Source organism: Paenibacillus sp. 481 (assembly GCF_021223605.1).
GTDB lineage: Bacteria > Bacillota > Bacilli > Paenibacillales > Paenibacillaceae > Paenibacillus_B.
Genome location: NZ_CP075175.1, coordinates 749,727 through 807,397, shown reverse-complemented (window position 1 = coordinate 807,397; position 57,671 = coordinate 749,727). Strand labels below are relative to the sequence as shown.

Genomic DNA, 57,671 nt, shown 5'->3' with positions numbered 1-57,671 from the left:
TTCGCGGATGGTTCCGATCTGAGCGCGATCGAAGTCGATATTAAAGAGCGGATCGAATTGCTTAAGTCATTTCAAATCGACCCAGGTACAGCTGCCATGTCTTGGCGCAGGCTGCATGAAGACGACTGGGCGAACGCATGGAAGCAGTATTTCAAACCAGTGCGTGTATCAGAGCGCTTGACGATCAAGCCTTCGTGGGAGGACTACACGCCTGAAACCGAAGCAGAGCAAATTATCGAGCTCGACCCAGGTATGGCGTTCGGTACAGGCACACACCCGACGACATCGCTGTGCTTGCGCACGTTGGAAGCGGTTATTCAAGGTGGAGAAGACGTTATTGACGTCGGTACAGGCTCTGGTGTGCTCGCTATTGGCGCATGTAAATTAGGAGCACGTCATGTACTGGCGATTGATCTTGACCCTGTTGCGGTGCAAAGCGCTCGCGAAAACGTACAGTTAAACGGCCTTGATTCGTCCGTTACCGTTCGAGAGGGTGACTTGTTGAACGTCATCAAAACGAGTGAGACCCAGCAGGCGACAGAGCTTGGCGTGCAGCTGCCGATTAAAGTGGTCGTGGCGAACATTTTGGCGGAAATTATTACCCTATTTGTTGACGATGTGTACGAAGCGCTGCAACCGGATGGCGTGTACATTACATCAGGTATTATTATTAAAAAAGAACATGTCGTGGAGGAAGCGCTGCAAGCAAGCGGCTTCACGATCGAAGAGAAGCATTATGAAGGGGACTGGGTGGCCATTGTCGCTCGTAAACGTTCCTAAGGGAGTGGGGATGTTATGGAGTTTTTAGATAGGTTATTTGTTGTGCCGCTAGACGTTTTACCGTTTGTACTGATCGTTCTTTTGATTTCTTTCTCGGTGCATGAATTTGCACACGCCTACGCGGCATGGAAATTCGGCGATCCGACAGCGAAAATGCTCGGACGCGTAACGTTGAATCCCGCTAAGCATTTTGATTTTCTCGGAGCGCTGCTATTCATTCTTGTAGGCTTCGGTTGGGCCAAGCCCGTTCCTGTAAATCGTGATAATTTTAAGAAACCACGTTTAATGGGTATTATCGTGTCGGCAGTAGGGCCGTTAAGCAACTTGCTGCTTGCTTTAATCGGTTCGTTTATCTTTTATATTGGCCTCAAATTCGGCTGGTACAGCATTCAACCAGCAGATAAGATGGAATTAGCTATGGTGTTGTTTTTGACCAATTTCATCAAGTTTAATACTTTGTTGTTCTTATTTAACTTAATCCCACTGCCACCGCTAGATGGTTACCGTATTATTGAGGATTTAGCGCCGAAGCCGCTGCGCATTCGTATGCAGCAAATCGAGCAGTGGTCCATTTTTATTTTCATGTTGATCGTATTTATCCCACAACTTCGTGCCATCACAATTGGGCCGCTGTTTAGTCTCATTGATCCGATTGTTGGTTCCTTTATGCAATTCGCAAGGTTTGTCGTTGGGACATAAAACGGTTGTAGCCGCATAAGTTATGCGTTATGCCTGTGGTAAACAGGTTAACGATTGAAAATGTTGACAACGGTAGCGATCCTACCGCAAAACATGTATGATGAGGAATGTTGATTACGATGCAGAAATATTTTGTTGCTCCGAGCCAGTTTGGCGAGGAGCATATTGACATTGAAGGAAACGATGCACACCACATTATGAATGTGATGCGTGCCAAAATCGGTTCTTCTATTGAGGTTAGCGATGGTCTAGCCCGCGAAGCGTTAGCTAACATCGAATCTTATGAAGAGGGTGTCGTGCGTGCGCGCATCGTTGAGATGCGTCCATTAGATCGCGAGTCCGTCGTCCATGTGACGATTGCCCAAAGCTTGCCTAAAGGCGATAAGATGGAAACGATTATTCAAAAATGTACGGAAATCGGCGCTGTTCGCTTTGTTCCGTTCGTGTCCGAGCGCACGATCGTGCAATATGACGCCAAAAAAGAAGCGAAACGTATCGAGCGTTGGGGAAAGATTGCGAAAGAAGCGGCAGAGCAATCGCACCGCAACCGAATTCCGGACATTATGTCCTCTTTAAGCTGGAAGCAGCTCATTGCCCAGTTTAGCGAATATGACCGCGTATTGTTCTGTTATGAAGATGAGCGGGGGACGCAACTGCGTGATGTTGTAAAACCTTTTGCGGAACGTCTTGCTAGTGACCAGACTTCGATAGAAGCGGCTAATAAGACACAATTAGACCCGTTACCAAATGCCAAAGCGCCAAGTGTGCTAGTCGTCGTGGGACCAGAAGGCGGCTTCGCTACACGTGAAGTCGAGGCGGCACTGGCAGCTGGGGCGCGTGCTGTTGGCTTGGGGCGGCGTATTTTACGAGCAGAGACCGCAGGTATGGTTGCGACCGCCTGCATCATGTATGAATTTGGAGAGATGGGAGGCCTATAAACGATGCCATCAGTAGCATTTTATACATTAGGCTGTAAAGTAAACTTTTATGATACAGAAGCCATTTGGCAGCTGTTTAAAAATGAAGGCTATGAACAAGTCGATTTTGAATCGACAGCAGACGTTTATTTGATTAACACATGTACGGTTACGAACACGGGCGATAAAAAGAGTCGGCAAATTATTCGCCGTGCGGTTCGTCGCAATCCAGATGCCATTATTGCCGTGACGGGGTGCTATGCGCAGACTTCCCCAGCTGAAATTATGGACATTCCTGGCGTCGATCTCGTTGTCGGAACGCAGGATCGTGAGAAGCTGATGGATTTTGTCGGGCAAATCCAAACGGACCGTACACCGATTAACGCGGTGCGTAACATTATGAAGACACGTGCGTTTGAAGAGCTTGATGTACCCGATTTTTCCGAACGTACACGTGCCTTTCTTAAAATTCAAGAGGGCTGCAACAACTTCTGTACATTTTGCATTATTCCATGGTCACGTGGTCTGTCCCGCAGTCGTAAACCGGATAGCGTCCTAGAGCAGGCACGCATGCTCGTTGCCTCTGGCTACAAAGAAATCGTCTTGACGGGTATCCACACAGGTGGCTACGGCGACGATTTGGACAGCTATGCATTGACTGATTTGTTGTGGGATTTGGACAAAATCGACGGCTTGGAGCGGATCCGAATCAGTTCGATCGAAGCGAGTCAAATTGACGATCGGATGATCGAGTTCTTGAACGCATCTTCGAAAATGTGTCGCCACTTCCACATCCCGTTGCAAGCGGGCAACACAGACGTGTTGAAACGGATGCGTCGGAAGTATACGGTCGAGGAGTTTTCGACTAAATTGGCTCGTATTCGTGAAGCGATGCCAGATGTGGCGATTACGACTGACGTTATCGTAGGTTTCCCTGGTGAAACGGATGAGCAATTCCGTGAAGGCTATGAATTTATGAAGAGCGTCGGCTTCTCCGAAATGCACGTCTTCCCATACTCTAAGCGCACAGGCACGCCTGCGGCGCGTATGGAAGACCAAGTGGACGAAGAAGTAAAGCATGCACGTGTGCATGAGTTGATCGACTTGTCCGAACAAATGCAGTTAGAGTATGCGCAAAAATTTGTCGGTCAAGTGGTAGACGTTATTCCGGAGCGCGAAGCCAAAGGAGAGTCAGGTTCAGGCAAAATTATGGGCCACTCCGACAACTATTTGCAAGTTGTATTTGAAGGCGGCGAAGAGCTGATCGGTCAAATATGCCGTGTGAAAATTACAGAGGCTGGCGTGAATGAATGTCAAGGTGTGCTTACACGTGTGATGAGCGACAGTACACTGTCTCGTGTAGCGAACATGTAAGCTGTCCTGTTCTGACGCGCTTACATTGGCGTTTAAACGGATGCAGATCGTACGTAACGATAGTTGGATAGAAGGAGGATTTCATGACCTGTGAGCAGGTGGGGATGAAATCCTCCTTCTTTTGGGATACGATATACATATAAACCAAAAAAAGAAGCTGGAGGAATGTACGATGAAAGAAATCTCTGCTGGAGGCGTCGTCTACCGCAAGCGTGAAGGTCAACTTGAAATTCAACTTATTCAAGACCGATACGGCAAAGTATCGTTAGCGAAAGGCAAAATGGAAGCGGGCGAAACGATCGAACAAACAGCCTTACGGGAAATTGTTGAAGAAACAGGTATTCGTGGCCGTATCGTCGCGCCAATAGATACGATTTATTACCAGTACGTAATGCCCAATGTGGGCACTGTTGATAAAGAAGTACATTATTATTTAGTCGAAGCAGAAGCAGGCGATTTGCAGGCTCAAGTTGAAGAAATTCGCGGAGTTGGCTGGTTTACGCCCGAGCAGGCTTGGACACAACAGCAACAAGCCGGATATGACAATAATGATTCAATTGTGAAAAAGGCGTTTGCTTTGCTGGAGTTGAACGTATAAGCTCTATGGCCTAAGGCGACCCAGACATAAGACTTACGGCGCAAAGGTAAGATCAAATGTCGAACGACGTTATTTAAGTCGGCTCCAAATCGGCAAATAACATAGCGGCAGCGCGATCAGAGAGCCTGCAATGTTGAAAATAGTTTGTGCATGGGCAATTTGCCCGGCAGCATCAGCGGATAAGTAAGCGGAAATGGCGGCCAGTTGTCCGATTAACGGGTAGAACAACATCGCACCCCCAACGTTAAGGGCGACGTGGCTCCAAGCGACAAACTGACCGCTGCGGCTACCGCCGATTGCTGCGATAAGTGCGGTAAAGCATGTGCCGACGTTAGCACCGATTACGATGGCAATGCCGACTTCAACGGGCAGCGCACCTGTGGCAGACAAGCCCATCGCCATAGCGATAATTGCAGCGCTGCTATGGACGAGTGCGGTAATAATCATACCCGCGGCCAGCGCCCAGATGAGGTTGTCTGCAGAACGATCTAGAAACCATGCGAACAAGCCTCGCTGCTGCAACGGCTCGCTAATTTGTTTCATCCACTCAATGCCTAGCAAAATAAAGGCAAACCCAGCAGTAGCCAGCGAACCGTATTGAATCGGTCGCCACCAAGCTGCTCCGCGGACAGCTAGACGTCGAAGGAGTGGAAGTTCACCTTCGTCGCCAAGTACAGCCAAGATCCAGCAGCTGACGGCGAGTACGAGTAGCGGCGCGGCATATTGGTTAAGATTCAACCCGATAAGCTCAGTCGTGAGGCAGGTTCCGATATTGGTGCCAAGAATGATGCCGAGCGTACGAGAAAAAGTCATTAGCCCTGCGTTGACGAGGCCGATGCTAATGACTGTAATTGCCGTGCTGCTTTGCAGCAGTGCTGTCATACCTGTACTAAATAGCATGCCTCTAATTGGCGTGCGAGTAGATGAATGCAGAAAGCGATGTAAATACGGGCCAGCCCATACGTGTAGCGCGAGTTCCATCGTTTTCATGCCAAATAGAAAGATGGCTAAACCGCCAAACAGCGGGAGCCATATTTGTTGGAACATGGCGGCCTTCCTCCCTAATGTGTAATAAAAGGACGAGCGTAGTACGCTTAAGCCATCTATATGCTTGTCTTTACGTCACGATGACAAGTATTCACGTCACGATGACAAGTGTTCACGTTATGAAGACAACGTGCAGCACCAACGAACCAATGAACTTTTTTATCGAACTTTTAAACAACTGTTGATGGAATCCATCGATCATGAGATAGAAGCTGGAAGGATGAATGTAATGAGACCGCAAGTCGTATTAACAAAAGCGCGTAAAAAGCGTACGGAACGCTCGCATCCGTGGATTTTTCAATCTGAAATTGAACGTGTAGAAGGTGAGCCACAGGCAGGAGCGCTCGTTGATGTCGTTACAGCGCAAGGCAAATATTTGGCGACAGGCTATTACAATGCTGCATCCCAAATTACGGTGCGCGTCATCGCTTATGAGCCGATTGCAGCGTTGGATCAAGCTTATTTTGCTGCGCGTTTTCAAGAGTGCTGGGCACATCGTGAGCGCTTTTTGGGGGATGCAACGGCATACCGCCTTGTGTATGGCGAAGCTGACTTTTTGCCAGGACTAATCGTTGACCGCTTTGATGACGTGCTCGTCCTACAAATTTTGACGCTAGGCATGGATGTCCACCGCGACGAAATTGTAGCAGCACTCGTTGAAGTCATGCAGCCGCAAGGCATTTACGAGCGCAGCGATGTGCCGATTCGTGAGCGTGAAGGCTTGGAGCAAGTGACAGGGCTGTTGTACGGTGAGTGCCCGCGTCACGTGCAAGTTAAGGAGAACGACCTTATTATTGAGGTCGATATTGAAGAAGGACAGAAGACAGGCTACTTCTTCGACCAGCGGGAAAACCGCGCATCGATCGCTCCGCTTATGCGCGGTTGGGGCAGACGCAGTGGCATTGAACTGCGTTCGGTGGAAACAGACACAGGCGTTGAGCGACTACCTGTTAATGCGAACGGCAAAGTGGTCTCGTTCCCGTGGTGGGACGGTGCAACTGTGCTGGAGTGCTTTGCGCACACAGGTAGCTTTACGCTGCATGCGTGTAAATATGGGGCTAAAAAAGTGACCTGCCTCGATATTTCGGATCATGCAATCCAGAGCGCCAAGCGTAACGTTGAATTGAACGGTTTCACCGACCGCGTGGAATTTGTTGTCGCGGATGCGTTTGACTACTTGCGGACACAAGTACGCGGGTTGGATGAGCGTGATGAGCGTTCGGCGCAGGCGGATACGAGTAAGAAATCAAAAGTAGACACATCGAAGCCGATGACAGCTGGCGGCGGCCGTACATGGGATGTCGTCATCCTTGATCCACCGGCGTTTGCGAAGACGCGCAGCGCAGTGGATGGAGCATATCGTGGCTACAAAGATATTAACTTGCAAGGAATGAAGCTTGTTAACGAAGGTGGTTACCTCGTTACAGCGAGTTGCTCGTTCCATATGCGTCCAGACCTCTTTATGGAAGCGATTTTGGATGCTGCGCAAGATGCAGGCAAAGTACTGCGTCTCATCGAATGGCGTGCTGCTGGAAAAGATCATCCACAAATCGGCGGCGTTGACGAAGGCCACTATTTGAAGTTTGCTGTGTTTGAAGTGCGCTCAAAACGTAAATAACATCATTATAACAACACCCAATGTGCCGGTTCAGAAGCGACGCTTGGGTGTTGTTGCTTTTTTAATAGGCTTTATGAGCTTTAATAGTCTTTATTAGGCTTTGATACATGGTTATAAACATTAATTAGATCCATTTCCAAATTCCCAAACATGCGTTCTAGTTCGCTTATGCCCTGTGCTATAATGTGAGAGACATCTTTTATGACGATTTTGCTGTAAGGGCTAACATATCACTCCTTTTTTTACAAACGAATAATACGAATGATTAACATACAATTGTGTCTGGAGAGGAGGGGCATCATGCCGCTACATTATATTATCGGCCGCTCGGGAAGCGGTAAAACGACTCATATGCTTGAGCGGATTAAACACCATTTGCGCGAGCAGCCTGATGGTCCGCCTATCATTTTACTCGTACCAGAACAGGGCACGTTTCAAGTGGAACATGAACTCGTATCAACACCAGAAATGAAGGGCATGCTGCGTGCCCAAGTACTCAGCTTTCGGCGTTTAGCTTACCGTGTCATGCAGGAGACGGGCGGAACCGCGCTTACGCCGATCAATGAAGAAGGCAAGAAGATGCTGCTCTACAAAATATTGCAGCGTCGTAAAGCGGACTTGCCGCTTTTTTCAGGGGCCGCCGAGCAGTTCGGATTTATCGAGAAACTAAACGATCTATTTGATGAAATGAAGCGATACCGCATCCAAGCTTCGGATCTAGATGAGCACTTATCGTTCGTGCAGTCGAATATGAGCGGCCATTCGCTCTTATCTGCGAAGCTGCGTGATATGTCTGGGGTGCTGCATGAATTTGAAGCAGAGCTGGCAGAACACTACTTGGACGGTGAAGACGTCTTAGCTCGCCTGGCGGAAGGAATGCCGCAATCGGATTATGTGCGTAATGCCACCATTTATATTGATGGTTTTCATGGCTTTACCCCGCAGGAATACGCGGTATTAGCTTCGTTGATGTTACATGCGCGCGATATGACGATTTGCTTATGTGTGGATCGCCCGTATGAGGTGGGAGAAGTTCCACACGAGCTTAATTTGTTTCATCCGACGGCGACGACGTTTATTAAGCTGCGTGAAATTTCTGAAACGCTCGGGTTTGAAATCGGCAGTGTCAGTCATCTCAAGCAGGGAGATTTGGCGGAGCGGCTTGCGGACGATGAGCGTCGGGAGCAAGTGCCAACACAGCTTCCGCGCTTTAAGCAAGCCTCACAGCTTGCTCATTTAGAGCGGCATTTCGAGCGAAAAGTACCATGGCGTAACCGCGATCACGAATCGAAGTCGGGATCGCAGCATCGTCCCAACGACGATCAGTCGGCACCGGACCAAGCGAGCATTACGGTACGAGCGGCTGTTCACCGTCGTGCTGAGGTGGAAGCGGCGGCGCGTGAAATGCTGCGCCGTGCTCGTGAAGATGGCGTTCGTTGGCGTGAGATGGCCATCATGGTGCGCAATATTGCAGATTACGGTGACATTATTAGTACCGTATTTCAAGATGCGGGCATCCCTTACTTTATGGACCAAAAACGAACCGTGCTGGACCATCCTTTTGTAGAAATGACGCGTGCAGCACTTGATATGATCAGCGGCTATTGGAAGTATGATGCGGTATTCCGCTTTGTAAAGACGGAATTTTTGCTGACAGAGGACGAGCATATTACGCGAGCAGATTTTGACCGTTTAGAGAACTATGTGCTGGCATGTGGCATCGAAGGCTCACGCTGGACAAACGGTCGTCCGTGGCCAGCTGAGTTTAATCAAGCTTTAGATCCCGATGACCCTGAACATGAAGAACGAAAAAATCGAACCGCACCGGAATGGATCGAGCATTGCCGCCAGCTTATCGTAACGCCAGTTGCTGCACTTGAACGTGCGCTGGGAAGCAATCGGGATGTACGTGGAAAATGTGAGGCACTGTACCGTTTTTGGATAGCGCTGAACGTGCCACACAAACTGGAGCGTATGAGTCAAGAGGCGCTGTTGCATGGGGACGTGCAGCGTGCGCGGGAACATCGGCAAATGTGGGGCGCTATGCTTGATATTTTGGATCAAATGGTAGAAATGGTTGGGGAAGAGCGCATGTCTGTTGAGTTGTTTGCGGGCATGCTGGAAACCGGGTTGGAAAGTATCAAAATGGCAATTGTTCCGCCTGCGCTTGACCAAGTGTTAATCGCTTCGATGGATCGAACCCGCTCTGGACAAATAAAACATCTGTATTTGCTTGGCATTAACGATGGTGTTATTCCGAGCCGCCCAACAGAGGATGGCGTACTGACCGAAAATGAGCGCGATATGCTCCATCAAATTGGGATGGAGCTCGCGCCAGGCATACGCCGCAAACTACTAGACGAGCGGTTTATCATATACAACGCCTTGACAGCGCCTAGTCACACCTTGTGGCTGAGCTATGCCTTGGCGGACGAAGAGGGCAAATCGCTGCTTCCGTCCGAAGTTGTCCGTCATGTGCGTGGACTGTTCCCGCACGTGCAAGAACAAATCGTGATGGCTGAGCCGAACGAATTTATGAGTGAAGTAGAGCAGGCAGCCTATGCGGGGCACCCAGAAGCTGCGTTACGCTACTTAATCGTGCAGTTGCGGGAATGGAGGCGTGGCCGCCCGATCGCACCGATCTGGTGGGACGTCTATCGTTGGTTTATGATGCAGCCCGATTATCGTGAGCGGCTGCGCACGCTTACAGGCTCGCTTGTGTATCGCAATCAAGTGGAAGCGATTGAGTCGAAGACGAGCGTTAAGCTGTACGGAAAACAGCTGCGCACGAGCGTTTCCCGTATGGAACGCTTTGTTGCTTGTCCGTTTGCACACTTTGCTTCGCACGGCTTAAAGCTGAAAGAGCGGCGTACCTACAAGTTGGAAGCGCCGGACATCGGCCAGTTGTTCCATGCTGCGCTTAGCCGTATGGCAACGGACTTATCCACAGGTGGCCGCACATGGGCAGCCCTGACCCAAGAGGAATGCCGCGCTGAAGCGGATCGCATTGTCGATTTGTTAGCGCCGCGTCTGCAAGGCGAAATCTTGTTAAGTACGAAGCGCTACGAACATATATCGCGCAAACTGAAGCAAATCGTAGGCCGCGCTGCCTCCGTAATCGGCGAACATTCTCGTCGCGGCAAGTTTGAGCCTGTTGCGCTCGAAATTGATTTCGGGCCGGACAAGCAGCTGCCGGCGCTGCAATTTACGCTGCCGAACGGCTGCACGATGGAAATTATCGGTCGGATCGACCGTGTCGATCGTGCGGACAGTGAGCAAGGTGTGCTGCTGCGTGTCATTGACTATAAATCGAGTGCAACCGATTTAAAGCTGCACGAAGTATTTTATGGATTATCGCTGCAAATGCTTACGTATTTGGATGTATTAATTACGAATGCGGAAGAATGGCTAGGGACAGAAGCAATGCCTGCGGGGACGTTATATTTTCATGTCCACAACCCGCTGCTGCAAGCAGTGAACGGTATGAGCCCCGAGCAAGCGTATGACCAATTATTGAAAAAGTTCAAAATGCGCGGCCTCGTGCTTGCCGATCGCGACGTTGTCTCGCTCATGGATGAGCCGCTGGACAAAGGGTATTCCGACATTTTACCTGTGGCCGTTAAAGCGGACGGGTCCTTTTATAGCAATGCGTCTGTCGCTACCAATGAGCAATGGGGTGTGCTGCGCAGCACCGTGCGCAACGTCATTCAACGGATCGGTACGCGCATTACGGACGGAGATGTCCAGATCGACCCGTATCGTCTCGGACCGAAAAAGGCATGTGACCATTGCCAATATAAACCGGTGTGTCAATTTGATGAGTTAGTCGAAGGTAATCAATTCAACATGCTGCCGCGCATGAGCAAAGATGAAGCGTGGACGAAGCTGGAAGGAGGGTCATGATGGAGAAGCAAGATGCACAAGTATCACCAACGATAATGGAAAATGTCAATGAAGCGAAGACAGTAGCAATAGATGCTCCTGAGCAGCTCACTAGCCTGTCAGAGCGGCATACTACTACGTCTAAGCAACTCACTAGTGTGACCGAGGAGCTTTCTGAACCATCCGTTCAGCTCACTAGTACAGCCGAGCAATCTGTTTCGCCTACGGACATGCCTAAGACACTACCAGTTAAGCCGGAAGAAAGCACATGGACGGATGAGCAATGGCGAGCCATTGTCGATGGAGGGGAGAACATTCTCGTCGCAGCGGCAGCCGGATCAGGCAAGACGGCTGTACTCGTTGAACGTATTATTCGCAAAATTAGTGATGAAGCAAAGCCTGTACACGTTGACCAGCTCTTAGTTGCCACATTTACAAAGGCAGCTGCTGCCGAGATGAGAGAGCGGATTCGGATTGCACTTGAGCGGGAATTGGAGCGCAATCTGGATTCGGAGCACTTGCGCCGCCAATTGGCGTTGCTCAATCGAGCCTCCATCACGACTTTGCATTCGTTCTGCTTGGAAGTAATTCAGCGACATTTTCAGACGATCGGGCTTGACCCGTCATTTCGAGTTGCGAATGAAACCGAAACCGAGCTGCTGCGCCAAGACGTGCTTGAGCAGCTATTTGAGGAGCGGTACGCGGCGGAGGATACATCCTTTCGTCGTATGATTGACTGGTTTAGTGGGGAACGCAACGATGAAGCGGCTTTTCGTTTAGTCCATCGGTTGTACGAGTTCTCGCGCAGTCATCCGTGGCCTGGTGACTGGCTGGACGGAACTGCCGCGGCATTTGAAGCGGAGGATATTGCTGCATTAGGTCAGACGGCATGGGCAAGCAGTGTCATGGCGGATGCACGTCTAACCTTGCACGGCATAGTGGAGCTGTTAAAGCAGGCCCTTCGTCTAACGGAGGTACCAGGAGGCCCAGAACCGTATCGGGACACGCTGGCGCAAGAATTGCAAGGGGCGATCGCTTTATTACAAGCCGCGCAAGAGCGTCCGTGGGAAACGATGCACGAGGCGTTCGACTTGTTGTCGTTTGGCCGTCTGGCGGCCTGTCGTGGCGACAAATACGAGAAATCATTGCAAGAGCAAGTGAAGCGGTTGCGCGACCAAGCGAAGACGCGTTTGCAACAACTAAGCGATGAACTATTCCGGCGGACACCAGCGCAATTTTTGCATGAACTGCATGCAATGGCGCCGGTTATGCATACGTTGTCGGGGGTCGTACAGCAATTTGGTAGCCTTTATGAACAAGCGAAGCGGGATAAAGGTTTTCTTGATTTTTCCGACTTGGAGCACTACTGCTTACGAATTTTACGGGACCCGCAATCGACCCCAGCGCATACGCTTCCTTCAGAAGCGGCATTGCAATATCAAGAGCAGTTTGCTGAAATTTTGCTGGACGAGTATCAGGACACGAACATGGTTCAAGAGGCCATTGTGGATCTGATAACGAAACCGGGCAGCGGCAATCGCTTTATGGTTGGGGACGTCAAGCAAAGTATTTATCGCTTCCGCTTGGCAGAGCCGGGGCTATTTTTGAACAAATACCGTACGTATGATGCAATTGGCCGTGGAAATGGTACGCGGATCGATTTGGCCCGCAATTTCCGTAGTCGTGCAGAAGTTGTAGATGCTGTAAATATGATATTTAGACAGATTATGAATCCTAACGTGGCTGAACTTGATTACGATCAGGCGGCAGAACTCGTTTGCGGGGCGTCTTATCCGACTTTGGATGAGGTGACAGACATCGCAGCCACTGTTTATGGCGCGGATCAGGTCGAGGCCCAAAGCTTTGATACCGAATTAATTGTCATTGAAAAAAAGGAAACAGCGGAGTCTCCAGCTATTGAAGAGGAAGACGTGGAGTCTGAGCAAGCCATGAACGAATCAGGCGATACGTTGGATGCTTCGGAAATAGAAACCGCACGACTGGAAGCGCGCGCGATTGCGGCGCGTATTCGTCGTTTGCTTGGTGATGCAGGCGAACCGCCATTTCTCGTGTATGACAAGCAATTAAAACGAATGCGGCCTGTGACGTATCGAGATATCGTGATTTTGCTGCGCGCCACACAAGCATGGGCGCCGCTTATCGTCGAAGAGCTTCGATTAGGCGGAATTCCGGCTTACGCAGAGTTTAGTACGGGTTATTTCCAAGCGACCGAAGTGAGCGTCATCTTATCGTTGCTGCGCGTCATTGACAATCCGCTACAGGACATCCCGCTGGCCTCCGTGCTACGTTCGCCAATCGTTGGATTGAATGCGGAGCAAATGGCACAAGTCCGTATCGCGGGCAAAGATGTGACGTTCTATGATGCGTTGCTGGAACTCGTATCTGCAACCTCTGATTTTGATCAAGGCGAAGATGAACAGCAGCAACAGCAGCAACAACTACTGCAAAGGCTGCGTCATTTCTTGCACCAATTTGAACGCTGGCGCGATGAAGCGCGTCAAGGGCGTTTGTCCGATTTGATCTGGCGTATTTACCGTGAAACGGGTTATTACGAGTGGATTGGTGGTCTAGCGGGCGGCATGCAGCGTCAGGCGAATTTGCGGGCTCTTTATGACCGCGCAAGACAGTACGAATCCTCCTCGGTACGAGGACTATTTCGTTTCTTGCGCTTTATTGATCGGATGCGAGAAACGGGCGGCGATCTCGGAACAGCGCGTGCGCTAGGTGAACAAGAAGACGTCGTGCGCATTATGACGATTCACAAAAGTAAAGGTTTAGAGTTTCCGGTCGTCTTCGTGGCCGGTCTAGCTAAAAAGTTCAATCAGCAAGACTTGAACGCATCGTTTCTTATGCACAAGCAGTTGGGCTTCGGGCCAAAGTTCGTCGATGAGGAACTGCGGGTCACTTATCCGACCTTGCCGAACTTGGCTATTCGTCGTCAAATGAAGCTGGAACTGCTAGCGGAAGAATTACGTGTTCTTTATGTGGCGCTTACCCGCCCGAAAGAAAAAATGATTCTCGTCGGTACGGTAAATGATGCCGAAAAAGCAATTGTGCAGTGGGGAGAAGCATTGGATTGTGAGCCGCTCCTATTACCGGATTACACAGTGGCTAAAGCGCGCAGCTATTTAGATTGGCTCGGCCCTGCTGTTATTAGGCATCCTGCAGCCTCGGAATGGCGTCGCTACGCTGGTCTACCTAACCGTAACGGCGCTGCCCTTATGGATGAGTTGGCAGGTTGGAAGCTATCGCTTATGCCAGCAAACGTACTCGCGTTAGCGACGGATTCAGGAGCAGAAGCTGGAGAAGTAGATGAGACGATGAAAAATAGGCTGCAAGAGCTGACGGAGCTGTCTCCACTCACGGATGCGCCTTCTTCTGAACATAGCGAGACTTTGCTCAAGCAATTGTCTTGGCGCGATCCGTATCGCTTGGCAGCTATGCTACCAGCCAAAACGACCGTAACGGAAATGAAACGGCTAGCATCCTCCGAGGAATGGCCTGCCTCTTCATGGGTGGAGACACAGTTAGAAGAGTCGGAAGAGCCCATTACGTCAGATGCTGCTGCGGAGCCGGAACGGTCTGCAAATGAAATATCAAATCGACCAGATGCTTTGGTGTATGCAAATTCAGAAGCGCTGGGCGTAGATTCAATGTCGTTGCAGCCGCCTTCAAACAAGGAGTCCGCGTTCACACTACATTTGCGTCGTCCGCGTTTTATGGAGCAGACAAGCATTACACCAGCGGAACGCGGGACGGCTTACCATTTGCTCATGCAGCATTTATCGCTTCATGCGCCGATGACGGCCGACATAGTCAAGCAAACGCTTGATCATATGGTTGATAAGCAACTTATGACGGCCGCTCAAGCAGCTGTAATGGATATCGAAGCGGTAATGGCCTTTTTTGAGAGTGAAGTTGGACAACAATTGCAAAGCGCAGCTTGGGTAAAAAGAGAGCTACCGTTCAGCTACGGCATTACGGCTACAGAGGCGTACACGGTGGAGACGGCGTTACAACAAGACGCTATCCGTGCCGCAGAAGAAGCGCGGTCATCCGAAGCAATTGTAGATAAACAAGCAAGTACAGAAAATACAGAAAACACAGAAAATACAGAAGAGACAGTAAGTAAAGAAAGTGCACCTTCCTATGTTGCGACAGCAACGTTTGCCGCCTATGACGATACAGGTATGCTAAACGACGAAACGGTGCTCGTACAAGGGGTTATCGATTGTATTTTTGAAGTGGATGGCAAGCTTATTTTGCTCGATTACAAGACGGACAAAGTGCTAGAACATCGGGGTGGTTTGCCAGCCTTGGTAGAGCATTACCGATTCCAGCTAAATATATACGCACGCGCAATCGAGCATATTTGGAAACGGCCAGTAGACGCCAAGGTGCTTTATTTCTTTGATGCGCAGCAAGCTTGCGAGCTTTAGTCGAATGAATGTTCCGACATAAATAGGATACAGACGCAAATCTGATTTTTTAAAAAAGGAGGTGGCCACGATGCGCATTTTACACACGGCGGATTGGCATTTTGGCAGAACGCTAGAAGGTCGTAGCCGTTTGCAAGAGCAAGCTGCATTTGCAGATGAGCTTGTGCGCATAGCTGACGATGAGCAGGTAGATCTGCTGCTCATCGCAGGGGATGTGTATGACACCGTTAACCCGCCAGCCGCAGCGGAGCAGCTATTTTATGAGACGGTCGCGAGGTTGTCGGATGGCGGCAAGCGGCCTGTTGTCATTATATCTGGCAACCATGACCACCCTGAAAGATTGACTGCGGTCGCTCCGTTATTGCGGTCGCAGGGCATCACGATAGTTGGCCAGCCAGCGATTGAGCCAGTCAACATCAAATGCGCTCGCACAGGCGAGGTAGCTGTCATTGCGGCGTTGCCTTATCCGTCCGAAGCCCGACTGAAGGAGTTGTTGTCGCTCGACAATGATGAAACAGTTCTGCGGAGTGCGTACAGTGAGCGAGTCGGACAGCTTTTTCGCCGACAGGCACAGTTCTTCCAGCCGCATACGATTAACGTGGCGATGAGTCATTTATACTTGCTTGGCGGAGTCGATAGCGAGTCCGAACGCCCGATTCAAGTTGGCGGTGCATACACCGTTGATCCACGTGCATTTTCGTTGGAAGGGGAAGTCACGCAAGCGCAGTACGTGGCGTTGGGCCATTTGCACCGACCGCAGCGCGTAAAAGGACCTGGGCATATTCGGTACAGCGGCTCGCCTCTTGCCTACAGCTTTTCAGAAGCGGGGCAGACGAAATCGATTACGATTGTGGACTTGGCACCTGGGGCCGTGGCAGAGCCTGTCGAACATTACTTAACATCGGGCAAGCCGCTCGTGTCTTGGAACATTCGCGGAGGCTATGAGGAAGCGATCCGATGGATTGAGGAAGGACGCGACGCCAATGCTTGGATTGATGTCGGCATGTATTTGACGGAAGCGTTAACCATGGAACAAATACAGAAGCTGCGCCGCGCTCATGAAGGAATTGTGCATATCCGACCGATTTATCCTGAAATCGAGGAGACTGTCGAAGAAATTGGCCGCCGAAGTGAATTGCCTGTAGAAGAGCTGTTTCGTCGTTTTTACGAGCGTCAAACCGGAGGTGCAATGCCAGACGATGAGCTTGTCCGTTGTTTCCTAGAACTTATTCAGGAAGGCGAGCCGCACAATGAGGATGATGGAGAGGTGAGCGCATGAAACCGATCGAGTTAAAGCTTGCGGGTCTGCAAAGCTATCGCGAGGAGCAGCGAATTGACTTTAGCGAATTGTGCGACACCGGCATATTCGGTATTTTTGGCCCGACGGGCAGCGGAAAATCGTCTATTTTAGATGCCATGACATTGGCCTTGTACGGAAAAGTGGAGCGGGCATTAAACGGCACACAAGGCATTATGAACCAAGCGGAGAGCACACTTAGCGTCTCGTTGAGCTTTGCGCTGACTGGCGCTGCTGGAACACGGCAGTTTCGGGTCGAGCGGCGGTTCAAGCGTACGGGTGAAGTGACCATAAGTAATACCGTGTGCCGCTTTATTGAAATAAGTGCTGAAGGTGAGCAAGTTATAGCTGATAAGCTTGCGGACGTAAATCGCTCTGTTGAGGAACATATAGGCCTTAAAATGGACGACTTTACACGTGCGGTCGTACTGCCACAAGGTAAATTCTCTGAATTTTTGTCCTTAAAAGGAAGTGAGCGCCGTCAAATGCTGCAACGTCTGTTCTCGCTCGAAAAATACGGCGATGAACTCGGAGTGAAGCTTGCTCGACGTGTAAAGGAAGCGGATGCGGACGTAAAAACATGCGTGGCAGAACAGCAAGGACTTGGCGATGCCTCTCCGGAAGCAGTTACCGCAGCGGAACAAGCGCTGGCTGATGCTATCGCATTGGCCGAGCAGGCTCGTGAAGCGAAGCTAACGGCTGAGCGTGAGTACCGTGCTATGGCCGAGCGACGCGGCTGGCAGATCGAACGTGACGAGGTAACGTCACGCTTGCGTAAGCTTGATGCCGATGCTCCTAGAATAGCAGAGCAAGAGGAGCTAGTACGACAAGCGGCAGCGGCTGAAGTGCTGATGCCTGTTATTGCGGAGGCGAATGAATCTGAGGCACTTCAGCAGGGCGCTCAGGTGAAGCTGACGCAAGCCGAAGAAGCCTATAGGGTTGCGTCCGTGAAGGCGGAGGAAGCGTCTTGCATATCGATTGATGCAAGACGAGAGCGTGAGCAGCAGGAACCGGAATTGCTGCGCAAACAAGAGCAATTGCAAGAAGCGTTGAACATTGCGGAGGAGGCCAAGCGATTAGAGCAGGAGGCTGCGGAATGCGAGCAGCGTCTGCATGAGGCGCATGCCTCGTATACGGCGGCTAAAGCTGAGGTAGAACGGGCCCAAGCGCTGCTTGCACGGGCGTCGGAACGCCAAGCTGAACTCAAAACGCTGTTAAAGCAGAACGAGCGCCCGATAGCAGAGCGGGAGCGGTTCCAAGAAGCTTGGCAGCTTAAACAACAGTTTGATGCTGAGGCGGTACGCTATCAAGAGCTTGCTGCGCTTCAGCAAGCTAGTGAAGCTGCACATGTTGAGCAGCAGCGTAATGGGGATGTCGCTTTTCAATCTGTGCTGGCCAAAGTGGATGCCATTTCTGTTTGCACAGATCGAGGTCAATCGCTTGGTCCTAGCGTTGTAACTTTACAAAATCGTGCTGTAACCGTAGTGGAGTATACTGAAAATGCAATTAAAGCCATTCGTGAGCAAGTATGGGTGCAGCAGAAGCAGGTGCTGGCAGCGCAGTTAGCAGCTGAGTTGCAGGTAGGTGACAATTGTCCGGTATGTGGCTCCACGGAGCATCCTCACCGTGCGCATGCTCACACAGGGGCACAGTCCCCAGTGGAGTCCGACCAATTGGAGCGTAAGACGGAACAACTTGCTGCCACAGAAGCTCAATTAAAAGCTTGGGAGCAACTGCGTGATGAGGCTCGTGCTTTTATTGTGGAGACGCATAATGCGAGCAGCCGGAGTCAATCCATTGTAGCGCAATGGAAAGAAAGGATCTCGAATTTAAAAGAACGGCTTCAGCATAGTTTAGGCTTGCAAGAACAAGCAATTGACGCCCCATATCGGTTATCGGGTAGTGACGAGCAGGACAACAATGCTGCGTATTTTAATCAAATTGCATCAGCTTTGTCGATAGATCTAACGGTGGACTCGTTCGCGAATTCGACTACGAGTTCGACTGTGGCAAGTCCGAAGACTGTCGAGAATTCGAATGCTGTTGTGGATACGAATACTGTCATGGATAGGGCTACATTTGCTGCTGCGACTGTTTTTGCTTCAGCTTCAGCTTCCGTACCAAACAAGGAGCAGTCGAAGCGTGCAGCAGATGCTGACCCGAGCGAATTGGTAACTTGGTGTACCCATGAAACGGAGCAATTGCGGGTTGCACTGGCGGATTATCTTTCGGAGCAGGAAAGCTGCACGCGACAAATGGAAACTGAATATTCCCAGTTTGCAGACACGTTGTGGCAACTGCAACGCAGCAGGGACAATACAGATAGCAGTGCGAAGGCACTTCGCGAGGCTAATAAAGCGCTCGAATCAGCCGAGAACAAGCGTCAGACAAATCTAAACGCTTGGCAGCAATCTTTTGCAGACTGGCGATTCGAGGAGCTTGAATCGTTGCGTGAACAGTGGCGCGAATGGGATGCGACAGCACAAGATTGTCGATCTCGACTAGAGCGAAGCGTCGCTTACTTGGATGAAACGCAGGCGCAACTTAAGCAACATGAACAAGTGATGCAAGTTGCTGAACGGAATCAAGTGCAAGCGGAAGCAGAGTTGAGCGGTATTAAGCGGCTTCTATCGAACTATGAACCGCGCTTGCGGCCTTGGGCGGGAGGGCAGCCGTTAACGCAACTCGTGCACGACAATGAGGCGTGTATTACAGCGCTGCGAGCTCGTGCTGAAACGAGCACAGTGGGAGCGGAATCGGCTCGCAAAGCAGAAGCCCAATCCGAGCAGCAAGCGGCGCTTGCCCGCCAAACATGGACAGCCGCGAGCGAACGCGCACATGCGGCTATGGAGCGGTTAGCCGCTGAATTAACGGCGTCACCTTTCCGTACGCCGCAAGCCGTACAAGCTGCTGCGCTAACCTCTGATGAGCGGCAGCGCATACAAGCTGCACTTGCTATGCATCACGAGGCGCAGCGTGATCTCGCTGCACAACTGCGCAGGCTGGACGAGCGTCTTGTCGGACAAGAGGTGTCAGACGAGGCGTGGTCTGCTTGTGAAGAGTGCTGGAAGCACAGCGTTGAGCAAGACGAAGCTACACTTGCCACCCGTGCCAAAGCAGAACGCGATGCCGAGGAGCTAACGAACAAGCATGCCCGTTGGGCAGAGCTTGAACATAAAAGGCAGATCGGAGCCGAACATTTAGCCCGTTTGCAGCAATTGCAGAGCGTGTTCCGCGGCAACGCCTTCGTGGAATTCGTTGCTGAGGAGCAGCTACTGCAAGTGAGTCGAGCAGCATCTGAGCGACTGAAAAAGCTCACGAAGCAGCGCTATGCGCTGGAAGTAGATTCAGGTGGTGGCTTCGTCATTCGTGATGACGCTAACGGTGGTATTCGCCGTCCTGTATCTACATTGTCGGGCGGAGAAACGTTCCTGACCTCACTAGCATTAGCGCTAGCCTTATCTGCACAAATTCAGCTGCGCGGCATGTATCCGCTTGAATTTTTCTTCCTCGACGAAGGGTTTGGAACGTTAGACCCTGAGTTGTTGGATACTGTAGTTACAGCGCTGGAGAAGCTGCATTCGGATCGTTTGGCAGTGGGTGTAATCAGCCATGTGCCTGAGTTGCGCGCTCGTTTGCCGCGCAAGTTGTGTGTAATAGCAGCTGAGCAGGCGGGTAGAGGTTCGCGTATTGTGCAGGAGTTTAGTTAACGTCGGGCTGTTTCGGCAATGTCGCTTTGGTTGCATTGCTGAATAGCGCTGTGTATGGGTTGTTAAACGCTTAGAGCAGCTACGCCCAGCTACGCCCAGCTACGCCCAGCTACGCCCAGCTACGCCCAGCTACGCCCAGCTACGCCCAGCGCACAACTGTATACAATGAGCATGGTGAAGTATGTCACAGAGACAGTTGAAAATGGCTGTTATAATACAGACAACCGGCACCTATATATGGGCATCTCGATCAGCGTCTAATAAGCTACCGCTAGACGCTAACAACGAGATGCCTATTTTTTTGCAATCAGCACAAATGTACCTTGCACACAGTAAAGACTGGGCGAATACCATGACTGTATACTCAATAAAAGCGAAAGTGGGAGGCGTCTATGGAAAAGAAAAAATCGAACAATGTTCAGCCATCTGTTCCAGCTACTCCACTGCCAAGTGGAACAGCCCAGCCTTATTCACATGGAACGGCACAACCACTGCCAGACGGTTCAAGCAAGCCATTTCCCGGAGGAACGTTTCAACCTCTGTCAGATGGTTCAAGCAAGCCATTTCCCGGAGGAACGTTTCAACCTCTGTCAGATGGTTCAAGCAAGCCATACCCCGGAGGAGCGTTTCAACCGCTGTCAGACGGTTCAAGCAAGCCATTTCCCGGAGGAACGTTTCAACCTCTGTCAGATGGTTCAAGCAAACCATACCCCGGAGGAGCTGTCCAACCGCTATCAGGTGGTTCAGGTAAGCCATACCCAGAAGGTGCGATCCCGCCGCTATCAAGTGGCCCCGCCACAACATTTCCAGCAGAAGCGAATCAACCATTGCCAGCAGGACATTCTTGGAAAGAACATTGCTATAATCACCTGCATCGATACGTCCATTTAAAAACAGTTAACAAGTGCGCGTACGAGGGTATCATACAGCATGTAGATGATGCTAACGTATATTTAGCTGTACCCGGTGCACACGCTGATGACCGTGCAGACTGTACAAGGGCACTCGGTCATGGATTTCATTCGCCCAATTATTTTCATGGAGGTTACTACTATCCTTATGGTTTTGGTCGTCGCCGTTTTGATTCAATTGGACTTCCGCTCGCTCTCCTGGCAGGATTAGCTATCAATCCATATGTTTATCCATACCCTTACTACCCATACCCTTATCCTTATTATTAAAATGTGGATCAAGCTCACAAAAGCATCACTCTCATCCTAAATCAACACACATTAGGATGAGAGTGATATTTGTTGTGCGGGTAGATGCTTAAACATTGGACGAGCGGCTTGATTTTCGTTATGATATTGTTATACATAATTGTCGCTGTTTAACTGGACATCCTGAAGGAGGGTACGAAGATGAGTTGTATTTTTTGTAAGATCGTAGAAGGGGCAATCCCAGCTAAAAAAGTGTATGAGAATGAACACGTTATCGCATTCCATGACATTCAACCGCAAGCACCCGTGCATGTGCTTATTATTCCCAAGAAGCATATCCCGACGATGAACGATGCGGCAGGTGAGGATTTTGTATTGATTGGTGAAATGCATCGTGCTGCACAAGAAGTGGCGCGTGAATTAGGTGTGGACCAGACAGGTTATCGCCTCATTAACAATTGTGGCAAACATAGTGGACAAGAAGTATTCCATATTCATTATCATTTGCTCGGCGGTGAATTTTTGGGGCCGCTAGTAAGTTAAATTCTGGTCGTTTTTCGCAAGAAACTGGGAATTTTCGTATGGAAATTTGATGTTTCAAGCGTAATTCATGACAGATTGTGAACGTGAGGTTGACACCCCCTTTTACAATCACATATAATGTAGTTTGATAAGCCGTGTTGCCGTTCTTGGACGGTCTGGTCGGAGGGAGGGAAAACTGGTGTCTGAAACGAAAGTTCGCAAAAACGAGACAATCGATGCTGCACTTCGTCGCTTTAAGCGTTCCATCGCTAAAGATGGTGTCTTGGCTGAAGTTAAAAAGCGTAAGCACTATGAAAAGCCAAGCGTCAAGCGCAAGAAAAAGTCCGAGGCTGCTCGCAAAAGAAAGTTTTAGGAGGATTTAGCACCAATGGATCTTAGCCAAAGATTGAACGAAGATATGAAGCAAGCGATGAAGAGTCAAGACAAGTTCAAGCTCTCCACCATCCGGATGGTACGTTCGGCGATCAAGAATGTTGAGATAGATGTTAAAAGAACTTTGAATGACGATGAAGTCCTTGAGATTCTGGGTCGTGAAATCAAACAGCGGAAAGATGCCCTCCATGAGTTCGAGAAAGCAGGTCGTGGCGAATTAGCGGATAATGTAAAAGCGGAAATTGATATATTGAGCCAGTACCAACCTGCTCAGCTTTCCGAAGAAGAGATAAAAGTGATTGTACAAGAGGCCATCCAAGAAACCGGTGCTTCTTCGAAAGCCGACATGGGGAAAGTAATGAGTGCCCTCATGCCTAAGGTGAAGGGGCGCGCAGATGGCAAGTTAGTCAATTCGCTGGTTCAACAGTATTTGCAATAAAAGCTATCGGCAAATAAAAGACACTCCTCTTAAGAGGAGTGTCTTTTTTAATTTCAATTGGTAATGCTGAATCATATGAAACGATTCTGGTCATATAACGTATTATGTCATAGTAAGAAGATGTATCAACTACGAAATACGGAGGGGGTAGAAGGTGAGCGGAACGCGATTTAGGTTACGGTTCGGAGAAGGTCTCCGAAAAAAGGCAACGTTATCGTTGCTGCTCCTCATGCTCTCGATGATGGTTTTTGGTTCATTGCCAATTGCTCAAGCGATGCCATCCATGATGGACGTAGCTGCTCATAAGGATAGTGATCCATCAAGAAATGTAGTCGTTATCCCGTTGCAGGGCACAGTTGACCCGGTGATGAAATCGTTTTTTTCGAGAGCTATGTCTGAAGCTGCACAGTACGGTGCAGAGCTCGTTATTTTAGAAATGAATACGCCTGGAGGCTATGCACAAATTGCGCAGGAAATGGGGACGCTGCTGTCAGATAGCCAGCTGCGAACCGTTATGTATGTGCACGGCAAGGCGGCGTCAGCAGGCAGCTACTTGGCCTTAAATGCAGATGAGATTGCCATGGCTCCTGGCAGCGCTATTGGTGCAGCTGCATTGGTAGACGGTGACCATAATTACGTGGACGACCCGAAGGCAATCGCCTTTTGGAACAGTCAAATGAAATCAGCTGCTGAGAAAAATGGCCGCAATGTAGATGTGGCTGTTGCCATGGCTGACTTGAAGTCAGAAATTAAATTGCCTGAGCTTGGCCGTGTAAAGAAAGCAGGCGAAGTGCTGTCCTTGAGTGTACAGGAAGCGCGTAAAGTTGGATATGCTGATTATGAGGCTGCATCGGTGCAAGACTTATTGGTCCAAATGAAATTAGAAGGTGCCAATATCGTTACGATCGAACCTGAAACGACGGAATGGATTGCGTCTATTATTACGAATCCGTACGTCAGTACACTGCTGTTGTTTCTTGGCATTGCAGGTGTAGCCATTGAATTGCTTGTACCTGGATTCGGGTTACCTGGATTTTTAGGTGTACTTGGGTTTGGACTTTATTTCTTCGGACATTATGTAGCTGGATTAGCCGGAATGGAGACAGTTGTCCTGTTCATTGTAGGACTCGTGCTGCTCGTGCTTGAGTTGTTTATACCGAGCTTTGGCATACTAGGCATTCTTGGTTCAGCGAGCTTAATTTTTGGTGTTGTACGTGCTGCGTACGATACGTCAGATGCGTTTGTATCGCTAGGCATCGCTTTTGTTGCTGCGGTCATCGTGGTCGTCATTGTAGCTAAAGTATTTAAACATCGTGGTGTGTGGAATCGCTTTATTTTGCGAGATACACTATCGACGAACGAAGGCTACGTATCGAATGACAACCAGACGGCGCTGATTGGCAAAGTTGGAACAGCAATTACGCCGCTTCGTCCATCGGGCACCGTAATGATTGACGGTAAGCATATCGATGTCGTGACGGATGGTACGTTTATCGAGCGCGATGCAACCGTTATCGTGATGGAAGTAGAAGGGGCGCGTGTCGTTGTACGTAAGCACATTTAACTACTAGGGGATAAATTAGTTTACCAAATAGATGTTGGAGGTTATGTCGTTTATGGATTCTGCGATGATTTCTTATTTGCTTATCGGTGCGGTCTCGCTGATCGTATTATCTGTATTTTTTAGCTTTTTCCCTGTAATGCTATGGGTTGCCGCTATTTCTTCCGGTGTACGCATTAGTATTATTACGTTGGTGGCGATGCGTTTGCGTCGTGTTACACCAAGTCGTATCGTAAATCCAATGATTAAGGCGACTAAAGCCGGTCTGGGTGTAACGATTAACCAATTGGAAAGCCACTATTTAGCAGGTGGTAACGTTGACCGTGTAGTTAACGCTCTAATTGCAGCACAACGTGCTAATATCAACTTGGAATTTGAACGTGCGGCAGCGATTGATCTTGCAGGCCGTGACGTATTACAAGCCGTACAAATGAGTGTTAACCCGCGTGTGATTGAAACGCCTATCGTTGCAGCAATGGCGAAAGACGGCATCGAAGTAAAAGTTCGTGCTCGTGTAACGGTTCGTGCGAATATTGAGCGCCTTGTCGGTGGTGCAGGTGAAGAAACGATTATTGCCCGTGTAGGCGAGGGTATCGTGACGACTGTCGGTTCCAGTGCTACACATAAAGATGTACTAGAAAATCCAGATCTCATTTCCCGTACGGTTTTGGGCAAAGGTTTGGATGCAGGAACAGCTTTTGAAATCTTGTCCATTGATATCGCAGACATGGATGTAGGTAAAAACATTGGTGCCCACTTACAGACGGAACAAGCGGAAGCGGACAAACGAATCGCGCAAGCGAAGGCGGAGGAACGTCGTGCGATGGCGGTTGCGCAAGAGCAAGAGATGATAGCTCGCGTGGTTGAGATGCGCGCACGTGTCGTTGAGTCCGAGTCGCAGGTTCCATTGGCGATGGCTGAAGCGTTAAAGAACGGCAAGATTGGTGTAATGGACTATATGAACCTGAAGAATATCGAGGCAGATACGCAAATGCGCGGTTCGCTTGGGAAAATGTCTGAAGGCGAACAGGGCAACACCAAGTCGGAAAGCTAGGCGGTAAGCCATGAAAATTGTAGAGGCTATTTTTGACTTGCTTGCAAGTAATATTTTTATAGTGGTTGCTGTGCTGGGTGGATTAATTTCCATGTTCAGCAAAGGGAAACAAAAAGAAGCCGAAACTCGAATGCCGAGTTTTGGTGGCGGTGATATGCTAGGGCTGCCACAGCAAAATAAGCAGGCTAAAGACGATGATGAGTTCGAGTTGGAATATGAGGGCGAGTCTGAGCGTGAACGAGCGCAGACGAGCACTCAAGCGCCCGTATTTGCCAGTGAGATGCAACCTGCTGTTGCGGATCGACAGCGTGGACAAATGAGGCCGCATTTTTCATCCAGCAACGATGATGCAAATTGGCATTATGATTGGAATGAGGATACAGAACAAGGCAGGCGTCATTCTAACCGCGAATCGAATGCTTATCAGGTTCAAACGAACCGAACGAAATCCAAGCTCGCTCTAAGGCCTGAAGATGCGCTGCGAGGTGTGGTATGGGCTGAAATATTAGGTCCACCGCGTGCGAAACGTCCATACGGTCGTCGCTAGGCAGCAAGCCAACTATTTTTAATAAAGCTCCAGTACGCTTAAAGTCAACCATTGACTTTGAGGGACTGGAGCTTTTTTTGTCTAAGATAATCGGTCGCATAGCCTCATATTCCCTTCATATATCGCATAAGTTGTAAAGTACAGAAAGGGGGCCAATCTCATATGGGTCGCATCGCCCGCAAGCTGCGCCAATGGTCGGCGGAGTGGTTCGATTTGCCGCAACATATTGTGATGGATCTGCCCCGGTTTACGATGATCGGCAATCGTCAACTGATCGTGGAGAACCATCGCGGCGTTCTTCATTTTACGAGTGATCATATGCGTCTTGCACTTGCCAACGGTGAACTTGAAGTGTTTGGTACAAATTTAAGCATTCGTGGAATATGGACGGAAGAAGTATGTATTGAAGGTGCTATTCACGATATTAAGTATCATGGAACGGGGGAATCATCATGAAGGCTCCGGCGTTAGCGCGTATACGAGGCTATGTGCAAGTAAGTGTGCGTGGTGAACAAGTTGAATCCTTCATAAATGCCGTCACAAAAAAGCGAATTACGATTTGGGATGTGCGTACCACGGAACGTGGCATCGCATTTTTCATCTTGCTAAGGGACTATTTTCGACTTCGGCCGCTGTTGAAAAAGACAGGCTGTCGCATACATGTAGAGCAGCGAAATGGTTGGCCATTCCGTTTTAAAATGGTATGGAGGCGCCAATTTTTCTTTTTGGGCGCGCTTCTTTTTTTGTGCGGATTGTACATGCTCTCATCCCTCGTGTGGTCGATAGAAGTAAAAGGGAATGTACGTATTCCAACTGAAACTGTATTACATGCAGCGAAAGAAGAAGGGGTGTTCCCTTTTCAATGGACTTTTCGTTTGCGTGAATCGGACGTGCTATCTAAATCATTAAATGCGCGATTGCCGGATACATCTTGGGTTGGTATTCATCGTCAAGGTACAAAAATAACGATACAGGTAGCTGAGACAACGATCCCTGACGCTAAAAAGCTAGTGAATCCACGACATTTGGTTGCCAAAGAGGATGCCGTTATTACGCATGTATTAGCTGAAAAAGGAAGGGCATTAGTGCGACAGCATATGCGAGTTAAACAAGGGAATATCCTTATCAGCGGTATTATTGAATCCGTGAATGGTTTGCAGTCCGTTGCAGCAAAAGGGGAGGTGCATGGGCTAGTCTGGTATGAGTACCGGATCACTTCTCCTTTAATTAGCAAGCAGAAGGTATATACAGGTGAGCAGCTTGAAAGGCTGTATGTGACAGCGGGTGAACATAAGGTGAAGGTAAAAGGATACGGCGATATTCCTTACGCCCAATATGAAATTGTCGAAGATGTGAATAAAGTACAGTGGAGAGAGCTTGATTTTCCGGTAGGCTGGGTAAAAGAAAAAGTGTTGGAAGTGCATGTTGCCGCCGAAGAGCGCAGTGTGCAAGAAGCTGTACAAGCAGGATTGCAGCAAGCACGGCTTGATATTACTGCGAAAAATGGGCCTCAAGTCCGGATCCATACGGAAAAAATTTTGCATCAGAAGTCGGACAATGGTAAAGTGGATTTAAGGGTGCTCTTTGAAGTGGAGCAATCCATAGCAGTAGAGAAACCGCTTATCGCACACCAGTAGACTGAAAGCAAGGAGACTGAGGTTTTTGTCGCAACAATTGACTACTAAATTATCGCTGCAAAATGCCGACGAAGGACTTGCCCTATTCGGACCGCAGGACAAGTATCTGCGGCTTATTGAGAGCCGTACTGAGGCGCAAATTATGTCACGAGAAGCAGAAATCGTCATAACAGGACAACAGGAAGAAGTTGAAAAGCTACATCAGCTGTTTGATGTACTGCTCCAGCTAATCCGCAATAACATTGCGCTGTCAGAGCGTGATATGACGTATGCTATGGATTTAGCTCAGGATTGGAAGGCTGATGAGCTTCTCGATTTATTTAAAGGGGAAATTGCCGTTACGTTCCGCGGCAAGCCGATTCGTGTTAAGACAATTGGTCAGAAGCACTATGTGTCCACCATCAAAAAGCGAGACATCGTGTTTGGGGTTGGACCTGCTGGTACAGGTAAAACGTATTTAGCTGTCGTGCTTGCTGTTACCGCGCTTAAAGAAGGATCGGTCAAGCGTATCGTGTTAACGCGCCCTGCTGTGGAAGCAGGCGAGAATTTAGGCTTCCTGCCAGGCGACTTGCAGGAAAAGGTCGATCCGTACTTGCGACCGCTCTATGATGCCCTGTATGAGGTCATGGGACAGGATCAGGTGGAAAAAGCGCTAGAGCGCGGTCTGATTGAAATTGCACCGCTCGCTTATATGCGTGGACGCACGTTGGACGACGCTTTTATTATTTTGGATGAAGCGCAAAATACGACACCGGAGCAAATGAAAATGTTTCTGACACGTTTAGGTTTTGGATCAAAAATGGTCATTACTGGAGACGTGACGCAGATCGATTTACCTAGAGGTAAACGCTCGGGTCTAATAGAAGCCGTTCATATTTTGAAAAATATTGAGGAAATTGGATTTATCCATTTTGCAGAGCAAGATGTGGTACGTCATTCCTTAGTACAGAAGATTATTGTTGCTTACCAGCATGAAAGTGAAAACCAAGGATAGAGAGGGCTGTTCTCTATGCTAAACGCACAACGTTCCGGCAGTGGAAGCCGAGAGCAATTGAATATGTCGGGATGGAAGCACAGCGTCGGCGTACGCTTTCTTTTGTTCTTTTGTTTAACGTTATTGTTTTATTTTAGCTTAGCTTCAAGCGTGTTGCCTAAGAAGTTCGATATTCAAATTGGTGCGCGCAGCGAAGCAGACATCGTAGCTCCCATTCAAATTCCGGATTTGAAAGCGACGCTTAAAGCTCAAGAGCTGGCAGCGGAGCGCGTTCAACCTGTTTTTCAAATTGTGAGTGTTAAAAATGAACGCTTGCTCGATGATATTTTTAACCGCATCGAACAATTGAATTTGGATGACCAAATTTCGTTCTCGGAAAAAGTTGATCTTTACCGCAAAGTCATTCCAGTTATGTTTGATGATTATGTGCGTACCTTTATCGCGAATTTACGGAATGCGGGTACATATTCGTCCAGTATGCTTGATGAAATGAAAGAGCAAATTGAAGAGCAGAAGTATCGAGTTCCTGAGGAAACGTTTATTAAAATGGCGCGTTTATCCAAAGAAGACATTGGACAAATGAAGCCAGTAGCACGAGATTTGGTTACTAAATTGATGAGCGATACGGTCCCAGAGGCGGCGATTGCTCGTGCTAAAGTAGCTGAGTACGTGAATGCAAGCTCCCTTAATAAACGCTCTGAACGTGAAGTCGTTCAAGAACTCGTTCGTCTATCTTTGACGCCGAATAAGTTCTCTGACGAAGAAGCGACAAAGGAAGCGAAAGTTCAAGCTCGTGAAAATACGCTACAAGTATTTATTAAGCAAGGTGACATTATCGTTGAAAAAGGCGTAGTCATCACGAAAGATACGTATGAGATGCTGAAAGAGAATCAGTTGTTGAAGACCGATGTGAATTATTGGCCGCAGTTTGGTTTACTGCTCTTGAGTACCATGTTCTCTTTGGTACTATTTATGTTCATGCGCCAAGGCAGCCATCCGCATTTCCGCTTTAACAATGCTCAACTGCTTATGCTCGTCATTATATTTGTGATTAATATTTTGGCGATACATGTGGTAGCTTACCCTCATACGGAGGATACACAATACTTAGGTTATGTGGCTCCTGTAGCTGTAGGTGCAACGCTCATTACGTTGCTCATTGATTTGTCCTTAGCTTACGTCTGTGCCGTTGTGTTCAGCGTAATTGCGAGCATCCTGCTTAATACACAGCAAGGGTCGATATTCGATTATGAATTCGGGTTCTTCGCGCTCGTTACATCATATTCAGCCATTTTTGCCATACACCGAGCGAGCCAGCGATCTACCATTTTAAAGGCTGGCATTATGGTTTGCATTTTTGGCAGTGTGACCGTGTTTACGTTAGCGATGCTTAGCGGAGATGCGGTGTATAATCAAAATACGATGCTCGCTGCTGCATTCGCTTTTGCAAGCGGACTCGTAACAGCTGTGCTCGTGCTCGGTCTGATGCCATTTTTCGAAGTTACATTTGGCATATTGTCGGCACTGAAGCTTGTCGAACTGTCCAACCCGAACCATCCGTTACTGCGCAAGTTGTTGACGGAGACACCGGGAACGTACCATCACAGTGTGATGGTCGGCAATTTGGCGGAGCAGGCAGCTGAATCGATCGGAGCAAATGGATTGCTATGCCGTGTAGGTGCTTTTTACCATGATATTGGTAAGACGAAGCGTCCAAGTTACTTTATCGAAAATCAAACGAATATGGATAATCCGCATGATTTCATTGAACCGAAGCTAAGTGCTTCAATCATTACAGCACACGCTCGCGATGGAGCGGAAATGCTGAAAGATTATAAGCTACCGAAGCATATTCGGGACATTGCGGAGCAGCATCACGGGACAACATTTTTGAAGTATTTCTACCATAAGGCTTTGAAGCAAGCGGAAGAACAAGGTGTCGAGCCGGATTTCACCGAGGATGATTTCCGATATCCAGGCCCGAAGGCGCAGTCGAAGGAAGCCGCGATTGTCGGCATCGCGGATTGCGTGGAAGCGGCTGTTCGTTCGCTGCGTCAGCCAACGGTAGAGCAAATCGATACGATGATTCAAAAAATTGTGAAGGATCGAATTGATGACCATCAGTTTAATGAGTGTGACCTCACGATTAGAGAGCTGGACATTATTGCTCAATCGCTAAAGGAAACGGTGATGGGCATTTTCCATTCTCGCATCGAATATCCTGAAGATGTGAAATCCAAGCAGCACAAGCAAGGTAAACTGTCGTCTGCGACTACTTCGGAAACATCGGATAAGAAGATTAATTCGACCGAGTCGACTGGCAAACAGGAATAGAAGGAGCGACAACGGTAATTATGAGCATGGCTTTAGAGTGTAACAATGAGCAAGAGGTATATCCGATTTCAGATGAGTTAATTCATTTGCTTGAGCGTATTTTGCAAGAAGCGGCTCAAATGGAAGGAATCGAGGCAGGGGAGGTCGCGTTGACGTTTGTAGATGACGAACGTATTCATGAACTTAATCGCGATTACCGTGGCATCGATCGTCCTACAGATGTGTTATCGTTTGCAATGAACGAATCGACAGATGAAGAATTGGATATTATATACGATGTGGAGGATGATTTGGAGTCGTTAGGCGATATGCTCGGCGACATCATTATTTCCACAGAGCGTGCGCGTGCGCAAGCGGATGACTATGGGCACTCGTTGGATCGAGAAATTGGATTCTTGTTCGTACACGGGTTTTTACATTTGCTCGGATACGACCATCAGGATGACGCAAGCGAGCGCGTTATGATGGACAAACAGGAAGCTGTATTAAGCCGCATAGGTTTGAGCCGCTGATGAAACGCCCTTGGAGCGATACGTTTCAGGTGGCGCTAGTTGGCATTGTTCATACGTTTCGCACGCAGCGCAATATGCGTGTACATGGCGTCTTGTCGATGCTCGTGTGTGCGATGGGTGTAGGGTTCGGCATTTCGGTTACCGAGTGGATGTGGATCGGATTAGCGATTACGCTAGTCTGGTCTGCCGAGTTAATGAATACCGCGGTGGAAGCCGCGGTTGATTTGACGATGCCGGACCCGCATCCTTTAGCTAAAATTGCAAAGGACACCGCCGCAGGAGCAGTATTCGTGACGGCGGTTTTTGCCGTCTTCGTCGGAGGTATTGTCTTTTTTCAACCTATGCTAGAATTAGTGATTTTGATAGTTAACCATTTCATGTAACATCCAGACAAACTTGAGGGGGAACAAATAATGAATGGACAACAATTGATGGAACAAGCAAAATTAGCAAGAGAGAAAGCCTATACACCGTATTCCCATTTTAAAGTGGGTGCAGCGTTGCTAGATGAGCACGGAAATGTGCATCATGGCTGCAATGTAGAAAATGCAGCTTACGGGCCTACAAACTGTGCGGAGCGTACGGCATTGTTCCGTGCGATCGCGGATGGATGTGCACCGCGCTCATTCAAAGCGATTGCGGTAATCGGCGACACAGAGCAACCCATTACACCTTGCGGCGTGTGCCGACAAGTGATTATTGAACTATGTCCTCCAGATATGCCTGTTTATATGGGGACAGTAAATGGAACGTGGTCGGAAACAACTGTGAGCGAGTTGTTGCCAGGAGCATTTAATGTGGATAGCTTAAACAGCTCTGCTTCGCGTTCAGCAAAATTAAATGAAGAAGTTTAGAGGTAGTGAAGGAGGAGAAAGAAAACAATATGTTAAACCATAAATCTTCACAACAACAAGAAAGTTTTAAATCGGGGTTTGTCGCGATTGTCGGGCGTCCAAATGTAGGTAAATCGACGTTAATGAACCATGTAATCGGACAAAAAATTGCAATCATGTCCGATAAGCCACAAACGACACGTAACAAAATTCACGGTGTATATACGAAAGACAATTCCCAGATCGTCTTTTTGGATACACCAGGTATCCATAAGCGTCAATCCAAGCTTGGTGATTATATGAACCAAGTCGCTTTAAATACGTTGAACGAAGTAGAAGCGGTGCTATTTCTCATAGATGCCGCGGCAGGTTTTGGTGGTGGCGACCGATTTGTTATTGAACAATTGAAAAATGTACGCACCCCTGTCATTTTGGTTATGAACAAAATTGACCAAGTGACACCTGAACAATTGGCGCCAATGATCGCGCAGTACAATGCCATGCATGAATTTGCTGCCATCGTGCCGATTTCTGCCTTGAACGGTAACAACGTTGACCGTTTGTTGGACGTGCTTGTTAATTATTTGCCTGAAGGGCCGCAATATTACCCTGATGATCAAATCACGGATCACCCTGAGCAATTCGTCGTTGCTGAATTGATTCGTGAGAAAATTTTGCAATCGACGCGTGAAGAAATTCCGCACTCCATTGCAGTTGCGATTGAAGACATGCGTGTGCAAGAGAACGGTGTTGTCCATATTTCTGCTATTATTTTCGTCGAGCGTGATTCCCAAAAAGGTATCGTTATCGGTAAGCAGGGCGCTTTGTTGAAAGAGATCGGCAAGCAATCGCGTAAAGATATTGAAAACTTGCTCGGCTCGCGCACTTTTATTGAACTATGGGTTAAAGTGAAAAAAGACTGGCGCAACCAAGATCGCGTGCTGCGTGATCTCGGTTTCCGTCACGACGTGTAGCCCTCCAAAAATTGCAATGGATATTCCCTTCGTCACGGGTCAACCTAATGATTGACACATCATCTTTTCCGACGAGGGGGATTCACGGATGCGTGATTTTTCGTGGAACGTATTTTCCAACACTGGGGATGTCGATGCTTATTTATTGTATAAGCAAATTAGACAACTCACGGAAAAAGAGGAACCAGCGGTGGAAGCAGTCGCACCGTCGGATTCGGAATAATATCGATTATGTCCGATAGCATGGGAGGATCACGGTGCTATATCGTGTCGAGGGGATTGTTATCCGCAGCATGGATTATGGGGAAGGCAACAAAATCATTACGCTGTGCACCAAAGCCAATGGTAAAGTTGGCGTGCTCGTCAGGGGCGCCAAAAAGGTGCGCAGTCGCCATGCTGCGGCAACGCAATTATTTACATATGGAGAATATGTCTTTTTCCGTGGAATGGGGCAAATTGGCACCCTAAATTCGTGCGAAATTATGGAGGCACATCATCCATTAAGAGAGCAGCTACACTTGGCTGCTTATGCTTCGTATGTATCTGAATTGGTCGATCGTGCCCTGCAAGACGAAGAGGCCGGCGGCTATATGTACGAGCAGTTGCTAGCTTATTTGCGTGCATTAGAGCAAGGGAAAGATCCTCAAGTGACAACGCACTTGTTTGAGATTAAGCTTTGTCAAGCAACGGGCGTCGAGCCACAGCTCAATCAATGTATTATTTGCGGCCGTGAAGATAACTTTATCGGGGTTGGCTGGCGCTTAGGTGGTGCAATTTGCAGCACGTGTAGACCGCGTGAGCATGCGAATTTCATCTCGCCGCTACAAACGTTAAAGCTGCTTCAGCTGTTTGCCAAAACCGATTTGCGTAGGCTAGGCAACATTACGTTAAAGCCTGAAACGAAGCTGCAACTGCGCGCGTGTATGCGCGGGTATATGGATACGCATGTCGGCGTAAAGCTGAAGTCGCTTCAATTTCTTGAACAGATGGAGAAATATGATCTGGCTAATCTTGACGAATGACCTTCATTTCGCTATCATAATACAAATGATAAGTAATATTTGCGATGAAGAAGGAAGTAATTCGTTAATGTTTGAATAGAGCGATTCGGGGACGGTGTGAGCCTGAACGAGCAGACGAATGAAATGGCACTTTGGAGCGAACGGAACGGAGAAAGTGGATCGATAATTGACACTAGCTTACACGAGCAATGACGAATTGCTGTGCTGCTGTCAAATATGGATCAAGTAGGGTGGAACCGCGGGATATAACTCTCGTCCCTATGTCTGGTATCAGACGTAGAGACGGGAGTTTTTTGCATTTGCATGCATTTTTCAAATTGCGACTAACTCTTACCAGAGACCAGCGGCATTGCTGTGTTGACTTGGTACTCTTTACGTCAGAACCGATAACCATTGTAAAGGAGTGTAGAAGGCACATGAATTTTCAACAAATCATTTTAACTCTACAAAATTTCTGGGCCGAGCATAATTGCATTATCGTACAGCCGTACGATGTGGAAAAAGGTGCCGGCACGATGAACCCGATGACGTTTTTGCGTTCAATCGGTCCAGAGCCTTGGAATGTAGCGTATGTAGAGCCTTCCCGTCGTCCTGCGGACGGCCGTTACGGCGAAAACCCGAACCGATTGTATCAGCATCATCAGTTTCAAGTTATTTTGAAACCGTCGCCTGACAACATCCAAGAAATTTATTTGGAAAGCTTGAAACGTCTGGGCATCGATCCAACTTTGCACGATATTCGCTTCGTTGAGGATAACTGGGAGTCACCTACGCTTGGCGCATGGGGCCTTGGTTGGGAAGTATGGCTCGATGGCATGGAAATTACACAGTTCACGTATTTCCAGCAAGTGGGCGGAATTGATGCGAATCCGGTAGCGGTTGAAATTACGTACGGTTTGGAGCGTCTCGCTTCTTACATTCAAGAAAAAGAAAATGTGTTTGATTTAGAGTGGGTAAACGGCGTCACTTACGGTGATGTGTTCCATCAACCTGAATTCGAACATTCGAAATATACATTTGAAGTTAGTGATACTGCGATGTTGTTTACGTTGTTCGGGATGTACGAACAAGAAGCAAAACGCGCAATGGAGCACAACTTAGTATTTCCGGCGTACGACTATGTCTTAAAATGTTCCCATACGTTCAACTTGCTTGATGCGCGCGGAGCGATTAGCGTCACAGAGCGTACAGGTTACATTACACGCGTGCGTAACTTAGCGCGACAAGTAGCAGCAACTTACTACGAGGAACGGGAGAAGCTAGGCTTCCCGCTCATGAAAAAGGCGAAAGGGGAAGATCACAATGCCTAAACATCTATTGCTAGAACTAGGGTTGGAGGAAGTGCCTGCGCGTTTTATGCGCGGAGCTATGGACCAGCTTAAAGAACGAATGGAGCGTTGGCTGACTGAATCCCGGATCGCGTATGAGCAGGTGCAAGCTTTTGCTACACCACGTCGTTTGGCACTCCTCGTGCACAACGTAGCTGACAAGCAAACGGACGTTCATGAAGAAGTAAAAGGGCCTGCACGTAAAATCGCTGTGAACGAACAAGGCGAGTGGACGAAAGCGGCGCTCGGATTTGCTCGTAGCCAAGGTGCTGAACCGGAGCAATTGTTCTTTAAAGAATTGAGCGGCGTTGAGTACGTGTATGCGAATAAGAGCAGCATCGGAACCGAGACGGCGGCCGTATTGAGCGAAGGTTTAACTTCGATCATTCAGGCGATGACGTTCCCGAAAAATATGAGATGGGGCGCATACGACATGCGCTATGTGCGCCCGATTCGTTGGATTGTCGCTTTGCATGGTAGCGACATCGTTCCTATGGAGCTGACGCGTGTGACGTCAGGCAACGTGTCACGCGGTCACCGTTTCTTAGGTAGTGAAACGGTCATTGAAGAAGCAAGCCAATACGTAGAACGATTGCGTGAGCAGTTCGTTATCGTGGACGTGGCAGAGCGTCAACAAGAAATTACGCGTCAAATCGAGGCGCTGGCACAGGAAAAGAACTGGAATATTGCGATCAAGGAAGACTTGCTGGAAGAAGTTCTCTTCTTAGTTGAGTATCCGACTGCCTTATTCGGTACGTTTGACCCGGCGTTCTTGAACATTCCGCAAGATGTACTGATTACGTCCATGCGTGAGCACCAACGCTACTTCCCTGTCTTGAATACGGAAGGGCAGTTGCTGCCGTTCTTCGTAACGGTGCGCAATGGTGACAGTAAAGGGCTTGATATTGTTGCTAAAGGAAACGAGAAGGTATTGCGTGCTCGTCTATCCGATGCGAAGTTCTTCTATGCAGAAGACCAGAAGTTGCGGATCGAGGATTGTGTCAGCAAGCTGGACAATATCGTCTTCCATGAAGAGCTAGGAACGCTGGGCGATAAAGTACGCCGTATCCGTGCTATTGCTGATGCAACAGCTACTGCTGTGCAAGCAGACCAAGCGACAGCTCAACTCGTTAGCCGTGCGGCTGACATTTGCAAATTTGACCTCGTAACCCAAATGGTATACGAGTTCCCAGAATTGCAAGGCGTGATGGGCGAGGACTACGCTAGCAAATTAGGTGAGGATGCAATCGTTGCGCAAGCTATTAACGAGCATTACAAGCCGCGTTTTGCAGGCGATACAGCACCTGCAACGCTTGTTGGTTCTGTCGTAAGCTTGGCTGACAAGTTGGATACATTGATCGGCTGCTTTGCGATCGGCATTATCCCAACAGGTTCGCAAGATCCTTACGCGTTGCGTCGCCAAGCAGCGGGTATCGTCAACATGTTGCTTGAGCGTGAGCTTCCACTTACGTTGTCTGCGGTGTTTGACATCGTGCTTAACATTCACGAGCAAGCAGGATTGTTGAAACGTAACCGTGATGAAGTACGTAAAGACTTATTCGAGTTCTTTGCATTGCGTGTGAAAAATGTATTGTCTGAAGCTGTACGCTACGACGTTGTCGATGCTGTAATGGCATCTGGTTTTGACGATGTGAAGTTGACTGTGGCAAGAGGGCAAGCGTTGATGGGCGCGGTGCAAGAAGAGTCGTTTAAGTTGACAGTCGAGTCGTTCAACCGCGTATGTAACTTGGCATCCAAAGCTACATCCACAGAGGTAAATGCAGCGTTGTTTGAGCAAGATGTGGAGCATGCCTTGTATCGTGCATGGACGGATGTGCACGCAGCTTACACTGCGGGGCTATCGCAAGATCCTCAAGCAGCATTGGCTAAACTTGGCGAGTTGAAGGAAGCGATTCATACGTTCTTCGACAACGTTATGGTTATGGCGGAGAATGAGCAAGTGCGTACAAATCGTTTAGCGTTGTTAGCAAATATTGGTGCAGATTTGCGTCGATTTGCGGATTTCTCGAAGCTGGTGTGGGCATAACATTTGATAATAGCGGAACATGTAGAGAAGGTTTTCGACATGTTCCGCGATTTTTTCTTTATTTTCGACAAAAATTGATAATGTTGCACAAAAAACACGTCCAAGCAAGCAGGAATTTTAAATGCAGCAGCGTATATAATATAAACGGTACAAATACCAGTCAAGTAGATACTTTCATAAGCTTTCAGAAAATGGTGAATGTTATTGTCTTCCAATCTTCGCATTGTTGTCGATGCCGATGCTTGTCCTGTCAAACAAGAAATTGTCGCAATTGCGCGAAAGCTTCATGCTGAAGTGCTGTTTGTCGCTTCGTATGCCGCCTTTTCCCATGACTTGCAAGGTCAGGAACAGCATGTATCAAATGTCTATGTAGACCAAAGTTCACAAGCAGCAGATATGTATATAGCCAATGTAACGCGATCGAGCGACGTAGTAGTAACAGGTGACTACGGATTGGCTGCGCTCTGTTTGCCGAAAGGAGCCGCCGTCATTACGGCACGTGGCTTTGAATTAACGAGTGGTAATGTGGAAGAACATTTGGATCGTCGGTATTACTCAAGCAAAGCTCGGAGGGCAGGGCTGCGGACAAAAGGGCCGCGCGCCATGACTGTGAGCGATAGAGAGCATTTCCAACAAAAATTGACACAAGTTCTGCTCCGTAAGCAGGAGAAATTACGCACATAGCGAATAAGTATTACGTGTTTGATGAAGGTGGTTTAGGCGATGAGTGGACACGGACTAATCCCAGATGAACTTAGGGATGAAGTGTTAAAGCGGAACGATGTAGCTGATGTCGTTGGTCAATATGTCCATCTGTCAAAGCAAGGCAAGTATTTAAAAGGGTTATGTCCTTTTCATTCCGAGAAGACACCATCGTTCACAGTGACGCCTGAAAAGCAAATATTTCATTGCTATGGCTGCGGTGCGAGCGGAAATGTGATCCGTTTTGTTATGGATATTGAAGGTTTTTCTTACCCGGAAGCGATTAAACACTTAGCAGAAGCGGCGGATATCCCATTTTCATGGGAGGATAAACCAATAGAGCGAAGTCCGCACAGCCAAGCGAAGGATCGAATAATCGAAGGTCATGAACTCGCTGCAAAGCTGTATCATTATGTGCTCATGAATACGGCTCACGGGCAAGCTGCGCTTGCATATTTGCGAAATCGTGGCATTCATGACAAATTAATTGAGCAATTCCAAATCGGATATGCACCACCGCAATGGGACACGCTTGTACAGCTGTTGACGAAGCGTGAATTTGACTTGTCTCAAATGGAACAAGGGGGACTAGTGTCCGCGCGCCAGAACGGCAGCGGATACGTCGATCGTTTTCGTGACCGTATCATGTTTCCGATATGGGATCGTAACGGTCGGACTATCGCATTTGGCGGACGAATTTTAGGTGAAGGTCAGCCGAAATATTTGAATTCACCGCAAACGATAGTGTTTGATAAATCCAAGCTGTTGTATAACTTGCATCAGGCTAGACCTCATATTAAACGGACAGGGCAACTTGTGTTGTTTGAGGGGTATGCGGATGTGATTCAAGCTTGGAATGCTGAGGTGTGCAATGGCGTTGCTACGATGGGTACTGCGCTGACGACTGACCACGTTTCGTATATGAAGCGCTTAGCCGAAAGTGTAACGATATGTTACGACGGTGATGACGCTGGTCAAGCAGCTGCTTTGAAATCGATAACGTTATTGGAGCAAGCAGGCATACACGTGGCTGTAGCGATGCTGCCCGATCGATTGGATCCGGACGATTACATCAAGACACACGGTGCCGAACGATTCCGCCACGCGATTATTGCTGCCGCCGTTACGCCAACAAAATTCAAACTTATATCTATGCGCCGGAATCATATACTGCTAGAAGATGATGGCAAACGCCGCTATAAAGATGAAGCGATGCGAATTATTACGCCGCTTGCTTCTCCTGTAGAGAGGGAAATGCATTTTAAGGAATTGGCGCAGCAGTTAGATGTATCGTTAGATACATTGAAGCAAGAATATGCGAATTCGCGACAAAAGCTGCAAAAAGTGAACGCAAACGGGGATAATCAGGACATTTGGTGGAATAATGTTAGGAATGATAAACGTAATATTGCCCCGCCTACGTTACGGCCAGCTTATGTATATGCGGAACGCAGCTTGCTTGCGATCATGTTTCAAGATATAGAAGTTGCTGATTACGTTGAGCGAAATCTTGGTGAACAATTTAATGTAGATGATCATGCGGCACTAGCTGCTTATCTATACGCCTATTATGCGCAAGGAAATGAACCAGATTTCAGTCGGTACATGGCCACCTTGCAGGATGAACGATTAGAGAAAGTCGCAGTTTCCATATCGATGAATGAAGCACCGCTTCATCAAGATAACGGCTTATTGGACGACTATATCGAACTAATCCTTAAAGTGCCTCGACAGCAAGAAATCGAGCTTAAAAGAGAAGAAATGTTAAAAGCGGAACGTTCCGGAGAAGTGTTGCGCGCCGCGCAAATCGCACAAGAAATTATAGCCCTAGAGCAGCAATTGAAGAGATAGCAACGAGATACTTCTAGGGGGAAGGGAGTCGAAAGATGGCGAATGATCAACATACTGGACTCGACACTGAAACAGCATTAGATCAAGTAAAGGACCAGTTGATCGAAATCGGCAAAAAGCGAGGTACGCTAAGCTATAAAGAAATTGCCGAAAAAATGTCAACGTTCGACCAAGACTCTGATCAAATGGACGAGTTCTTTGAACACCTTGCTGATCAAGGGATTGAAGTTGTAAACGTAACGGATGATGAAATGAATGCCCGTACTACCGACCGTGAAGATGAGTCGGATGATTTCCAATTTGACGATGATCTTTCTTTGCCGCCAGGAATCAAAATAAATGATCCTGTGCGTATGTACTTGAAAGAAATCGGCCGTGTTCCGCTCTTGTCCGCAGAGGAAGAGATTGAGCTTGCAGAGCGAATCGAACGAGGTGACGAGGAAGCTAAGAAGCGCCTTGCAGAGGCAAACTTGCGACTCGTAGTATCGATTGCGAAGCGTTATGTAGGTCGCGGAATGTTGTTCCTTGATCTTATTCAAGAAGGCAACATGGGTCTCATTAAAGCGGTTGAGAAGTTCGACCATAGCAAAGGCTTCAAATTTAGTACGTATGCAACATGGTGGATTAGACAGGCCATAACGCGTGCGATCGCTGACCAAGCGCGTACGATTCGTATTCCGGTCCATATGGTTGAAACGATTAACAAACTTATTCGTGTGTCCCGTCAGTTATTGCAAGAGCTTGGGCGCGAACCTAGCCCAGAAGAGATTGCAGCTGAAATGGAACTCAGCGTCGAAAAAGTTCGTGAAATTATGAAGATTGCTCAAGAGCCGGTATCGTTGGAAACTCCGATTGGTGAAGAAGACGATTCACACTTAGGTGACTTTATAGAGGATCAAGAAGCACTGGCACCTGCTGATGCAGCTGCTTATGAGCTATTGAAGGAGCAGTTGGAAGACGTACTGGACACGCTCACAGAACGTGAAGAGAATGTTCTTCGTCTGCGTTTCGGTCTTGATGATGGACGTACTCGTACGTTGGAGGAAGTAGGCAAAGTGTTCGGTGTTACGCGCGAACGTATTCGTCAAATCGAGGCGAAAGCACTTCGCAAGCTACGTCATCCGAGCCGCAGCAAGCGATTGAAAGATTTCCTTGAATAACATGTAAATCGGTTAGACCTTCTGATGCGTATGATATTCGCATTCAGCAAGGTCTTTTCTTTCAATTGCTTAGTACTTAGGAATAAAAATGTTTATGTGTGCGCACGTATGACACGTATGAATCGTAACTTTAGTGGAATTGATTTACTCCATTTATCAATAATGGATTCATTTATGTTGTTGGAACCTATTTTACCGCTTTTTTACTGACAATGCAAATGAGGTTCTGAATTTATTAACAGTAGGTGAACGGGATTCGTGAATATTAAATTATCGAACCGTCTGCAATACATTGCAGACTTGGTACCGCAAGGCAGTCGCTTGGCTGACATTGGGTCAGACCACGCGTTGCTGCCTGTATTTTTAGCGAAGCAGGAGCGTGTTCCATTTGCTGTCGCAGGTGAAGTCAATCAAGGGCCATATGATGCGGCACGCCGACAAGTAAGGGCAACACGTTTAGAGCAAGTGGTTGATGTACGTAAAGGTAACGGGTTAGCAGTCATTCAACCCGGTGAAATCGATTGCGTAACGATTGCCGGCATGGGTGGAAGCTTAATCGTTCAGATTTTGTCTGCGGATGAAAGCAAACTTACGGGCGTGTCCCGTCTCGTACTACAGCCGAATGTAGGCGAGGAGCTCGTTCGCCAATGGCTGCGTGACAATGGGTGGGCGCTTATTCATGAGCATATTTTAGAAGAAGATGGAAAAATATATGAGATTCTGCATGCGGAACGCAGCGATGCTGATCATGTGAACGCAGCTTTAGCCGATGCGAAATTGTATGCACCGCGCAAGTTGAGCAATGGTATTACGCTTGATGAGCAATGGCTCTTAAAGTTAGGGCCGATGCTGTCTGTTGAAGCGACAGACGTCTTTGTGGCCAAGTGGAAGTCTGAAATTAAAAAGCAAGAGCGTGTTCTGCACACCATGGCACAAACTGACGCGGAAGAAGTGGCAGAGCGACGCGCATTGTTTGCAGCTAAAAAAGCGGAACTGGAGGCGATTGTCGAATGTTTGCAAAAGGACAAACGATAATTCAGTGGATGGAGCAGCTGGCACCTAAATCGTTAGCTGTACCGGACGATAAAATCGGCTTACAGCTTGGTACACTGAACAAGCAGGTTGAGAAAGTTCTTGTAGCGCTAGACGTTACAGATGAGGTAGTCGAGGAAGCTATCCGCCTAGGTGCACAATTAATTATTGCTCATCATGCGATTATTTTTAGGCCGTTGGCGCATTTGCAAACCGATACCGTTGCCGGAAGATTGTATGAAAAGCTAATTAAGCACGACATTGCTGTCTACATTACACATACGAATTATGACATCGCCGAAGGTGGAATGAACGACTTAATGGCTGCTTGTCTCGATTTAACAGAGACAAAAGCTCTTGAAACGTTGCAAACCGAACCTTTGCAGAAGCTTGTCGTCTTTGTACCTGAGACGCATGCTGATCATGTACGTGCTGCCGTATTGAACGCGGGAGCGGGTCATATCGGCAACTATAGTCATTGTAGCTTCAATCTGAATGGAACAGGCACATTTATGCCTCAAGCAGGATCTCAGCCCTTTATCGGTGCGGCAGGCAAGCTGGAGCACGTTGAGGAAGTTCGAATCGAGACGATTGTGCCTAAATCGGTTAAGAGTCGTGTACTGCAAGCGATGTTTAAAGCGCATCCTTACGAGGAAGTGGCTTACGATTTATATCCGCTTGATATGCCGGGGAAAGCATTTGGCCTCGGCAGAATCGGCAAACTAGACAGCGGAATTTCACTTCAGCAATTGGTCGATAAGGTCAAGCAACGCTTTGAAGTGCCGCATGTACGTGTTGTAGGCGATTTGTCTAGACAAGTTCTCAAGGTTGCGGTATTGGGTGGGTCAGGTGCCCGTTATGTGCGCCATGCTTTGTTCCAAGGCGCTGATGTGCTCGTAACCGGAGATATCGATTATCATACGGCGCACGATGCATTGGCAGCTGGATTAGCGATTATTGATGCAGGTCACAATGCGGAGAAAATGATGAAGCAAGACGTTGCCTCACGTTTGCAGTCGTTAAATGACAAGCATGGAACAGGGACAACGTTCCATGCTTCAGAGCTGTCGACAGAGCCGTTTCAATTTGTGTAAAAAGTTGATGGTTGAGTTTCAGGCTAGAACCTAGTATACTTACGAATGTTGTCGGAAAGTTTGACAGACAATCGCTGGTGACGTAAGTCACGAGAGGAAAGTCCGGGCTCCATAGGGCAGGATGCTGGATAACGTCCAGTCAGCGCGAGTTGAAGGATAGTGCCACAGAAATGGACCGCCGATGGCCGCCTTGTGCGGCACAGGCAAGGGTGGAACCGTGGTGTAAGAGACCACGAGGAGCGTTGGTGACCTCGTTCCTGGTAAACCCCATCTGGAGCAAGACCTAATGAGACGCAGCCCCTTGTGGGCAACCTTAGCCCGAGGTGCGTCTGGGTTGGTCGCTGGAGCTGCCCAGCAATGCGCAGCGTAGATAGATGATTGTCACCTAGTAGTGGAAGGGTTGCACCCGTAACACCACGAACGGAACAGAACCCGGCTTATGGCAAGCTTTCCATCGCTACAACACAACATTTAATGCCATGAATATAATTAACCCGCAGGCACGCCTGCGGGTTTTTTGATTGCTTATTTAGCGGATTGCCGCACAAAACGTGACACGATCCGGTTTAAATTCGACTCAACATTTTGCGGATGTAAAGACAAAGACGTTTTACGTTGGTCCGCCATATTCAGGGCACGCTCAACATCAATTTGCCCAAAGCCAAAAAACGTATCTTTGCCTGGAGAGCCTAAGTCATTTACACTTTCACGCATGATGTCGTAAATTTCGGTATTACGCAAACTCGGGTTCGCTGAGCGGATTAGCGCTGCAAGCGCGGATACGTGTGGGCAGGCCATTGACGTTCCTGAAAGCGCCGCATACTGATTATTCGGATACGTGCTTGCGATCGTTGCACCTGGCGCGACGACATCAACGTAGCTACCATAATTGGAAAATGACGCTTTTTGCTTATTTTCGTCGGTCGCGGATACGGCGAATACTTCGGGATACGCGGCAGGGAAACCAGGGCGGCGCGTATTATCGTTGCCAGTTGCTGCGATGAGCACCACGTCGCGCTCAAACGCGTATTTCACTGCGTCATGCAAAAAAGCGCCGTCGGCATAGTTGCCTAAGCTTAAATTAATTACTTTAGCACCATGATCCGTGGCCCAAATAATTCCTTCGGCTACCGAATACGATGTGCCCGACCCATTGCTATCTAGAGCCTTAATCGGCATGATCGGATTGTACCATGTCATGCCAGCAACACCTTCACCGTTGTTGACCGTCGCTCCGATAATACCGGCTACGTGTGTACCGTGCCCAACGTCATCTTGGGGCAGTTTATCAGGGTCAAATACATTGTAACCTTTAACCAGTTTATTTTTTAAATCGGCATGCTTCAAATCCACACCTGTATCCACGACCGCTACAACGACATTTTGCTTACCTTTTGTTAAATTCCAGCCACCATTCGTATGAATGATCGGTAAATTCCATTGATAATTTTTGTAAAATAGATCGTTTGGCTCTTCACCAGCTTGAGCAGCCTTCGTCTTTGATGTCGGAGACAACACGCGCAAGCTTGTTTTTTCCTCATTCGTCATATACAAATAATGTGGCTCTGCGTAGAGTGGATTAAACTGTGCAAAATATTGCTGCATCTGCTCTGCACTCATCCAATTGGAACGAAAAAGATACGTGTTGCCAAGTTTGCGTGGAGCGGAGCAGCCGGTCTCACGCATGATTTGCTGCATCTGGTTGCGGTCAGGATCGGTGCGAAAACGAACAACGATCTCTTTTTGATAATAATGACTTTTGCCCTCATTATCTGCGCCCGTACGAACAGGAACATCTTGCATCGTGTTGCTGTCTACCGACTTGACTCGATACTTCGAATCAGGCGGATATGGAACGAGTCGTAAGTTTTTTTGCTGGTGGCTGCGCACTGATTGCACAACATGCCGATTAATGACGGCAACTAAGCCGACATTAGCGTTAGAAGCTGGAATGCCCATCACGATATGGCGTTCGCCACGTATAAGCAGTTCGGGAGATACGTAGGACTCGCGTTTGCTTATATGCAGCTTGGCACTTTGCACAAAACTGTTTAATTGTTTATTTGTTTGCCACATCTCGTCTTTTGGCAATTCGCCGTAAGACCACTGCCGTACCTCTTTTTCATTTAACCACGCTACATATACGAATTGTGGGTGCAACTGCATGAGTTGTCTTACCTTTTGCTGTGCTTCAGATGGTGAAGCTTGGTGTAAAGTTGCAACTGCCTGTTCTAAATCTTTGCGGACATCCAGTGCAAATAGCTTTCCTGTTACGTCAACATCTTGCTGTACAATGTTCTGTTTGATCTTCATATCTGATTGCATACGTTGTTCTGCCGTGTTCGATGATTTGTTGCCTGTATTCCACAGTAGAGGCACGGCTAATATCGTTACTCCCAGTACGCCAAGCCATGCAATGGATCGATTATGCATTGGTCTTCCTCCTCATTTACTACTCGCTCTGTAAGACAGCTTTATATGTAGCTTTTGGACGGACGCACAAAATTATTCTCCGTATCGAATCGCCTGAAAAATGGATGGAAAGGAGTACCATTGCCATTAATTTTGTGGTAGGATAAGGATGTCAAAGGCAATCGTCGCAGCATATTGCTTGCTTTCGTTGCACGAACCGATAAGGATTGTTTAAGGGGGAGCATTCTAATGCCAGCATCCAATGTGAAGCAGCTTTGCGAAGTTTCCAGAATTAAATTAAAGTACGCTATTGACCAGCTTGAGCTTTTTTTGAACGAATATTCGTTAGCGAAGCTTGTGGACGAGCAACAGGACGAGCAGACGGTTAGCTTTTATAAGGGCTTTCTAACTGATATGCGTCACTTGCTCGTGTTTTCGGAAGCGAGCTACGAGAAGCTGGGCGTCACGCTACGTCGCGCGAACTTTAACAATGACTTTGCAGAGCGGGCTTTATATGATGTTTATCATCAATGTGTAAATGCATTTTTTTATCCGAAAAATGAATGTTACTCGGAAGACGGACGTTATGCCTATACAGGACAAGATGCCATTCGCTTCCGCTCAAAACCGGTGCGTCCTGTGCGCGACATTATACTTGATATTACTAAAGGCTTTGAAGAATTACGTGATGAACTGGCTTACTACGAAAGCGACTATTTAACGCAAAGAAGAATGCAAGGCCAAAAGTAAAGATACCGCTTGTACATAAGCGCCTCCATCTAAGGAGGTGCTTATTTTTTTTACTGGAGAAGTTGCCATAAATGTAATCGGATACAGCGGCTGTCGCACGGACAACCTGTTAACGGAGGTGATCGATGTGGCGGAAAGACCCGTCGTGCATTGTAGTATTGCCAACTGTAAGTTTTGGGGTGATTTTCGATGTCATGCAGAACAAATCGTGATTGAAATAGATGCACACGCACGCACTAATGTGAACGAAGAGTTTGCTGACGAATTAGGTGGCCCTCACAAAGATTGTGCACCGACTTCTGCTGCAACTTGCTGTCAAACATTCAAACCTAAGGATGATTCTTCTTGTCCTAGTTAAAGGAGCCATTATGTCGAAGCATTATAAACCAGAACATCGTCGCATCAAACGTGAACGTATTCGCATTCATTCGACGGCACAAGAAGAAGCCTCAGCGACGAACACAACACCAGTTGACGATACATTTGCAAGTGAGGCAGATACTGAATTTGCTGCTGAAGTGGCTGGCTTTCCAGTTTCAAATGCTGTAACTTACACAGAACGAAATAATAGCAACAGCTATGCATCTTCACTCGGAACGGTCGCGGTCATTTTTGCTATTGTTTCCTTTTTCCTGTTTCCATTTTGGCTAGGTCTTTCAGCAGCTATTTTAGGGGTTATGGCGTATTATCAAGGCAGTCGAATCAGAGCTGTTGCTGCCATTATGCTTGGTGTATTGGCAGCTATGCTGCGTGCGCTGCTGATCGCTTTCATCGTGTAATGCTAATGATGTAAATAAGAGTCTTAGTCTGAATGTGGCTGACCGGAACAGATCGGAGCTGACTGGAACAGATCGGAGCTGACTGGAACAGGTCGGAACTGATCGAGACCGATTGGGACAGACCAAGACAGACCGAGACAGACCGGGACAGACCAAGACAGACCAAGACAGACCAAGACAGACCGAGACAGACTGGGAATGCCCCACCATGTATGAGCCTATGTTAGGCTCTTTTTTTGTGGGATGGAATCGGAATCATCATTTTGATAAAAAGATGGTGAAAATGCACGAAACCGTGTAAAATATAAAGCATGTTTTACGGGGATCACAACGGCTGGGGAACGTCCTCCATGCTTGTTATGGTCTTTTTTAGTGTAAAGGAGGAGCACCTTTGAACGAGCTTAATTTGTATTTTGACCATAGTGCTTCTACGCCTCCTCATCCTGACGTGATTCGGACGATGGCCGAGGTGATGGAACGGGTGTACGCGAATCCATCATCGATTCATCAAGTGGGTGGCCATGCGGAACAGATGATACGTCGTGCTAGAGAAGTCATTGCGCAAGCGCTGACCGTCCAGCCGTCGGACGTTATATTTACATCGGGCGCTACGGAAAGCAATAACTTAGCGGTGCTTGGCGTGGCCCGTGCACAGCTTGCTTTAGGTAAATCAGTCCATATGATCACATCCCATTTGGAACATGCTTCGGTGTTCGAAAGTTATAAACAGTTAGAACGTGAAGGGGTTAGCGTCACGTATGTGCCAGTTGATAGCAATGGCCGCGTGCAGCCTGAACAAATTGAACGAGCGTTGCGACCAGACACGATCATGGTTAGTGTCATGCATGTCAACAACGAGACGGGGGCTATACAACCGTTAGAAGAGATCGGTCAAATACTACGTCAACGGTCGAACGCGTACTTCCATGTAGATGGGGTACAAGGATTAGGTAAAATAGCTGTCGCGTTAGAGCGATGGAATGCGCATTTATATAGCATTTCCGGTCATAAAATCAATGGGCCAAAAGGTGTTGGCGCTCTTATTCGGCGTGGTCAGGTTCGAATGCAGCCGCTCTTTTTTGGAGGTTTGCAGGAGCAGCAGGTACGTCCGGGGACGGAAAATGTACCCGCAATCGTTGCTTTCGCTAAGGCTGTTCGCCTAGCGGTTGAAGGTCAGTCGGAGCGTTATGAACAGCTTGTGCGACTGCGTGAACAAGTTGTGGCTGCGTTACGTGACGAAAGCGCATTTCAGGTGCTTAAGCTGAACAGCCCGGAGCTGCCATTGTCGGCTCCACACATTATTAATGTGTCCTATCCAGGAATGAAATCCGAAGTGGTTGTCCATTCCTTAGAGCAACACGGAATCGTCGTGTCCACACAATCGGCATGTTCTTCCAAGCTGCATAAGCCAAGCCGCGTGTTGCTGGCGATGACGAATGATGCAGGAAGAGCCTCAAGTGGGCTTCGTATCAGTCTGGCTGCGAACCATACGGAGCGAGATATTAGCCAATTAATTTCCGCATTGCAGCAAACGGTTGCACAACTACAACCGCTTATGCAGCGTCGTTAATTTGAACTTTTAAATGTGTAAATCATCCACACTTTGTGGAGGTTGGAACGAGAAGGGCAGGTATATATAAATGGAATATGATATGTTATTGCTGCGTTACGGAGAAATTACACTAAAGGGTAAAAATAGACATAAGTTCGAAAGAGCGGCGTATCAACATGTCAAAAACGTGTTGAAGCCTTTCCCGAATACGAAGATTATCAAGGAGTTCGGACGTCTTTATGTTGAACTGAATGGCGAATCGATGCGCGACATTGTCAACGTGTTGAAGCATGTGTTCGGTTTCGTATCGCTGAGTCCGGTTAAGAAAGCGCCGTCTGAATTAGAAGCGATTATTGCGACTGCTGAGCAGCTCATGGCAGAGATGAATCCGCAAGAAGGCACAACGTTCAAAGTGTCAGCTCGCCGTGCTTGGAAGGCGTTCCCGCATTCCTCGCAAGAAGTTAGCCCGTTGGTAGCTGCACCTGTATTACGTCTGTTCCCGCAGTTAAAGGTAGATGTACGTAATCCTGAAATCGATCTGCGCGTCGAAGTTCGCGAAGAAGGAACATTCCTATTCAGCGAAGTTATTCCGGCTGTAGGTGGTTTTCCGCTTGGCTCTAACGGCCGCGCGATGTTGCTGCTCTCTGGCGGTATCGACAGCCCAGTGGCAGGCTATCAAGCGCTGCGCAAAGGCTTGGAAGTGGAAGCAATCCATTTCCATAGCTATCCGTTTACGAGTGAGCGTGCGAAGCAAAAAGTCATCGACTTGGCTCAAGTGTTGGCCAATTATTCCGGCTATATGAAAGTGCATATGGTATCGTTCACAGATATCCAGACGCGCTTGCATCAAGCAGGGAAAGAAAGCCTGCTTATTACGATCATGCGTCGGGTTATGCTGCGCATTGCCACGCAAATAGCGGAAAAGCGTAAAGGACATGCTATCGTGACTGGCGATAGCCTCGGTCAAGTGGCGAGTCAAACGTTAGGCAGCATGAACGTGATTGGGCGTACAACCGATCTGCCATTGCTGCGACCGCTCGTCACGATGGATAAAGAAGAGATTATTAAAATCGCACACCATATCGGCACGTTCGATTTGTCCATTTTACCGTTTGAGGACTGCTGTACATTGTTTGTACCTAAAGCACCTGCGACAAATCCGAATCTAAAAGTAGTCGAGTATGTTGAACAATCGATTCCTGAACTTGACGAGCTGATTGCGCAAGCAGTCGAGACAACGGAGACGATTATTCTTCGTCCTGGTATGGAGCCGTATGTGTTGGAGAAGGATCAAGAGAAGGCTAGTTCTGCAACGCCTTCAGCACCCTCTACACCTACAGGACTTACAACGGAAAATGCTGCGGGCGGTGAATCGGCTCCGAAGCAGGATGATTGGTTCTAACGTAGCTGCACAATTACGATTTAACCGATAGCGATTAAATTTTGGTCATAGCCCGTTCCGTTCTCACATACACCTGTACAGGGGGAGGGACGGGCTGTGGAACAATTATGGCTGCTGGCCGAAATATTGCTCATTAATGTTGTGCTTAGTGGAGACAATGCTGTTGTTATTGCCATGTCCAGTCAGCATTTGCCTGAACGTGAGCGCCGACAGGCGATTTGGTGGGGAGCGGCGGGCGCAGTAGTGCTGCGCTGCTTACTGACTGTTGTCGCAGTGTGGCTCATGGACATCCCGCTCGTTCAAGCAGCCGGAGGCGTCATGCTGTTCGTCATCGCGATTCAATTGCTCAACGATAGTGTGCACGATCTTGGCGGCGTTAAGGAAGTAGGCTCACTATGGAGCGCGGTGCGGACGATTCTTATTGCTGACTTCATTATGAGTTTGGACAATGTATTGGCAATTGCTGCTGTCGCGAAAGGTCAAATGGCCTACATCATACTTGGCATTGCGCTAAGTATTCCCATTATTGTGTGGGGAAGCGCATTTGTAACGGATATGATGCGTCGCTTCCCATCCGTTGTGCTATTAGGAGCGGGCATCCTCGGCTTCACTTCTGGCGAAATGATTAGCGCAGACCAACAACTATCGCAATGGCTCCCGTCGTTCTGGGGCCCACTGCACACGTTGTTGCCATGGCTTGTTCTTACTATTGTTCTATTCGTTGGCTTTGTTATGAAGCGGCAAGGAAATAAGGTATAGATACGTAAATCAAGCAAGTTAAGTAAAGGTAGTAATGTATTGCAACCAATTTTGAAAGTGATTGCGTTTGCAAGGGCTTACTTCAGCTTCCTGTGTCGATGTTTTTGCGGCACGCAGGAAGTTTTTTGTTGTTTTTTAGCGTGTAGGTAGTAATTTTTCATCGTTTCATATACACTATATAAGGTAAATTGGACGGAATGCCGTCGGAACTCGTAACACCTTTATTACGTTAAGTTCAGAAAGGAAAGGTTTAATTTTATGCATCAACGTTCTAACATTCGCAACATTGCGATTATTGCTCACGTCGACCACGGTAAAACAACATTGGTTGATAAATTGCTACAACAGTCCGGTACGTTCCGTGACAACGAAGTTCTACAGGAGCGCGCAATGGACTCCAACGATTTGGAGCGCGAGCGCGGTATTACAATCTTGGCAAAGAACACTGCCATTACGTACAAAGATTATCTCATTAACATCGTAGATACACCAGGCCACGCTGACTTTGGCGGCGAGGTAGAGCGCATTATGAAAATGGTTGACGGCGTATTGCTCGTCGTTGACGCATTCGAAGGCTGCATGCCGCAAACGAAATTCGTATTGCGTAAAGCATTGGAGCACAACTTGACACCAATCGTTGTCGTTAACAAAATCGACCGTCCGAACGCTCGTCCGGCTGAAGTTATCGACGAAGTGTTGGAGTTGTTCATCGAGTTGAACGCGAACGATGATCAATTGGACTTCCCAGTTGTGTACGCTTCTGCGCTCAACGGTACGTCCAGCTTGGATAGCGACCCTGCAAACCAAGATGACAACATGCAAGCTATCTATGATACGGTTGTAGATCATATCCCTTCACCACAAGAAAATCCTGACGAGCCTTTGCAATTCCTCGTTACTTTGCTTGATTACAATGAATATCTCGGTCGTATCGCGATCGGTCGTGTAAACCGTGGACGCATTCGCCAAGGTCAAACGGTTGCCGTTATTAACCGTGATGGCCAAACGAAGCAAGCGCGCATTGAGAAGTTGTTCGGCTTCCAAGGTTTGAAGCGCGTTGAGATGGAAGAAGCGGGTGCAGGCGATATCGTTGCAATCGCAGGTATTAAAGATATAAACATCGGTGAAACGATTGCGGACGCTGCGAAGCCAGAAGCATTGCCAGTTCTGCATATCGATGAGCCAACATTGCAAATGACGTTCCTCGTGAACAACTCTCCATTTGCAGGTCGTGAAGGTAAATGGGTAACGTCCCGTAAAATTCGCGAGCGTTTGTTTAAAGAGTTGGAGACAGATGTCAGCTTGCGCGTTGAAGAAACAGACAGCCCAGACGCATTTATCGTTTCCGGTCGTGGTGAGCTTCACTTGGGTATTTTGATCGAGAATATGCGTCGTGAAGGCTTTGAGCTTCAAGTATCGAAGCCAGAAGTTATCATTAAAGAAGTAGACGGCAAAAAAATGGAGCCGATTGAGCGCCTCGTTATTGACGTGCCAGAAGAATCCATGGGTGCTGTTATGGAAAGCTTGGGAACACGTAAAGCCGAGATGGTCAACATGATCAACAACGGCACAGGCCAAGTTCGCTTGGAGTTCATGATTCCAGCTCGTGGCTTGATCGGATACCGTACACAGGTTCTGACATTGACACGTGGTTACGGTATTATGAACCATGCATTTGACCACTATGGTCCGCTCATTGGCGGTCAAGTTGGTGGCCGTCACCAAGGTGTACTCGTATCCATGGAAAATGGTTCTTCGACGCTTTACGGTATCTTGTCTGTTGAAGACCGTGGTGTCTTGTTCGTTAACCCAGGTACTGAAGTGTACGAAGGTATGATCGTTGGTGAGCACACTCGCGATAACGATATCGTCGTTAACATCTGCAAAGAGAAAGCGTTGACGAACATCCGTACGGCATCGAAAGATGACACCGTGAAGATGAAGGTGCCTCGCACGTACTCTTTGGAGCAAGCGCTTGAGTACTTGAACGATGATGAATATTGTGAAATTACACCAAAAAATATTCGCTTGCGTAAAAAGATTTTGAACAAGAGCGAACGTGAACGCGCTGAAAAACAACGCAAAGTGTCCCAATCCTAAACAGCATTACAATTTAGGTAGGACATTACACGTAAAGGAGTGACCGTTTCCATGCAAGCGTGGCTGGCCTCTCATCCGTTGATTAGTTATGTGCTTATTTTTGTATTTGTCGTGTACATCTTTAATAAGGTGTTTCGGGTACAAAAGTTGCCTATTTTAAAAGAGATTCTCGCTTATTTGATGCTAGCTCTTGGTTCGTTTTTATTGCTTATTTTCCAGATCGATAAATTGCCGATTATTCAATGCTTGTTTGTAGCTGTGTCGCTCATGTTCATGGTGCGCATTCGTTACTTCGTTGAAGAACGTCAACGGAAAAAAGAGGGAAAAAATTCAGAAGCACAAAGCTAAGTAAGACAAGTAAGGGATTGCTTCTTTATAAAAGGCGGCCGAAGGAGCTGACTGACAATGATGAAGTTGCAAGTGGCATTGTTTAATTGGTTGCAGATGGTCATCGTGGCTAAAGCTCGCCCCGATGATCATGCAGCCAAAGAAACGCTTGATTTCTTTGTGCAAATTTTGCAGGAAGACCATAAGCTGACGTCGTTTGAAGCGGTACTCCAAAATAATGAAGATACGTATGTCGTTCGCTATATAGCGAACGACATCCTACATACGGAATTGTTTGACCGTGAAGATGCGGAACGGTTATGGCTCGAGATTGAGGCTAATCCGAAATATAACGAGTAAGTGAGGTCAAGTATGAAATCAACGACACCATTGCCGCCGCGTAATGAAGCACGTGGCCGGAAAGCGCCTGCTACAGGGACGCGCCGCGGGATGCCGAAATGGTTGAAGGTGCTGCTTACTGCCATTTTACTTGTTGCTGTTGCTATAGGTGTTTATGCCGGTTACTTATTTTGGTACGCCAATAATAGCCTAGATACCATTTCCACTGCTCCGAAGCAGGAGGGTGGAGGATCGGTTGATGTGACAGAAACGCTTTCTCCACAAACGGAGCCGTTCGCGTTCGTAATACTTGGAACGGATCACCGTGAGGATGCACCTGGTTTACGCAGCGATGTTGTTATGGTAGGCGGATTGCACCCTGAGACAAAAGAAGCGGTGCTTATTTCGCTACCACGAGATACATACACAGAAGTTGAAGGATATAGAGCGGACAAGCTTACGCATTATTATCCGATTTTTCATAAGCTTCATGAAGAAGGTAAGTTAGATAGTGCTTCACCAGAAGACGAAATGAAAAAGATGCTTGGCACGTATATGGGGATTAATTTTGACCATATTGCCGTCATTAATTTCAATGGTTTTGTCGACTTGGTTGATGCGGTCGGTGGTGTAAACGTAAACGTCGACCAAAATATGTGCTACCGCGATTCAATCGACGGCACGAACATCAAGTTAAAGCAAGGTGAGCAGAAGCTTGAAGGTAAGCAAGCGCTCGATTTTGTTCGCTATCGCAAATCGAATTGTCGTCCGATGACGAAGGGCACGACGGATTTTGACCGCAACAAGCGTCAAAATGAAGTGATCAGCGAAATCGTCGGCAATATGCAGTCGCTTGGTGGGGTGTCACACGTCTTTTCGGTAATCGATGCGATTTCGAAGAACTTTAAGATGGATATGACACCAGATCAAATGCGCAGCTCATTAATGACGTATTTTGACATTAACCGTCAAAATATTCATTATATTTCGGTCGATGGCGAGTGGAGAAGTCCTTACATCTATGTAGACGAGCAGAAGCTGGCAGATGCCAAGCAGACGTTGCAAGATGTGCTGGCTGGTAAATCATTAAAGACAGCTCCACCTGCATCTGCTGATCCAGGTTCAAGCGGAACGCCAGGTCCAAATGGCCCGACCGGTCCGAAAAATTCAAATCAGCAAATGCATCAAAAAGAGCAGTAATTGCAAAGCAAGGACACAAAATAAGCACTTGCCTTTTCATACGCGGTCAATTTTTACAGCATGGCATAATACAATAACATTAACCGCGAATTGATCAAGGGGGCTGAACGATGTCCAAGGCTCATGCTTTGAATCAACACACAAAAGCAATACTTAGCTTCATGCCGATAAATTACGCTTGCTTTGTGGTGCGTGCTAATAAGCATGCTTACGAGCAAAGCGAACATAGGAAAGCCTAGTGGGTACGTATGTCCACTAGGCTTTTTGTACTTTCCGCAGGCATGTCCAAGATAAGGCTGCATCTGTAGTTGGTTGAGCATGTGCTACATGGATTGATTTAGCTTCGGATTGTCTGTGTCTGGCGATATTTTTTTAATTTTGCTTGGCCACTGCGGCACGATGCGGCCCATAATGTCTGCTAGCTCCTCTGTAAATCCGGAAATCGGCCTGCCTTGCTGAATATCTCTGGAAATTTCCCGCAGACGATTATTAAGATCGAGATCTGCCGTCACAATGGCGTTTGCGCCGTATGGATCCTTGCTTAACGCTTCAGCTACCGAATATTTCATCGTTCCTACGCGAGATCGCTCCAGATTGCCATCGACATCAATGCCGACGATAGCGGTATTCCCAAACACAACACAGTTAACGCCGCGCACACCAGGTACACTTTTCGCTAATTGCGTCAGGCGATGCTTTACAGCGTTTGCATCGTGAATCGTACGTTTGCCTGTTTGTTGAGCGTTGATGTTGGCGTTTGAGTGGGGTGAGGGCGCTGTCTGGTGTTGACTGGCTTGCTGCTTCGGATTATTGCATCCCACACAACTCATTAACATGCCAAATACGAGCATCACGGTTAGCAACATATGCATGAATCATCGATCCTTTCACATCAAGATGGTGGATAAGAAGTGCAGCTTCGCTCCCAACTTGCCTTAGTGTGAGCGACGATTGCAAATTTTATGTAATTGCCAATGAAGCCAAGTGTGCTGTTTATGTTGAGGGGGTAAAGTTAATGAGCAAAATATTTGTACTGGACACGAATGTATTGCTTCATGATCCGAACGCGATTTTTGCCTTTGCCACTCATGACGTTATTATTCCAGCAATCGTGTTGGAGGAGATTGACTCAAAGAAGCGGAATGCAGACGAAATCGGTCGCAATGCGCGCACAGTATCGCGGCTGCTAGACAGCTTACGCGAGCTAGGCCACTTGCATAGCGGCGTTACACTCCCACATGGCGGAAAGTTAAAAGTGGAGCTGAATCATCGCAGCTTCGCTAAAGTGCAAGAAATGTTCGATGAAATTACGAACGATAACCGCTTACTGGCCGTTGCGCTCAATTATCATATGGAACAACAGCCGTTAGAGCAGCCAGCTGTAGTGGTGCTTGTGAGCAAGGATGTGCTTGTGCGCATTAAAGCTGACGTGCTGGGGTTGCATACGGAAGACTATTTATCCGATCGGACGGTGCAGTCAGGAGAACAGCTATATGCCGGACAGCTGACGTTCTTCGTCCATCCGAGCATTATTGATGAGTTTTATACGTATCGGGTGCTGCTCGTGAAGCGGCTAGCGCTAAATACGAAGCTATATCCACATGAATTTGTTATTTTGAAAGACGAAATGGGTTCAAGTAAGTCCGCATTGACGAAAGTGAGTGCAGATGGAAACAAGCTAGAGCCTTTACATTTTAGCAGCGACCCTGTCTGGGGAATTACAGCTCGCAACGCACAGCAGCGCATGGCGTTTGAACTGCTGTTGAATGATGATATTCCGCTCGTTACGCTATCAGGCAAGGCGGGTACAGGAAAAACGTTGCTTACGCTAGCTGCTGGACTGTTGAAAGTAGAGGATGAACACAAGTATAAGAAACTTGTCATTGCGAGGCCGGTCGTGCCCATGGGAAAAGACATCGGTTACTTACCAGGGGAAAAGGAAGAGAAGTTACGCCCGTGGATGCAGCCGATCTATGATAATTTAGAGTATTTGTTCGATACGAAGAAGAGCGGGGATATTGAAAAAATTTTACTTGGGATGGGCAACATTCAGGTAGAAGCGTTAACGTACATTCGTGGTCGCTCGATTCCAGGTCAGTTCATTATTATTGATGAGGCACAAAATTTATCTAAGCACGAAGTGAAAACGATTGTAACCCGCGTCGGGGAAGGAAGTAAAATTGTGCTGCTGGGCGATCCAGAGCAAATTGACCACCCTTACTTGGACAGTGCCAGCAACGGTTTGACGTATTTGATCGAACGGTTTAAACAGGAAAGCATCAGCGGCCACATTACGTTGGAAAAAGGCGAGCGTTCACGTTTGGCGCAGCTGGCAGCTGATTTGCTGTAATCGTAGTAGCATAAGCCTGCTGATGACTTAGTTGTCTCGGCAGGCCTTTTTGTGCTTATGGCAAGGGGGTGCAGCAGACAAGACAACTTCACGGTGCTAAAATAGACAATGTGGGTGATATTG

Annotated in this window: 48 protein-coding genes and 1 other RNA gene (1 of these 49 only partly in view); 46 read left to right on the top strand and 3 right to left on the bottom strand. The window is 47.9% G+C overall.

Features of this window, described 5'->3' with window-relative positions; genetic code table 11:
- The 5 genes from prmA to KIK04_RS03295 form a co-directional block, all read left to right on the top strand.
- Positions 1-780, top strand: partial view of a 50S ribosomal protein L11 methyltransferase gene (gene prmA / locus KIK04_RS03315; RefSeq protein WP_232276915.1) — the 3' portion only. It extends 201 nt beyond the left edge of the window; the window shows 780 of its 981 coding nt (coding positions 202-981); its start codon lies beyond the left edge, outside the window; its stop codon occupies positions 778-780.
- A 15-nt stretch (positions 781-795) separates the two neighbouring features.
- On the top strand, positions 796-1,479 hold the full coding sequence (locus KIK04_RS03310) for a site-2 protease family protein (RefSeq protein ID WP_232276914.1): 684 nt from the start codon (positions 796-798) through the stop codon (positions 1,477-1,479).
- A 119-nt stretch (positions 1,480-1,598) separates the two neighbouring features.
- Positions 1,599-2,417 (top strand): RsmE family RNA methyltransferase, encoded by an 819-nt coding sequence (locus KIK04_RS03305; protein WP_232278576.1) that lies wholly within the window; start codon positions 1,599-1,601, stop codon positions 2,415-2,417.
- A 3-nt stretch (positions 2,418-2,420) separates the two neighbouring features.
- A complete protein-coding gene (gene mtaB, locus KIK04_RS03300) occupies positions 2,421-3,770 on the top strand; it encodes a tRNA (N(6)-L-threonylcarbamoyladenosine(37)-C(2))-methylthiotransferase MtaB (protein WP_232276913.1) in 1,350 nt (449 codons plus the stop codon).
- Between the two features lie 172 nt (positions 3,771-3,942).
- Positions 3,943-4,368, top strand: a complete 426-nt coding sequence (locus KIK04_RS03295; protein ID WP_232276912.1) for an NUDIX hydrolase — start codon at positions 3,943-3,945, stop codon at positions 4,366-4,368.
- A 69-nt stretch (positions 4,369-4,437) separates the two neighbouring features.
- Here KIK04_RS03295 and KIK04_RS03290 read toward each other — a convergent pair whose 3' ends face one another.
- The gene (locus KIK04_RS03290; RefSeq protein WP_232276911.1) at positions 4,438-5,415 is read right to left on the bottom strand and encodes a Na/Pi cotransporter family protein; all 978 of its coding nucleotides are present in this window, start codon (positions 5,413-5,415) and stop codon (positions 4,438-4,440) included.
- 220 nt (positions 5,416-5,635) lie between these two features.
- Here KIK04_RS03290 and KIK04_RS03285 point away from each other — a divergent pair, with 220 nt between their 5' ends.
- The 30 genes from KIK04_RS03285 to rnpB all read left to right on the top strand — a co-directional run bounded on the left by KIK04_RS03285 (position 5,636) and on the right by rnpB (position 44,033).
- A complete protein-coding gene (locus KIK04_RS03285; RefSeq protein ID WP_232276910.1) occupies positions 5,636-7,033 on the top strand; it encodes a class I SAM-dependent rRNA methyltransferase in 1,398 nt (465 codons plus the stop codon).
- Positions 7,034-7,333: 300 nt separating this feature from the next.
- Positions 7,334-10,936, top strand: a complete 3,603-nt coding sequence (gene addB, locus KIK04_RS03280) for a helicase-exonuclease AddAB subunit AddB (protein ID WP_232276909.1) — start codon at positions 7,334-7,336, stop codon at positions 10,934-10,936.
- Entirely contained in the window at positions 10,933-15,375 is a 4,443-nt protein-coding gene (locus KIK04_RS03275; RefSeq protein ID WP_232276908.1) for a UvrD-helicase domain-containing protein, read from the top strand. The genes addB and KIK04_RS03275 overlap by 4 nt, the downstream gene beginning before the upstream one ends.
- Before the next feature lie 70 nt (positions 15,376-15,445).
- Positions 15,446-16,654: an exonuclease SbcCD subunit D gene (locus KIK04_RS03270; protein ID WP_232276907.1), complete on the top strand. Its 1,209-nt coding sequence runs from the start codon at positions 15,446-15,448 to the stop codon at positions 16,652-16,654.
- Entirely contained in the window at positions 16,651-20,382 is a 3,732-nt protein-coding gene (locus KIK04_RS03265) for an AAA family ATPase (protein ID WP_232276906.1), read from the top strand. The genes KIK04_RS03270 and KIK04_RS03265 overlap by 4 nt, the downstream gene beginning before the upstream one ends.
- Before the next feature lie 392 nt (positions 20,383-20,774).
- Positions 20,775-21,563, top strand: a complete 789-nt coding sequence (locus KIK04_RS03260; protein WP_232276905.1) for a hypothetical protein — start codon at positions 20,775-20,777, stop codon at positions 21,561-21,563.
- Between the two features lie 180 nt (positions 21,564-21,743).
- Positions 21,744-22,085 carry a histidine triad nucleotide-binding protein gene (locus KIK04_RS03255; protein ID WP_232276904.1) on the top strand — a complete coding sequence of 114 codons (342 nt, stop codon included), beginning with the start codon at positions 21,744-21,746 and terminating at the stop codon, positions 22,083-22,085.
- A gap of 178 nt (positions 22,086-22,263) precedes the next feature.
- Entirely contained in the window at positions 22,264-22,437 is a 174-nt protein-coding gene (gene rpsU / locus KIK04_RS03250; RefSeq protein WP_005547957.1) for a 30S ribosomal protein S21, read from the top strand.
- Positions 22,438-22,452: 15 nt separating this feature from the next.
- On the top strand, positions 22,453-22,896 hold the full coding sequence (locus KIK04_RS03245) for a GatB/YqeY domain-containing protein (protein ID WP_232276903.1): 444 nt from the start codon (positions 22,453-22,455) through the stop codon (positions 22,894-22,896).
- Between the two features lie 154 nt (positions 22,897-23,050).
- On the top strand, positions 23,051-24,460 hold the full coding sequence (locus tag KIK04_RS03240) for an NfeD family protein (RefSeq protein WP_232276902.1): 1,410 nt from the start codon (positions 23,051-23,053) through the stop codon (positions 24,458-24,460).
- A 52-nt stretch (positions 24,461-24,512) separates the two neighbouring features.
- Entirely contained in the window at positions 24,513-25,511 is a 999-nt protein-coding gene (gene floA / locus KIK04_RS03235; RefSeq protein WP_232276901.1) for a flotillin-like protein FloA, read from the top strand.
- 10 nt (positions 25,512-25,521) lie between these two features.
- Positions 25,522-26,058 (top strand): hypothetical protein, encoded by a 537-nt coding sequence (locus KIK04_RS03230; protein WP_232276900.1) that lies wholly within the window; start codon positions 25,522-25,524, stop codon positions 26,056-26,058.
- Positions 26,059-26,220: 162 nt separating this feature from the next.
- A complete protein-coding gene (yqfC, locus tag KIK04_RS03225; RefSeq protein WP_232276899.1) occupies positions 26,221-26,514 on the top strand; it encodes a sporulation protein YqfC in 294 nt (97 codons plus the stop codon).
- Positions 26,511-27,695 (top strand): sporulation protein YqfD, encoded by a 1,185-nt coding sequence (gene yqfD / locus KIK04_RS03220; RefSeq protein WP_232276898.1) that lies wholly within the window; start codon positions 26,511-26,513, stop codon positions 27,693-27,695. Before yqfC ends, yqfD begins: the two co-directional genes overlap by 4 nt.
- Positions 27,696-27,720: 25 nt before the next feature.
- Entirely contained in the window at positions 27,721-28,689 is a 969-nt protein-coding gene (locus tag KIK04_RS03215; RefSeq protein ID WP_232276897.1) for a PhoH family protein, read from the top strand.
- Between the two features lie 15 nt (positions 28,690-28,704).
- On the top strand, positions 28,705-31,023 hold the full coding sequence (locus KIK04_RS03210; protein ID WP_232276896.1) for an HD family phosphohydrolase: 2,319 nt from the start codon (positions 28,705-28,707) through the stop codon (positions 31,021-31,023).
- Positions 31,024-31,043: 20 nt separating this feature from the next.
- Complete coding sequence (gene ybeY / locus KIK04_RS03205; RefSeq protein WP_232276895.1) at positions 31,044-31,535, top strand: rRNA maturation RNase YbeY; 492 nt, start codon at positions 31,044-31,046, stop codon at positions 31,533-31,535.
- On the top strand, positions 31,535-31,918 hold the full coding sequence (locus KIK04_RS03200; RefSeq protein ID WP_232276894.1) for a diacylglycerol kinase family protein: 384 nt from the start codon (positions 31,535-31,537) through the stop codon (positions 31,916-31,918). The genes ybeY and KIK04_RS03200 overlap by 1 nt, the downstream gene beginning before the upstream one ends.
- 30 nt (positions 31,919-31,948) lie before the next feature.
- On the top strand, positions 31,949-32,389 hold the full coding sequence (gene cdd, locus KIK04_RS03195; RefSeq protein ID WP_232276893.1) for a cytidine deaminase: 441 nt from the start codon (positions 31,949-31,951) through the stop codon (positions 32,387-32,389).
- A gap of 29 nt (positions 32,390-32,418) precedes the next feature.
- The gene (era, locus tag KIK04_RS03190; RefSeq protein ID WP_232276892.1) at positions 32,419-33,342 is read left to right on the top strand and encodes a GTPase Era; all 924 of its coding nucleotides are present in this window, start codon (positions 32,419-32,421) and stop codon (positions 33,340-33,342) included.
- An 88-nt stretch (positions 33,343-33,430) separates the two neighbouring features.
- A complete protein-coding gene (locus KIK04_RS03185) occupies positions 33,431-33,565 on the top strand; it encodes a YqzL family protein (protein ID WP_232276891.1) in 135 nt (44 codons plus the stop codon).
- A 34-nt stretch (positions 33,566-33,599) separates the two neighbouring features.
- Positions 33,600-34,364: a DNA repair protein RecO gene (recO, locus tag KIK04_RS03180; RefSeq protein WP_232276890.1), complete on the top strand. Its 765-nt coding sequence runs from the start codon at positions 33,600-33,602 to the stop codon at positions 34,362-34,364.
- A gap of 416 nt (positions 34,365-34,780) precedes the next feature.
- Entirely contained in the window at positions 34,781-35,674 is an 894-nt protein-coding gene (gene glyQ / locus KIK04_RS03175; RefSeq protein WP_232276889.1) for a glycine--tRNA ligase subunit alpha, read from the top strand.
- Positions 35,667-37,739 (top strand): glycine--tRNA ligase subunit beta, encoded by a 2,073-nt coding sequence (glyS, locus tag KIK04_RS03170; protein ID WP_232276888.1) that lies wholly within the window; start codon positions 35,667-35,669, stop codon positions 37,737-37,739. The genes glyQ and glyS overlap by 8 nt, the downstream gene beginning before the upstream one ends.
- Before the next feature lie 198 nt (positions 37,740-37,937).
- A complete protein-coding gene (locus KIK04_RS03165) occupies positions 37,938-38,423 on the top strand; it encodes a YaiI/YqxD family protein (protein WP_232276887.1) in 486 nt (161 codons plus the stop codon).
- 39 nt (positions 38,424-38,462) lie between these two features.
- On the top strand, positions 38,463-40,292 hold the full coding sequence (gene dnaG / locus KIK04_RS03160; RefSeq protein ID WP_232276886.1) for a DNA primase: 1,830 nt from the start codon (positions 38,463-38,465) through the stop codon (positions 40,290-40,292).
- Positions 40,293-40,327: 35 nt separating this feature from the next.
- The gene (gene rpoD, locus KIK04_RS03155) at positions 40,328-41,452 is read left to right on the top strand and encodes an RNA polymerase sigma factor RpoD (protein ID WP_232276885.1); all 1,125 of its coding nucleotides are present in this window, start codon (positions 40,328-40,330) and stop codon (positions 41,450-41,452) included.
- A gap of 258 nt (positions 41,453-41,710) precedes the next feature.
- Positions 41,711-42,487: a tRNA (adenine(22)-N(1))-methyltransferase gene (locus tag KIK04_RS03150; RefSeq protein ID WP_232276884.1), complete on the top strand. Its 777-nt coding sequence runs from the start codon at positions 41,711-41,713 to the stop codon at positions 42,485-42,487.
- Positions 42,463-43,578: a Nif3-like dinuclear metal center hexameric protein gene (locus KIK04_RS03145; RefSeq protein ID WP_232276883.1), complete on the top strand. Its 1,116-nt coding sequence runs from the start codon at positions 42,463-42,465 to the stop codon at positions 43,576-43,578. The genes KIK04_RS03150 and KIK04_RS03145 overlap by 25 nt, the downstream gene beginning before the upstream one ends.
- 55 nt (positions 43,579-43,633) lie before the next feature.
- Positions 43,634-44,033: RNase P RNA component class A (gene rnpB / locus KIK04_RS03140), an RNA gene on the top strand.
- Between the two features lie 70 nt (positions 44,034-44,103).
- Here rnpB and KIK04_RS03135 read toward each other — a convergent pair.
- Positions 44,104-46,011 (bottom strand): S8 family peptidase, encoded by a 1,908-nt coding sequence (locus KIK04_RS03135; RefSeq protein ID WP_232276882.1) that lies wholly within the window; start codon positions 46,009-46,011, stop codon positions 44,104-44,106.
- 228 nt (positions 46,012-46,239) lie between these two features.
- On the opposite strand from KIK04_RS03135, the gene KIK04_RS03130 reads away from it, so the two are divergent.
- The 10 genes from KIK04_RS03130 to KIK04_RS03085 all read left to right on the top strand — a co-directional run bounded on the left by KIK04_RS03130 (position 46,240) and on the right by KIK04_RS03085 (position 55,198).
- A complete protein-coding gene (locus KIK04_RS03130; RefSeq protein WP_232276881.1) occupies positions 46,240-46,740 on the top strand; it encodes a YpuI family protein in 501 nt (166 codons plus the stop codon).
- Between the two features lie 37 nt (positions 46,741-46,777).
- Positions 46,778-47,098 carry a DUF1540 domain-containing protein gene (locus KIK04_RS03125; RefSeq protein ID WP_332329992.1) on the top strand — a complete coding sequence of 107 codons (321 nt, stop codon included), beginning with the start codon at positions 46,778-46,780 and terminating at the stop codon, positions 47,096-47,098.
- 10 nt (positions 47,099-47,108) lie between these two features.
- Positions 47,109-47,519 carry a 5-bromo-4-chloroindolyl phosphate hydrolysis family protein gene (locus KIK04_RS03120; RefSeq protein WP_232276879.1) on the top strand — a complete coding sequence of 137 codons (411 nt, stop codon included), beginning with the start codon at positions 47,109-47,111 and terminating at the stop codon, positions 47,517-47,519.
- Positions 47,520-47,910: 391 nt separating this feature from the next.
- The gene (locus KIK04_RS03115) at positions 47,911-49,089 is read left to right on the top strand and encodes a cysteine desulfurase family protein (protein ID WP_232276878.1); all 1,179 of its coding nucleotides are present in this window, start codon (positions 47,911-47,913) and stop codon (positions 49,087-49,089) included.
- Positions 49,090-49,159: 70 nt separating this feature from the next.
- Positions 49,160-50,473, top strand: coding sequence for a tRNA uracil 4-sulfurtransferase ThiI (gene thiI / locus KIK04_RS03110; RefSeq protein ID WP_232276877.1), 1,314 nt, complete (start codon positions 49,160-49,162; stop codon positions 50,471-50,473).
- 96 nt (positions 50,474-50,569) lie between these two features.
- Entirely contained in the window at positions 50,570-51,232 is a 663-nt protein-coding gene (locus KIK04_RS03105) for a TerC family protein (protein ID WP_232276876.1), read from the top strand.
- Positions 51,233-51,490: 258 nt separating this feature from the next.
- Positions 51,491-53,332: a translational GTPase TypA gene (typA, locus tag KIK04_RS03100; RefSeq protein WP_232276875.1), complete on the top strand. Its 1,842-nt coding sequence runs from the start codon at positions 51,491-51,493 to the stop codon at positions 53,330-53,332.
- A gap of 51 nt (positions 53,333-53,383) precedes the next feature.
- Positions 53,384-53,680, top strand: coding sequence for a YlaH-like family protein (locus KIK04_RS03095; RefSeq protein ID WP_232276874.1), 297 nt, complete (start codon positions 53,384-53,386; stop codon positions 53,678-53,680).
- Positions 53,681-53,737: 57 nt separating this feature from the next.
- Positions 53,738-54,019 carry a hypothetical protein gene (locus tag KIK04_RS03090; RefSeq protein ID WP_232276873.1) on the top strand — a complete coding sequence of 94 codons (282 nt, stop codon included), beginning with the start codon at positions 53,738-53,740 and terminating at the stop codon, positions 54,017-54,019.
- A gap of 12 nt (positions 54,020-54,031) precedes the next feature.
- Positions 54,032-55,198 (top strand): LCP family protein, encoded by a 1,167-nt coding sequence (locus tag KIK04_RS03085; RefSeq protein ID WP_232276872.1) that lies wholly within the window; start codon positions 54,032-54,034, stop codon positions 55,196-55,198.
- 323 nt (positions 55,199-55,521) lie between these two features.
- Here the strand turns inward: KIK04_RS03085 and KIK04_RS03080 are convergent, their stop codons facing one another.
- The gene (locus tag KIK04_RS03080) at positions 55,522-56,070 is read right to left on the bottom strand and encodes a YhcN/YlaJ family sporulation lipoprotein (RefSeq protein ID WP_232276871.1); all 549 of its coding nucleotides are present in this window, start codon (positions 56,068-56,070) and stop codon (positions 55,522-55,524) included.
- Between the two features lie 143 nt (positions 56,071-56,213).
- Here KIK04_RS03080 and KIK04_RS03075 point away from each other — a divergent pair, with 143 nt between their 5' ends.
- Positions 56,214-57,548: a PhoH family protein gene (locus KIK04_RS03075; RefSeq protein ID WP_232276870.1), complete on the top strand. Its 1,335-nt coding sequence runs from the start codon at positions 56,214-56,216 to the stop codon at positions 57,546-57,548.
- Positions 57,549-57,671: the final 123 nt, after the last annotated feature.

Coding starts and splice junctions, on each gene's coding strand:
- KIK04_RS03310 (WP_232276914.1), top strand. CDS start 796: ATGGAGTTTTTAGATAGGTTATTTGTTGTGCCGCTAGACGTTTTACCG.
- KIK04_RS03305 (WP_232278576.1), top strand. CDS start 1,599: ATGCAGAAATATTTTGTTGCTCCGAGCCAGTTTGGCGAGGAGCATATT.
- mtaB (WP_232276913.1), top strand. CDS start 2,421: ATGCCATCAGTAGCATTTTATACATTAGGCTGTAAAGTAAACTTTTAT.
- KIK04_RS03295 (WP_232276912.1), top strand. CDS start 3,943: ATGAAAGAAATCTCTGCTGGAGGCGTCGTCTACCGCAAGCGTGAAGGT.
- KIK04_RS03290 (WP_232276911.1), bottom strand. CDS start 5,415: ATGTTCCAACAAATATGGCTCCCGCTGTTTGGCGGTTTAGCCATCTTT.
- KIK04_RS03285 (WP_232276910.1), top strand. CDS start 5,636: ATGAATGTAATGAGACCGCAAGTCGTATTAACAAAAGCGCGTAAAAAG.
- addB (WP_232276909.1), top strand. CDS start 7,334: ATGCCGCTACATTATATTATCGGCCGCTCGGGAAGCGGTAAAACGACT.
- KIK04_RS03275 (WP_232276908.1), top strand. CDS start 10,933: ATGATGGAGAAGCAAGATGCACAAGTATCACCAACGATAATGGAAAAT.
- KIK04_RS03270 (WP_232276907.1), top strand. CDS start 15,446: ATGCGCATTTTACACACGGCGGATTGGCATTTTGGCAGAACGCTAGAA.
- KIK04_RS03265 (WP_232276906.1), top strand. CDS start 16,651: ATGAAACCGATCGAGTTAAAGCTTGCGGGTCTGCAAAGCTATCGCGAG.
- KIK04_RS03260 (WP_232276905.1), top strand. CDS start 20,775: ATGGAAAAGAAAAAATCGAACAATGTTCAGCCATCTGTTCCAGCTACT.
- KIK04_RS03255 (WP_232276904.1), top strand. CDS start 21,744: ATGAGTTGTATTTTTTGTAAGATCGTAGAAGGGGCAATCCCAGCTAAA.
- KIK04_RS03245 (WP_232276903.1), top strand. CDS start 22,453: ATGGATCTTAGCCAAAGATTGAACGAAGATATGAAGCAAGCGATGAAG.
- floA (WP_232276901.1), top strand. CDS start 24,513: ATGGATTCTGCGATGATTTCTTATTTGCTTATCGGTGCGGTCTCGCTG.
- KIK04_RS03230 (WP_232276900.1), top strand. CDS start 25,522: ATGAAAATTGTAGAGGCTATTTTTGACTTGCTTGCAAGTAATATTTTT.
- yqfC (WP_232276899.1), top strand. CDS start 26,221: ATGGGTCGCATCGCCCGCAAGCTGCGCCAATGGTCGGCGGAGTGGTTC.
- yqfD (WP_232276898.1), top strand. CDS start 26,511: ATGAAGGCTCCGGCGTTAGCGCGTATACGAGGCTATGTGCAAGTAAGT.
- KIK04_RS03210 (WP_232276896.1), top strand. CDS start 28,705: ATGCTAAACGCACAACGTTCCGGCAGTGGAAGCCGAGAGCAATTGAAT.
- ybeY (WP_232276895.1), top strand. CDS start 31,044: ATGAGCATGGCTTTAGAGTGTAACAATGAGCAAGAGGTATATCCGATT.
- KIK04_RS03200 (WP_232276894.1), top strand. CDS start 31,535: ATGAAACGCCCTTGGAGCGATACGTTTCAGGTGGCGCTAGTTGGCATT.
- cdd (WP_232276893.1), top strand. CDS start 31,949: ATGAATGGACAACAATTGATGGAACAAGCAAAATTAGCAAGAGAGAAA.
- era (WP_232276892.1), top strand. CDS start 32,419: ATGTTAAACCATAAATCTTCACAACAACAAGAAAGTTTTAAATCGGGG.
- KIK04_RS03185 (WP_232276891.1), top strand. CDS start 33,431: ATGCGTGATTTTTCGTGGAACGTATTTTCCAACACTGGGGATGTCGAT.
- glyQ (WP_232276889.1), top strand. CDS start 34,781: ATGAATTTTCAACAAATCATTTTAACTCTACAAAATTTCTGGGCCGAG.
- glyS (WP_232276888.1), top strand. CDS start 35,667: ATGCCTAAACATCTATTGCTAGAACTAGGGTTGGAGGAAGTGCCTGCG.
- KIK04_RS03165 (WP_232276887.1), top strand. CDS start 37,938: ATGTTATTGTCTTCCAATCTTCGCATTGTTGTCGATGCCGATGCTTGT.
- dnaG (WP_232276886.1), top strand. CDS start 38,463: ATGAGTGGACACGGACTAATCCCAGATGAACTTAGGGATGAAGTGTTA.
- rpoD (WP_232276885.1), top strand. CDS start 40,328: ATGGCGAATGATCAACATACTGGACTCGACACTGAAACAGCATTAGAT.
- KIK04_RS03145 (WP_232276883.1), top strand. CDS start 42,463: ATGTTTGCAAAAGGACAAACGATAATTCAGTGGATGGAGCAGCTGGCA.
- KIK04_RS03135 (WP_232276882.1), bottom strand. CDS start 46,011: ATGCATAATCGATCCATTGCATGGCTTGGCGTACTGGGAGTAACGATA.
- KIK04_RS03130 (WP_232276881.1), top strand. CDS start 46,240: ATGCCAGCATCCAATGTGAAGCAGCTTTGCGAAGTTTCCAGAATTAAA.
- KIK04_RS03120 (WP_232276879.1), top strand. CDS start 47,109: ATGTCGAAGCATTATAAACCAGAACATCGTCGCATCAAACGTGAACGT.
- thiI (WP_232276877.1), top strand. CDS start 49,160: ATGGAATATGATATGTTATTGCTGCGTTACGGAGAAATTACACTAAAG.
- typA (WP_232276875.1), top strand. CDS start 51,491: ATGCATCAACGTTCTAACATTCGCAACATTGCGATTATTGCTCACGTC.
- KIK04_RS03095 (WP_232276874.1), top strand. CDS start 53,384: ATGCAAGCGTGGCTGGCCTCTCATCCGTTGATTAGTTATGTGCTTATT.
- KIK04_RS03090 (WP_232276873.1), top strand. CDS start 53,738: ATGATGAAGTTGCAAGTGGCATTGTTTAATTGGTTGCAGATGGTCATC.
- KIK04_RS03085 (WP_232276872.1), top strand. CDS start 54,032: ATGAAATCAACGACACCATTGCCGCCGCGTAATGAAGCACGTGGCCGG.
- KIK04_RS03080 (WP_232276871.1), bottom strand. CDS start 56,070: ATGCATATGTTGCTAACCGTGATGCTCGTATTTGGCATGTTAATGAGT.
- KIK04_RS03075 (WP_232276870.1), top strand. CDS start 56,214: ATGAGCAAAATATTTGTACTGGACACGAATGTATTGCTTCATGATCCG.